General features: G+C 66.6%; 48 protein-coding genes, 1 tRNA gene and 1 pseudogene (1 of these 50 cut by a window edge). 19 read left to right on the top strand and 31 right to left on the bottom strand.

What is annotated here, in order from left to right; all coding sequences use genetic code 11:
- Positions 1-351, bottom strand: the 5' portion of a protein-coding gene (locus GGR11_RS00250) for an AtpZ/AtpI family protein (protein ID WP_008261665.1). It extends 9 nt beyond the left edge of the window; the window shows 351 of its 360 coding nt (coding positions 1-351); the start codon lies at positions 349-351; the stop codon falls past the left edge of the window.
- A 238-nt stretch (positions 352-589) separates the two neighbouring features.
- Here GGR11_RS00250 and ispH point away from each other — a divergent pair, with 238 nt between their 5' ends.
- Complete coding sequence (gene ispH, locus GGR11_RS00245; RefSeq protein ID WP_183194808.1) at positions 590-1,561, top strand: 4-hydroxy-3-methylbut-2-enyl diphosphate reductase; 972 nt, start codon at positions 590-592, stop codon at positions 1,559-1,561.
- On the opposite strand, the gene GGR11_RS00240 is transcribed toward ispH, so the two are convergent.
- From GGR11_RS00240 to GGR11_RS00215, 6 genes are all read right to left on the bottom strand, one after another.
- Positions 1,533-3,146 (bottom strand): sensor histidine kinase, encoded by a 1,614-nt coding sequence (locus GGR11_RS00240; RefSeq protein ID WP_183194807.1) that lies wholly within the window; start codon positions 3,144-3,146, stop codon positions 1,533-1,535. The genes ispH and GGR11_RS00240 overlap by 29 nt on opposite strands.
- Before the next feature lie 68 nt (positions 3,147-3,214).
- A complete protein-coding gene (gene scpB, locus GGR11_RS00235; RefSeq protein WP_183194806.1) occupies positions 3,215-3,874 on the bottom strand; it encodes an SMC-Scp complex subunit ScpB in 660 nt (219 codons plus the stop codon).
- Between the two features lie 15 nt (positions 3,875-3,889).
- Entirely contained in the window at positions 3,890-4,711 is an 822-nt protein-coding gene (locus GGR11_RS00230) for a segregation and condensation protein A (protein WP_183194805.1), read from the bottom strand.
- A gap of 54 nt (positions 4,712-4,765) precedes the next feature.
- Positions 4,766-5,815, bottom strand: a complete 1,050-nt coding sequence (nagZ, locus tag GGR11_RS00225; protein WP_183194804.1) for a beta-N-acetylhexosaminidase — start codon at positions 5,813-5,815, stop codon at positions 4,766-4,768.
- Positions 5,812-6,603 (bottom strand): SPOR domain-containing protein, encoded by a 792-nt coding sequence (locus GGR11_RS00220; RefSeq protein ID WP_183194803.1) that lies wholly within the window; start codon positions 6,601-6,603, stop codon positions 5,812-5,814. The genes nagZ and GGR11_RS00220 overlap by 4 nt, the downstream gene beginning before the upstream one ends.
- 80 nt (positions 6,604-6,683) lie before the next feature.
- Positions 6,684-7,874, bottom strand: coding sequence for a deoxyguanosinetriphosphate triphosphohydrolase (locus GGR11_RS00215; RefSeq protein WP_183194802.1), 1,191 nt, complete (start codon positions 7,872-7,874; stop codon positions 6,684-6,686).
- A 62-nt stretch (positions 7,875-7,936) separates the two neighbouring features.
- Here GGR11_RS00215 and erpA point away from each other — a divergent pair, with 62 nt between their 5' ends.
- On the top strand, positions 7,937-8,323 hold the full coding sequence (erpA, locus tag GGR11_RS00210) for an iron-sulfur cluster insertion protein ErpA (protein ID WP_183194801.1): 387 nt from the start codon (positions 7,937-7,939) through the stop codon (positions 8,321-8,323).
- Positions 8,324-8,329: 6 nt separating this feature from the next.
- Here erpA and GGR11_RS00205 read toward each other — a convergent pair whose 3' ends face one another.
- From GGR11_RS00205 to GGR11_RS00195, 3 genes and pseudogenes are all read right to left on the bottom strand, one after another.
- Positions 8,330-8,512, bottom strand: a complete 183-nt coding sequence (locus GGR11_RS00205; protein ID WP_183194800.1) for a hypothetical protein — start codon at positions 8,510-8,512, stop codon at positions 8,330-8,332.
- Positions 8,509-9,695: pseudogene (locus tag GGR11_RS00200) on the bottom strand (PepSY-associated TM helix domain-containing protein). Before GGR11_RS00200 ends, GGR11_RS00205 begins: the two are co-directional and overlap by 4 nt.
- Positions 9,605-11,842, bottom strand: coding sequence for a TonB-dependent receptor (locus GGR11_RS00195; RefSeq protein WP_183194798.1), 2,238 nt, complete (start codon positions 11,840-11,842; stop codon positions 9,605-9,607). Before GGR11_RS00195 ends, GGR11_RS00200 begins: the two are co-directional and overlap by 91 nt.
- Before the next feature lie 147 nt (positions 11,843-11,989).
- Between GGR11_RS00195 and GGR11_RS00190 the strand changes: the two genes are divergently transcribed.
- The 7 genes from GGR11_RS00190 to GGR11_RS00160 all read left to right on the top strand — a co-directional run bounded on the left by GGR11_RS00190 (position 11,990) and on the right by GGR11_RS00160 (position 16,993).
- Entirely contained in the window at positions 11,990-12,295 is a 306-nt protein-coding gene (locus GGR11_RS00190) for a metalloregulator ArsR/SmtB family transcription factor (protein WP_183194797.1), read from the top strand.
- Positions 12,292-12,972, top strand: coding sequence for an SdpI family protein (locus tag GGR11_RS00185; protein ID WP_183194796.1), 681 nt, complete (start codon positions 12,292-12,294; stop codon positions 12,970-12,972). Before GGR11_RS00190 ends, GGR11_RS00185 begins: the two co-directional genes overlap by 4 nt.
- A 25-nt stretch (positions 12,973-12,997) precedes the next feature.
- A complete protein-coding gene (locus GGR11_RS00180; RefSeq protein WP_183194795.1) occupies positions 12,998-13,933 on the top strand; it encodes an alpha/beta hydrolase in 936 nt (311 codons plus the stop codon).
- 57 nt (positions 13,934-13,990) lie between these two features.
- Entirely contained in the window at positions 13,991-14,794 is an 804-nt protein-coding gene (gene ygfZ, locus GGR11_RS00175) for a CAF17-like 4Fe-4S cluster assembly/insertion protein YgfZ (RefSeq protein ID WP_183194794.1), read from the top strand.
- Positions 14,795-14,803: 9 nt separating this feature from the next.
- Entirely contained in the window at positions 14,804-15,562 is a 759-nt protein-coding gene (locus GGR11_RS00170) for a 3-oxoacyl-ACP reductase (RefSeq protein ID WP_183194793.1), read from the top strand.
- 197 nt (positions 15,563-15,759) lie between these two features.
- Positions 15,760-16,359 (top strand): DNA-3-methyladenine glycosylase I, encoded by a 600-nt coding sequence (locus GGR11_RS00165; protein ID WP_183194792.1) that lies wholly within the window; start codon positions 15,760-15,762, stop codon positions 16,357-16,359.
- Entirely contained in the window at positions 16,352-16,993 is a 642-nt protein-coding gene (locus tag GGR11_RS00160; protein WP_183194791.1) for a ribonuclease HII, read from the top strand. Before GGR11_RS00165 ends, GGR11_RS00160 begins: the two co-directional genes overlap by 8 nt.
- 16 nt (positions 16,994-17,009) lie before the next feature.
- Here the strand turns inward: GGR11_RS00160 and GGR11_RS00155 are convergent, their stop codons facing one another.
- Positions 17,010-17,318: a hypothetical protein gene (locus GGR11_RS00155; RefSeq protein ID WP_183194790.1), complete on the bottom strand. Its 309-nt coding sequence runs from the start codon at positions 17,316-17,318 to the stop codon at positions 17,010-17,012.
- Between the two features lie 62 nt (positions 17,319-17,380).
- Positions 17,381-18,418 carry a DNA adenine methylase gene (locus GGR11_RS00150; RefSeq protein ID WP_183194789.1) on the bottom strand — a complete coding sequence of 346 codons (1,038 nt, stop codon included), beginning with the start codon at positions 18,416-18,418 and terminating at the stop codon, positions 17,381-17,383.
- Positions 18,419-18,477: 59 nt separating this feature from the next.
- On the opposite strand from GGR11_RS00150, the gene GGR11_RS00145 reads away from it, so the two are divergent.
- A complete protein-coding gene (locus tag GGR11_RS00145) occupies positions 18,478-18,801 on the top strand; it encodes a hypothetical protein (RefSeq protein ID WP_183194788.1) in 324 nt (107 codons plus the stop codon).
- On the opposite strand, the gene pyk is transcribed toward GGR11_RS00145, so the two are convergent.
- From pyk to GGR11_RS00105, 8 genes are all read right to left on the bottom strand, one after another.
- Positions 18,798-20,246, bottom strand: coding sequence for a pyruvate kinase (pyk, locus tag GGR11_RS00140; RefSeq protein WP_183194787.1), 1,449 nt, complete (start codon positions 20,244-20,246; stop codon positions 18,798-18,800). The two genes, GGR11_RS00145 and pyk, sit on opposite strands and share 4 nt — an antisense overlap.
- A gap of 149 nt (positions 20,247-20,395) precedes the next feature.
- Positions 20,396-22,105, bottom strand: a complete 1,710-nt coding sequence (locus GGR11_RS00135) for an alkaline phosphatase family protein (RefSeq protein ID WP_183194786.1) — start codon at positions 22,103-22,105, stop codon at positions 20,396-20,398.
- A gap of 77 nt (positions 22,106-22,182) precedes the next feature.
- A complete protein-coding gene (locus tag GGR11_RS00130) occupies positions 22,183-23,127 on the bottom strand; it encodes a DUF808 domain-containing protein (protein WP_183194785.1) in 945 nt (314 codons plus the stop codon).
- Positions 23,128-23,279: 152 nt separating this feature from the next.
- On the bottom strand, positions 23,280-23,945 hold the full coding sequence (locus GGR11_RS00125) for an OmpW/AlkL family protein (protein ID WP_183194784.1): 666 nt from the start codon (positions 23,943-23,945) through the stop codon (positions 23,280-23,282).
- Positions 23,946-24,067: 122 nt separating this feature from the next.
- Positions 24,068-25,447, bottom strand: a complete 1,380-nt coding sequence (gene hemN, locus GGR11_RS00120) for an oxygen-independent coproporphyrinogen III oxidase (RefSeq protein WP_183194783.1) — start codon at positions 25,445-25,447, stop codon at positions 24,068-24,070.
- Entirely contained in the window at positions 25,434-25,580 is a 147-nt protein-coding gene (cydX, locus tag GGR11_RS00115; RefSeq protein WP_008259678.1) for a cytochrome bd-I oxidase subunit CydX, read from the bottom strand. Before cydX ends, hemN begins: the two co-directional genes overlap by 14 nt.
- Positions 25,581-25,599: 19 nt before the next feature.
- A complete protein-coding gene (gene cydB / locus GGR11_RS00110; protein ID WP_183194782.1) occupies positions 25,600-26,748 on the bottom strand; it encodes a cytochrome d ubiquinol oxidase subunit II in 1,149 nt (382 codons plus the stop codon).
- A gap of 27 nt (positions 26,749-26,775) precedes the next feature.
- Complete coding sequence (locus GGR11_RS00105; protein ID WP_183196323.1) at positions 26,776-28,368, bottom strand: cytochrome ubiquinol oxidase subunit I; 1,593 nt, start codon at positions 28,366-28,368, stop codon at positions 26,776-26,778.
- A gap of 197 nt (positions 28,369-28,565) precedes the next feature.
- On the opposite strand from GGR11_RS00105, the gene cydD reads away from it, so the two are divergent.
- Positions 28,566-30,170: a thiol reductant ABC exporter subunit CydD gene (cydD, locus tag GGR11_RS00100; RefSeq protein WP_183194781.1), complete on the top strand. Its 1,605-nt coding sequence runs from the start codon at positions 28,566-28,568 to the stop codon at positions 30,168-30,170.
- An 8-nt stretch (positions 30,171-30,178) separates the two neighbouring features.
- Positions 30,179-31,831 (top strand): amino acid ABC transporter ATP-binding/permease protein, encoded by a 1,653-nt coding sequence (locus GGR11_RS00095; protein WP_183194780.1) that lies wholly within the window; start codon positions 30,179-30,181, stop codon positions 31,829-31,831.
- Positions 31,832-31,862: 31 nt separating this feature from the next.
- Here the strand turns inward: GGR11_RS00095 and GGR11_RS00090 are convergent, their stop codons facing one another.
- Positions 31,863-32,600 carry a helix-turn-helix domain-containing protein gene (locus GGR11_RS00090; protein ID WP_246331460.1) on the bottom strand — a complete coding sequence of 246 codons (738 nt, stop codon included), beginning with the start codon at positions 32,598-32,600 and terminating at the stop codon, positions 31,863-31,865.
- Positions 32,601-32,692: 92 nt separating this feature from the next.
- Between GGR11_RS00090 and GGR11_RS00085 the strand changes: the two genes are divergently transcribed.
- Positions 32,693-33,103, top strand: coding sequence for a hypothetical protein (locus GGR11_RS00085; protein WP_183194779.1), 411 nt, complete (start codon positions 32,693-32,695; stop codon positions 33,101-33,103).
- Here GGR11_RS00085 and GGR11_RS00080 read toward each other — a convergent pair.
- Both GGR11_RS00080 and GGR11_RS00075 read right to left on the bottom strand, forming a co-directional pair.
- Entirely contained in the window at positions 33,088-34,071 is a 984-nt protein-coding gene (locus GGR11_RS00080; protein ID WP_183194778.1) for a bile acid:sodium symporter family protein, read from the bottom strand. The two genes, GGR11_RS00085 and GGR11_RS00080, sit on opposite strands and share 16 nt — an antisense overlap.
- 80 nt (positions 34,072-34,151) lie before the next feature.
- Positions 34,152-34,628, bottom strand: coding sequence for a TetR/AcrR family transcriptional regulator (locus GGR11_RS00075; protein ID WP_343050989.1), 477 nt, complete (start codon positions 34,626-34,628; stop codon positions 34,152-34,154).
- A gap of 198 nt (positions 34,629-34,826) precedes the next feature.
- Between GGR11_RS00075 and GGR11_RS00070 the strand changes: the two genes are divergently transcribed.
- Positions 34,827-35,612: a Coq4 family protein gene (locus GGR11_RS00070; RefSeq protein WP_287930248.1), complete on the top strand. Its 786-nt coding sequence runs from the start codon at positions 34,827-34,829 to the stop codon at positions 35,610-35,612.
- Positions 35,612-36,046 (top strand): DUF2147 domain-containing protein, encoded by a 435-nt coding sequence (locus GGR11_RS00065; protein ID WP_183194776.1) that lies wholly within the window; start codon positions 35,612-35,614, stop codon positions 36,044-36,046. The genes GGR11_RS00070 and GGR11_RS00065 overlap by 1 nt, the downstream gene beginning before the upstream one ends.
- Positions 36,047-36,055: 9 nt before the next feature.
- Here the strand turns inward: GGR11_RS00065 and GGR11_RS00060 are convergent, their stop codons facing one another.
- On the bottom strand, positions 36,056-37,723 hold the full coding sequence (locus tag GGR11_RS00060; RefSeq protein ID WP_183194775.1) for an FAD-binding dehydrogenase: 1,668 nt from the start codon (positions 37,721-37,723) through the stop codon (positions 36,056-36,058).
- A 226-nt stretch (positions 37,724-37,949) separates the two neighbouring features.
- On the opposite strand from GGR11_RS00060, the gene GGR11_RS00055 reads away from it, so the two are divergent.
- The 4 genes from GGR11_RS00055 (at position 37,950) to GGR11_RS00040 (ending at position 47,125) form a co-directional block, all read left to right on the top strand.
- Positions 37,950-40,925 carry a TonB-dependent receptor gene (locus tag GGR11_RS00055; RefSeq protein ID WP_221205053.1) on the top strand — a complete coding sequence of 992 codons (2,976 nt, stop codon included), beginning with the start codon at positions 37,950-37,952 and terminating at the stop codon, positions 40,923-40,925.
- A 220-nt stretch (positions 40,926-41,145) separates the two neighbouring features.
- Complete coding sequence (locus GGR11_RS00050) at positions 41,146-41,625, top strand: hypothetical protein (RefSeq protein ID WP_008260144.1); 480 nt, start codon at positions 41,146-41,148, stop codon at positions 41,623-41,625.
- Positions 41,626-41,788: 163 nt separating this feature from the next.
- Positions 41,789-43,918, top strand: a complete 2,130-nt coding sequence (locus GGR11_RS00045; protein ID WP_183194774.1) for a TonB-dependent receptor — start codon at positions 41,789-41,791, stop codon at positions 43,916-43,918.
- A gap of 489 nt (positions 43,919-44,407) precedes the next feature.
- Positions 44,408-47,125 carry a M14 family metallopeptidase gene (locus tag GGR11_RS00040; protein WP_183194773.1) on the top strand — a complete coding sequence of 906 codons (2,718 nt, stop codon included), beginning with the start codon at positions 44,408-44,410 and terminating at the stop codon, positions 47,123-47,125.
- Positions 47,126-47,181: 56 nt separating this feature from the next.
- Here GGR11_RS00040 and GGR11_RS00035 read toward each other — a convergent pair whose 3' ends face one another.
- The 7 genes from GGR11_RS00035 to GGR11_RS00005 form a co-directional block, all read right to left on the bottom strand.
- A complete protein-coding gene (locus GGR11_RS00035; protein ID WP_183194772.1) occupies positions 47,182-48,081 on the bottom strand; it encodes a dienelactone hydrolase family protein in 900 nt (299 codons plus the stop codon).
- Positions 48,082-48,118: 37 nt separating this feature from the next.
- The gene (gene ggt / locus GGR11_RS00030; RefSeq protein WP_183194771.1) at positions 48,119-49,825 is read right to left on the bottom strand and encodes a gamma-glutamyltransferase; all 1,707 of its coding nucleotides are present in this window, start codon (positions 49,823-49,825) and stop codon (positions 48,119-48,121) included.
- Complete coding sequence (locus tag GGR11_RS00025; RefSeq protein ID WP_183194770.1) at positions 49,822-51,114, bottom strand: dicarboxylate/amino acid:cation symporter; 1,293 nt, start codon at positions 51,112-51,114, stop codon at positions 49,822-49,824. The genes ggt and GGR11_RS00025 overlap by 4 nt, the downstream gene beginning before the upstream one ends.
- A gap of 52 nt (positions 51,115-51,166) precedes the next feature.
- Positions 51,167-54,265: a TonB-dependent receptor domain-containing protein gene (locus tag GGR11_RS00020; RefSeq protein WP_183194769.1), complete on the bottom strand. Its 3,099-nt coding sequence runs from the start codon at positions 54,263-54,265 to the stop codon at positions 51,167-51,169.
- A 308-nt stretch (positions 54,266-54,573) separates the two neighbouring features.
- Positions 54,574-55,518, bottom strand: a complete 945-nt coding sequence (locus GGR11_RS00015; protein ID WP_246331630.1) for a FecR family protein — start codon at positions 55,516-55,518, stop codon at positions 54,574-54,576.
- Positions 55,496-56,041: an RNA polymerase sigma factor gene (locus GGR11_RS00010; protein WP_183194767.1), complete on the bottom strand. Its 546-nt coding sequence runs from the start codon at positions 56,039-56,041 to the stop codon at positions 55,496-55,498. The genes GGR11_RS00015 and GGR11_RS00010 overlap by 23 nt, the downstream gene beginning before the upstream one ends.
- Positions 56,042-56,862: 821 nt before the next feature.
- Positions 56,863-56,939, bottom strand: a tRNA-Met gene (locus GGR11_RS00005).
- Between the last annotated feature and the right edge of the window lie 17 nt (positions 56,940-56,956).

Here is a 56,956-nt window from a genome sequence, read left to right as displayed (position 1 = left end):
CCCGTCTTCGTCGGCCTCGACGTAAGGATCGGCCGGAGCCGACGTCCCTAACGCCTTGGCCTGCGCCATCAGCCGGTTGGCTGTGCGACGCGCCATGTAAATCGACAAGGCGAAGCCCAACAGGACCCCGCCGATCAAACCCCACGGACGGGTCCCGAAGACCCAGTCCGCGATGAAACCCGCCGCAAGACCCACAAACACGCCGCCGAGAAGCTCGGCGATGATCTTGTAGGCCTGACCCGACACCTGATGGCCGGTCAGCTCGGCGGATTTCTCCACCGTGGTCCGCGCCTCCAATGCGGATGCGCTGTCTTGGAGGCGTTTGATCGCCTCTTCGCGCGATTCCGACATGGGGGACAGGACCTGTGCTCTCAGAGCTCAAACAATGTGTTTGGGCGGGTCTGAATTCGGCGCGGAAACTAATCGTGAGCGGCCAAGAGGTCAAGGCGTCGTGAATGCGGGCTAAATCTTTGTTCGAGCTCGATTTTCGCCGGACGAGGCCTGACCGTGGCGATGCGTCGCTGTCTAAAGGCGGGGATTCGGTCGCTCCGCATGGCGATATGACGCGCGAACGACTAGGTTGGCGCCCATGAACATGCACGTCCCCTCCCCCTCGCCCGAACGCCGCCCCATCGCGGTGCGGCTGGCGACGCCGCGCGGCTTTTGCGCCGGGGTGGACCGGGCGATCCAGATCGTCGAGCGGGCCATCGAGAAGTTCGGCGCCCCCGTCTATGTGCGCCACGAGATCGTCCATAACCGCCATGTGGTCGAGCGGCTGAAGGCCATGGGGGCCGTGTTCGTCAAGGAACTGGACGAATGCCCGGACGACCGGCCCGTCGTCTTTTCGGCCCACGGCGTGCCCAAGTCCGTGCCCGCCAACGCCCAGGCGCGGCAGCTTCTATTCCTCGACGCCACCTGCCCCCTGGTGTCCAAGGTCCATGTCGAGGCCGAGCGTCATCATGCCGCAGGCCGCCACATCATCCTGATCGGCCATGCCGGCCACCCCGAGGTGATCGGCACCATGGGCCAACTGCCGCCGGGCGCCATCAGCCTGATCGAGACCGAGGCCGACGCCGAATCGTTCGAACGCCCCGGCGACGCCCCCCTGGCCTATGCGACCCAGACGACCCTGTCGGTCGACGACACGGCGGGCATATTGAAGGTGCTGAAGCGGCGCTTCCCCGAACTGCCCGATCCGCACAAGGAAGACATCTGCTACGCCACCACCAACCGCCAGGACGCAGTCAAGGTGCTGGGTGAAGGGTGCGAGCTGGTGCTGGTGGTCGGGTCCAAGAACTCGTCCAACTCGGCCCGGCTGGTCGAGGTGGCGATGCGCGCCGGCGCCCGTGACGCCCGACTGGTCGACGACGCCTCCCAGGTGGACTGGAGCTGGTTCGACGGGGTTCAGACGGTGGGCGTCACCGCCGGCGCCTCGGCCCCCGAACCGCTGATCGCCGCCCTGGTGGACGCCATCGCCGAACGGTTCGACGCCACCGTCACCGAGGACGGCGGCGCGCGCGAGACAGTGACCTTCAAGCTGCCTCGGCTTCTGACGAACTGAGCGCGCGTTCAAGCGGCAGAACCACGCGGAACAGGCTGCCGACGCCGGGCGTGCTGTCCACCTCGATCCGCCCGCCCATCAGTTGCGCCAGACCATTGGCCGCAGTCAGACCAAGTCCCAGTCCTTCGGCGACACGTGTATGGCTCTCGTCCCCCTGCGCGAAGGGATTGAAGAGACGGTCAACCTCCACCCGTGCCATGCCGGGTCCGGTGTCCTGCACCTCGAAAACCAGTCCGTCCTGATCGAGAGCACGCAGGATCACGCTGCCGCGAGGGGTGAAGCGAACCGCGTTGTGAACAAGGGCCGTCAACAGTTTCTGGAGATGAACGGAGTCGCCTATCCACTCGCCCCTCACAGCCTCCACGGTCAGCGTCAGCCCCTTGGCGGCGGCGGCTCCGCGATGATCTGTGGCCAAGCGACGCAGAAGGACGTCCGGTCGGAACGGCTGATCGATCAATTTCACCGCGCCGTCGCCCAGCCTGACGACGTCCAGAAGCTCCTCGATCAACCTGAGTTGCTGGTAGCCGGACGTCTTGAGGATATCCAATCGCTCGCGTTGCTTGGCCGTCAACTCGTCCTGGCTGAGGATCTCGGCCATTCCCAGAACCCCGTTCAAAGGTGTCCGCAGCTCGTGGCTGACGTTTGACAGGAAGCGGGTCTTGGCCGCATTCGCCGCTTCGGCCCGTTCGAGTGCGCCGAACAGTGCAGCCTCGGAAGCGCGGAGCCGACGCACATGCCGCGCCATCCGCCACAACAGAAGACCTCCACCCACCGCCAACAGTCCCATCATCAACATCAACAGCGGAAGCGCTTGAGTAAGAATTTTGTGGCCCGGCCGCTGGGGCGTCCAGACGACCTGACCCAGAGGCGCGCCGGCCGCATCCAGCATCGCCACGCCGATCATTCCTTCGGGCGGCGGCGCGGATCCCGGTTGGAAATGCGCGCCACTGGCGCCCAGCCGGGACCTCAGCCATTCGAGTTCCGCGTCGAAGGACTTGAACGAGGCGACCATGGGATCAGCCTCGGGCGTTGGGCCGTTGGCCGTGTGACGAACCAGGGTCGATACGCCGATCACATAGATCGTGCCGTCAATATCGATGAAGGCCGACTTGAACTGAACCGCCGCCTGGGCGTGAGTTGATCGGTCGCGTCCCTGGGCGCGCAAACGGAGTTCCTCAACCAAAGGCCGCGCGGCGAGAACGAAGGCATTATCGGCATCCGCATGCGGGGCCAGATTTTGCTGATTGACCCTGATCAGCCGGCCCGTGTCGTCATATCCCAAGGTAGCCAAATGGCCGTGTCGCTTCGTGTAAAGGCCGCCCAGAAAACGATCAAACCATTTGGAATTGGCCGGTGCAGTCATTTCCTCGACCGCGTCGTCCCAGACCGTCGTCGGCGCCAGATCCTGGCCGATGGTCTCCAGCACTTGCGAAAGTCTCAGGGAGACTTCGGCTCTTTCCCTTTCCCGCTGATGAGCGTCGATACCCTTGCTGACTATAGCGAGGACACCGACAGTACCTATGACCACTGACAGCATCAGGACCACAATGATCCTGTAACCCGCCGAATCTGATCTCTTGCGCATTTCTCCCATGTCCCGAGGGTTAGGGAGGACAAGCTAAGGCATCATAAAACGATGATAGGCAGTTTCCCTTAGTCGCCGACGAAATCCTGAGCAAACTCGGGCGCGTCTTCTTCGCCCGTCAGACTGTCCTCATCGACGTCGGCGTTTCGGCCGGGATCCGGCAGTTCGAACCCGACGGGCAGCGAAAGGTCCAGCAGGCCCGCCGCCTTCATTTCCTGCACGCCCGGCAGGTCGTACAGGGTCGCCAGGCCGAAATGCTCCAGGAACCGGTCGGCGGTGGCGTAGGTGACGGGCCGGCCCGGCGTCCGTCGGCGCCCGCGCAGACGCACGAACCCCATCTCCAGCAACAGGTCCAGGGTGCCTTTCGACAGGGTGACGCCGCGCACGCTCTCGATCTCGGCGCGGGTGACGGGCTGGTGATAGGCGATGATGGCCAGGGTCTCGAGCGCGGCCCGTGACAGTCGACGTGGCTCCTCGCGCTCCTCGGTCATCATGAAAGCCAGGTCCGCCGCCGTGCGGAACCGCCAGCGGTCGGCGACGCAGTCCAGCTCGACGCCTCGCCCCTCGTACCGCGCGCGCAGACCCGACAGGGCGCGGGCGACGTCGGCGCCTTCGGGCAGGCGGGCGGCGATCTCGGCGGCGCTCAGGGGGCCGGCGGCGGCGAACAGCAGGGCCTCGACCCGGCGCTCGATCTCGGCCTCGTCGGGTTGGAAGGAGAGGTCAGACATCGGGATATCCGCGCATCACGGCGTCAGCTCCAGTGGATGCCCGCCGCCCCGCCGCTTCAGATACAGGTCCGCGAACGGCGCCGTCTGGCGGATGTCCATCGCCCCCTCCTTCACCAGCTCCAGGCTGGCCGACAGGGTCGAGGCGGTATAGCTGGCCTGGCTGGGGCCTTCGTCGTCGTCACGATGGGGCGCCACCTGATCCAGCGGGGTCCAGTCGGCCAGGCGGGGCATGATCTCGCGCAGCCAGTCGCGCGCCGCCTCAAGCGGAAAGGCCTCGACCCGCTGGCCGGGCGAATAGCGCCGCGACTCTTCGCGCCGGCGCTGGGTCACATAGGCGCTCATCAGCTCATACAGGCTGGCGTCGATCCGGTCGGACGGGACGATCACCGTCGCCTCGGGGTCGCCGCGGGTGAAGACGTCGCGCTTCAGCTGGGGCCGGGCCAAAAGCTGGTCCACCGCCTTGCGCATGGCCTCCAGCTTCTGCAGCCGGAAGGCCAGGGCGGCGGCCATGGCCTCGGCCGGCGGCTCCTCGCCCTTGTCCTTTTCGGTGCGCGGGAGCAGCAGGCGGGATTTCAGATAGGCCAGCCAGGACGCCATCACGAGATAGTCGGCCGCCAGGGCGAAGTTGCGCCGCCGCGCCTCGTGCACGAAGGCCAGATACTGTTCCGCCAGCCGGGTGATTGACAGTTTCAGCAGATCGACCTTCTGCGTCCGCGCTAGGGCCAGGAGCACGTGCAAAGGCCCCTCATAGCCGTCCAGATCGACGACAAAAGCCTCGCGCTCCTCGACCTCGGCGACGGCGCTGAAATCCAGATTGGGCTGAAAGGCGTCGGTCATTTTGTTGGGCCTACCGCGCTTCGCGCTGCTTGAGGCCGATGGGGTCCAGGCGGCTCATGCCTGCGCCTCGCCCACGTCCGGCCCCTTGGCCGCGTCCGTCTTGCCCGCCATTGCGCGGAAGAAGCGTTCATGGGCCGCCACGGGATCTAGCGGCTCCGGCGTTCGAACGATCCGTGCCATCGCCGCCTCGGCGCGGCGAAGCGCCCCGCCCTTCAGCGCGCCGACGCCCTCGGCCACCTGACGCATCTCGTCCATGTCGCCGTTCCAGTGGATGACGATGTCGCATCCCGCCTTCAGCGCCTTGTGCGCCCTCTGGGTCAACGAACCGGACAGGGCGTTCATCACCAGATCGTCCGACAGCAGCAAACCGCCGAAGCCCAGACGCTCGCGGATAAGCCGGATCGCCTTCTTCGACTGGGTGGCGGGGCGTTTAGGATCGATGGCGGTGAAGACGATGTGCGCCGTCATGCCGATGGGCATGTCGGACAGGGCCTTGAATGGTGCGAAATCCCAGGCGTCCAGCGTCTCCAGATCGGCATGGACCGTCGGCAAGTCCTTGTGGGTGTCGGCGAAAGCGCGACCGTGCCCCGGCATGTGCTTGATGCAGGGCAGGACCCCGCCCGCCAGCAGCCCCTCCGCCGCCGCGCGGCCCAGCAGGGCCACGGTCTGCGGATCGCAGCCATAGGCGCGGTCGCCGATGATGTCATGAGCGCCCGGAACCGGCACGTCCAGCACAGGCAGCAGATCGACGGTGATCCCGACCTCGCGCAGATCATGGGCCATGAGCCGCGCGCCCAGCCGCGCCAGTTCTCGCGCGCCCATCAGGTCGTTCGACGCCTTCAGATAGGCGTCCCCCGGCGGGTATTTGGGCCAGTGCGGCGGCCCCATCCGCTGGACCCGCCCGCCTTCCTGATCGATCAGGATGGGGGCGTCGGCGTCGCCGATGGCGGCCCGCAGGTCGTCGGTCAGGGCCCGCACCTGCTCCGGGCTGTCGATGTTGCGCCGGAACAGGATGAAGCCCCAAGGCCGCGCCTCGGCGAAGAAGGCGCGTTCGTCCTCCGTCAGCCGGTGGCCCGCACAGCCGTAGATCGCGGCGGAAGTCACCGAACGATGCAATCCCGTCCGGCGGCCTTCAGGGCGTTGCAGAAGGCGACCGCCCGCTCGCGCGACAGGCCCGAGAAGGTGGTGCGGTACAGGGTCGAACCGCTGGACGAGGTGACCTCGGTCACCCGCTTCTGGGCGCCCGAGGCGTACTGGCCGAAGCGACCCGCGACGGCGGCGTATTCGCGGTCGGCGATCTCGGTGGAGGAGAAGGCGCCGATCTGGACCGAGGCGGAACCCGTGGCGGCGCCGGCGGCCGGCGCAGGCGTCGCCGCTGCGGGGGCCGGGGCGGCCGGACGCGGCGCAGAGGCGGCCGGGGTTGCAGCCGGGGCGGCCTTGGCCGGCGGCAAGCCCTGCCCGGTCGGGGCGGCGGCGGGCGGCGCGGCCGGACGCGGCTGGGGCGCCTCGGGAGGGGGGGTGAAGGTGACGGGCGCGTCGGTCGTCTCGGCCTCGTCGCGATAGACCCGCACCCCGTCGGCCGGATCCACCGGCTGGGCGTCCACGGGCGGGGCTGTCTTCATCTCGCCGACGGGCTGGCCCACGGCGGGCGGCGCGTCTGTCGAGGCGCGCATGCCTGAGCGATAGAAGAAGATCACGGCGATGATCAGCACCAGCAGGATCACGGCGCTGACGATCAGGGTCACGGGCGGCGACTTGCCTCCGCCCGAGCCGACATTGCGGCCGCCGCCCCCGCTGCGCGGATCATAGGAATTGCGGCGGAACGGCAGGTCGTCGTCGGTCGGGGGCGTATAGGCGCCTCGGCCCGGTCGGTTTTCGTCATCGAAAGACATGGTCGCACTCCGCCGTGGGTCCGGCGCTGCGAATCGGCGCGCCGAATAATGAGTTTAACGCCCCGCCGCCGTCTTTCGAATCACAGATCGAGGGCCAGGTCGAGGCTGAACAGTTTCTGGTGGACTTCTATGGCGTAGCGATCGGTCATCCCAGCGATGTAATCGCACACCGCGCGCGCCCTTTGGGTCCGGTCTTCGGTGGCCGCCGGCACGGCCCACTCCGGCGGCATCACCTCAGGCTCGGCCATGAACAGCTCAAACAGTTGCGACAGAACCCGCCGCGCCTGGCTGCGCGTCCGATTGACCCGGTAGTGGCGATACATCCGCTCGAACAGGAACTTGCGCAGAACCGCCAGGTCCACGTGCATCGACCGCGAGAAGTCCACCATGGTCCGCGTCGCCGTGCGGACATCCTCGGTCGAGCCGATCCGGTCCTCTTCCAGCCGCCGGGCCGTCTCGGCCAGGACGTCCTCGACCATGACGCCGATCATCCGCCGCACGGCCTCGATCCGCAGCATCCGGTCGTCGATGGCGGGCCAGTCGCGCCGCACCTCGGCCAGCATCGGTCCGATCAACGGCACCTGATCCAGGTCCTGCAGGGTGATCAATCCAGCCTGCACCCCGTCGTCCACGTCGTGATTGTTATAGGCGATGTCGTCGGCGATGGCCGCGCACTGGGCCTCCAGCGAGGCGAAGGTGCCCAGGCGCAGGTCCCAGCCCGCCTCTCCGTCCGTCCGGTACGGACGCACCACCGACCAGGCCGGTTCGTCCAGCCGGTGCGACACCGGGCCGTTGTGCTTGATGACGCCCTCGACGGTCTCCCAGCTCAGGTTCAGCCCGTCGAACTGCGGATAGCGGTTCTCCAGCTCGGTGACGACGCGGAAGCTCTGGACATTGTGGTCGAAGCCGCCGTGATCGGCCATCTGCACCACCAGCTCGTCCTCGCCCGCATGGGCGAAGGGCGGGTGGCCAAGGTCGTGGGCCAGGGCGACCGTCTCGGCCAGGTCGTCGTCCAGCCGCAGCGCATGGGCCAGCGACCGCGCGATCTGGGCCACCTCCAGCGAATGGGTCAGGCGGGTGCGGTAATGGTCCCCCTCGTGCGCCACGAAGACCTGGGTCTTCTCCTTCAGGCGGCGGAAGGCGGTCGCATGGATGATCCGGTCGCGGTCGCGCGCGAAGGCCGTGCGGGTGCGGCTGGGGGGCTCGAAGAAGCGGCGGCCCTTGGTCAGCTCGGCGCGTTCGGCGTAGGGGGCGAGAGGTGTCTGGCTCAAGTCATCAACTTTGAAGCGGTCGGGCCTTTGCGAACGCCCTTGCGCGCCTCATATAGACAGCCGTGAGCACCGTCCAATCCACAGAACCATCCACATCCGCCTTCACGGTCGCCACGCGAGCGCCGGAAGGCATCGTATTGGCCGTCAGCGCCGCCAAGCGGCTGGAGAAACTGGGCGCGGCCGAGGGCAAGACCCTGATGCTGCGCGTGGCGGTGGACGGCGGCGGCTGTTCGGGCTTCCAGTACCGGTTCGAACTGGTCGAGACGGCCGAGGACGACGACCTGCGCATCCAGGCCGACGGCCAGGCGGCCCTTATCGACCCTGTCTCGGTCCCCTTCCTGAAGAATTCCGAGATCGCCTATGTCGACGAACTGGCCGGCGCCCAGTTCGTGGTCCGCAATCCCAACGCCGCCTCCAGCTGCGGCTGCGGCGTCAGCTTCTCGATCTGAACCCGGTCAGCGTCGGCGCCGGATCAGGGCCCAGACGGTGACGACGACGGTCGAGGCCAGCAGGGCCGAAAAGACCGCATCCCAGACGCCGTCCCCCAGCAGGGCGCCGATCAGCCCCGTCAGGCTGAGCACGAAGACCGCGACGGGCGCGCCGAAGATGGCCCAGATATTCAAATCCTTGCGGCTCATGCCGGTTTCCGCCGTCCCTTGACCAGCCAGAGGTAAAGGCCGGACCCCAGGATGACCATGGTCGCCAGGTCCAGCAGCGCCCAAAGGATCTTCAGCCCCAGCCCGCCATAGTCGCCGAAGTGCAGCGGCTGGGATAGGGACAGGGCCTTCACATACCAGGGCGTCGGCGCCACGGCCGCCAGCTCCCCGGTCCGGGCGTCGATCAGGGCCGGTGTGGTCAGATGGGTCGTCAGCGGCGTGTCGCCGTGGAAGAAGACGGCGTAGTGGTGATCGGTCGAATAGTCGGTGCCCGGGAAGGCGACGAACTGCAGCTTCATGCCGGGTAGAGCCTGTTTGGCCCGCTCCACCGCCGCATCCAGCGAGGCCCGTTCGCCGGTCGGCGCCGAGGCGTCATAGGCGACGGTCAGTTCCTTCAGCGCCGTGTTCTTCCAATAGGCCAGGATCGGCGTCGCCAGGGTGTTGACCACGCCCGTCGCCCCCACCACCAACAGCCAGGCCACGGTCACCACGCCCAGCAGGTTGTGATAGTCCAGCCACCGCGTCCGCGCCGACTTAGCCGCGCGCACCGTGCCGAACGGCAGGCGCCGCATGAAGGGGGCGTACAGCACCACCCCCGACACCACCGCCACGATCAGCATCAGGCCCATCAGCCCCAGGAACAGCATCCCCGGCAGGCCCAGGAACATGTCGGTGTGCAGCTGAAGCAGGAACTCCATGACCGGATGGCCGGCCACCGGCGGGGCGACCGCGCCGCTGGTCTGGTCGATCGGCTCGAAACTGTAGCGCCCGGCCGGGCCGTTCGGATCGACGCTGGTGACGTTCACCACCGGCCGATCCTCGTCGAAACTCATGAAGGCGGGGACCTCGCCGGGGTGACGCGCCAGGGCCGCCGCCAGCACTTCATCCAGGGTCAGACGCGGCCCGTCCGGATCGGCCGGGGTCCAGGTCTGCTCTAGCAAGACCTCTTCGATCTCGTGGGTGAAGACCAGCGGCAGGCCCGTGACGCACAGCATCAGCAGGAAGAGCGTGGAGACCAGGCTCGACCATTTGTGCGTCCAGGACCAGGCGCGGATGGTCCGCGTCTTCATCCGATCAGAATTCCGCCGAGACCGACAGGCGGAAGGTGCGTGGCGCGCCCAGGGTCAGATAGTTCGAACCCGGATAGCCGCCGACGGCGACCCACTGGTCCTCGTCCGCGATGTTCTCGACCCGCGCCCGCACCGTCAGATCCTTGCCGCCGGCGACGAAGGCGTAGCGCAGGCCGGCGTCGAACCGGGTCCATTCTTCCAGCTCCAGCGTGTTGGTCGCATTGGCGGGCTGCGCGCCGGTATGGACCCCGCGGCCCTCCAGCGTCAGGCCGCTGACCATCGGCACGTCCCATTCGACATTGGCGTTGATCTGGAAGTCCGGCACGCCGATGGCGGATTTGCCCTCGTTCGCGGCGGTCAGCGAGCGGTTGGCCTCGGCGTCCAGCCAGGTCGCGCCGCCGATCAGACGCAGGCCGGCGACCGGCTCGCCATAGACGGTCAGTTCGACGCCCTGGTTCTCCTGCTCGCCGCCGTCGGTATAAACGCCTGTAGGCCGGGCGCCCGCGGCGGGATCTCCGTTGGAGGTGATCGAGACCAGCGCGCTGGGCAGAGTCGTGCGGAAGACACTCAGCGTGCCGCCGAACGACCCCGCGTCATACTTCACCCCCACCTCGGCCTGTTCAGCGCGGAAAGGTTCCAGCACTTCGCCGCCGTTGGTGACGGTGACCGGCACGGCCGCGTCTCCCCACCCTGCCACCACCGCGTTCGCCAGCGTCGGCGCCGTGGTTCCTGGCACGAGGGCTTCGGCATAGTTGGCGTACAGCGAGATCTTGTCGCTGGGCCTGTAGACCAGGGCGAAGGCCGGGGTGGTCGCATCACTGGAATAGCCCGAGCCGAAGGCCCCGTCGGCATAGGCGTAGGACTTGGTCTCGATCTCCTGATAGCGGACGCCGACTGTCGCCAGGACGCGGCCGTCCAGGAAGGACAGCACGTCTGCCACGGCGACGCTGGTGTTCTTGACCCGCTCGGTCACGTTCGGATCATCCAGATCGCCCGACACGCTGGTGATGGCCGGCGCAGGCGACAGGGTCGGGTTGCTCAGCGTCCCAAACGAATAACCGCTGAAGCTCGAGGCCGCCCAGGCGTTCTTCGACTTCGACTGGATCTGCGAGGCCGAGGCCACCAGGCGGTGTTCGACCGGCCCGGTCGTCAGGTCGGCGCGCACGCCGATGTCGCCGGACCAGACGGTGTCCTCGCGGATGTTGTCAAAGCGATAGCCGCGGATCGCGCCAGCGGCGTCAGCGCGCGGATTGGCCAGGCTGTTGTCTTCCTTGCCCTGACGCCCGCCGAAGGCCGCCCAGGCGGTGACCGTGCCCGACAGGTCGAACTCGCCGCGCACCGCGCCAAACAGCTGCTCCTCGTCCGTATAGGTCCAGTGCTGCGCGAAGTTCTTGTCGGCCGACGGGGCGTCCGGGATGGCGGTCCCCGGCGTCACGCTGGGACGCGGCGCATCGATGCGGTGGTCCTGCCAGCCCAGATCGGCCGAAAAGCGAGCGCGGTCGCCGCGGCGATCCAGGCCCAGGCCGACGACGCGCAGTTGGCCGTTCTCGTGCTCGACCGAGCCCTCGCCGTCGCGGCTGGCCAGGTTCAGACGCGCGCCCCATTGGTCTTCGACGCCGAAGCGACGAGCCAGATCGGCGGCGGCGTAGATCTCGTCATTGCCCGACACCCCGGCGGTCAGGCGCGTCAAGGGTTCGCCGGCGCGTTTGGGCGTCAGGTTGAAGGCGCCGCCGACGCCCGTCCCGCCCGGCGCGGCGCCATTCAGAAAGGCGCTGGCGCCGCGGAACACCTCAACCCGCTCGACCAGTTCGGCCGCCACGAACTGGCGCGGCAACACGCCGTACAGACCGTTGTAGCTCATGTCGTCCGAGAAGACCGGGAAGCCCCGGATCACATACAGCTCCTGGAAATTGCCGAAGCCCTTGGACACCCGCACCGTCGGATCGTTCTGCAGCACATCGCCGATGCCGCGCGCCTGCTGATCGCGGATCAGCGTCTCGGTGTAGTTGCTGGTCGAATAGGGCGTGTCCATCACATCCATATTGCCCAGCAGACCGACCCGGCCGCCTCGCGCCACCTGCCCGCCGGCATAGGCCGAGGTCAGTCGCACCTGCGATCCCGTCACGACGATCTCGTCCAGTTCGGCAGGCGCGGCCGACGCCTCCTGGGCCAGGGCAGGCGCGGCGACGGCAAGGGCCAGCAGGCTGGAGGCGCAGGCGAAACGGCGGATCGGGCGGGTCATGACTTGCAAAATATTCTCAAAATCAGGGAGAGGCGGCTGCATACGCTCTGATGCGATTGCTTTGCAATGGCGAGCGCCTTCTCGCGGCCGCGCGTCTTGCCGCACCCCGACTTGCAATTAGCTATCCCCCTAATTAGGGTGAGGCCTATGAACGCCCTGTTCAAAGCCCTGTCGCATCCGGTGCGCCGTCGCATCATCGCCATGCTGCGCGCCGGCCCTCTGGCCTCCGGCGATATCGCCGCCGGCTTCGACATGAGCTGGCCGACGATCACCGGCCACCTCAACGCCCTGAAGGAGGCCGGCCTCGTCAGTCCCGAGCGCGAGGGCCAGACCATTCGCTACCGGCTTGAAATCTCGGCGGTGGAAGAGGCCATGGCCTTTCTGATGGACATCGCCGGAACGGGCGAGACCGCCGAAGTCCCGTCCATAGCGCAGAAGGCGCCCCGTCGATGAAGGATCGCCTGTTGGTGCTGGACTATCTGACCCTGGCCGTCTTCGCGCTCCAGGCGGCCTTCGCCCTGCATGTCGGCCTCAACGGCCCGACCACGCCGATGCCGATGCACTGGAACGGCCAGTTCCAGGTGGATCGGTGGGGCAGCCGGGTCGAGTTCGCGACCTTCCTCGGCGGCATGACCTTGATCGGCTTCATCGCCACAGCCGGTCTGGGCCTGGGCGCCCTGCGCGCCGTTTCTGACGGCGACGCCTCGCGCGGCCGTTCCTTGCGGATCGGGCAGGCCATAAGCCTGTTCGTCTTCGCCGCCATCGGCCTGCTGATCAGCTGGACGGGCCTGGGCAACGCCACGGTCGAGACCGGGCCGGTGGTCACCATGGCGGGCGTGTCGCTGATCCTTCTGGTCCTGGGCGCCTTCCTCGGCCGGGTCGCGCCCAATCCTGTGGTTGGGGTCCGCACGCCCTGGAGCTACAAGAGCCGCCTGGCCTGGGACCGCTCCAACCGACTGGCGGGACGCCTGTTCTTCCTGCTGGGCCTCATCGGTCTGATCGCCGCGCCGCTGGCGCCCCAGCCGCTGGGCGCCCTGTCCCTGACGGCGGCCGTCCTGATCGTCGCCGCGCTGTCGGTGTTCGAGAGCTGGCGCGTCTGGCGCAACGATCCCGACCGCCAGCCCTTCTGAACCTCGTCCAACCAAGGAGACCGCCATGTTGACGCTGACCCTCGCCCTGCTCGCCGGCCCGGTCTCGACCGAGATCGCCCTGCCCGTCCAGCCCGCGCCGCTGCACGGAACCCTGCTGGCGCCCGAGAACGCCGGCGCCGTCGCCGTCATCCTGCCCGGCTCCGGCCCGACGGATCGCGATGGGAACAGCCCAATCGGCGTTTCCGCCTCGACCTACCGCCTGCTGGCCGAGGGACTGGCAGCGCAGGGGATCGCCACGGTCCGCATCGACAAGCGGGGTATCGCCGCCAGTGCTGCCGCGGGTCCCGCCGAGACCGATCTGCGCTTTGACGCCTATGTCGCCGACGCCCGCGCCTGGGCCGCCGAAGCCGCCCGTCGCGCCGGCAAGCCCTGCGCCTGGCTGATCGGCCACAGCGAGGGCGCCCTGCTCGCCCTGACGGCCGTCGAGGGCGGCGACGACCCCGAATCCAGCAAAGTCTGCGGCCTGGTCCTGCTGTCCGGCGCCGGTCGTCCGGCGGGCGTGGTCATTCGCGAACAACTGGCCGCCTTGCCCGAACCGATGAAGACCCAGGCCTTTTCCGCCCTGACCGAGCTGGAAGCCGGCCGTACCGTCGCCGACACGCCGCCCGCCCTGGCCGCACTGTTCCGTCCGTCGGTCCAGCCCTATCTGATCTCGTGGCTGCCGCTGGACCCCGCCGCCCTGATCGCCGCCTACGCAGGCCCGGTCTTCATCGGACAGGGGACCACCGACATTCAGGTCAGCGTCGCCGACGCCCAGGCCCTGGCCGCCGCCGACCCGCAGGCGACGCTGAAACTGTGGGACGGCGTCAATCATGTACTGAAGACGGCGCCCGCAGACCGGGCCGCAAACATCGCCGCCTATTCCACCCCCGACCTGCCCCTGGCGCCCGGCGTGGTCGAGGATGTGGCGGCCTTTATCCAGGCCCGAACGCCGCACTGACGGCTTGCGGCGACAACAGGTCTGGAGCCCGGGCGTCCGCCTCCCTATCTTGGCGCCATGCCCATCGCCCGCCTCTCCTCCCGCGCCCTCATCTCCGTCACGGGCGAGGAGGCCCGGCCCTTCCTGCACAATCTGCTGACCCAGGACGTGGAGACGCTGGGCGAGGGCGAACTCCGGTTCTGCGCCCTGTTGTCGCCGCCCGGCCGGCTGCTGTTCGACCTGTTCATCCTGGGCGAGGCCGAGGGCGTCCTGCTGGACGTGGCCGCCGAGCGCCGCGACGCCCTGATCCAGCGGCTGTCGATGTACAGGCTCCGCGCCAAGGTCCAGGTGGCCGCCGACGACCGCCCGGTCTTCGGCGCCTGGGCGGACACGCCGCCCGGCTTCATCCCCGATCCCCGCACGCCCCTGATGGGCGGCCGCCGGTATGGCGAGGCGGCCGCCGATGCGACCGAGGCCGACTATTCCGCCCACCGTCTGTCGGTCGGCGTGCCCGATCCGACCGCCGACGCCCCACAGGACAAGACCTATCCGATCGAGGCCGATTTCGACCTGCTGAATGGGATCGACTTCCAGAAAGGCTGTTTCGTCGGTCAGGAGACCACCTCACGCATGAAGCGCCGGGGCGTGATCAAGAACCGGATGATGCCGCTCGACTTCGATGGCCCCCCGCCCCCCTTCGGCGCCGAGGTGCTGAAGGGCGAGCTGCGCGCGGGCGAGGTGCTGTCGGGCCGCGACGGCTCGGCCATGGCGCTTGTGCGCATCGACCGTCTCGACGGCGACCTGACCGTCGAGGGCCGCCCGGTGCGCTTGCGTCGGCCCGCCTGGATGGGTCAGGACGTCCTCCCCTCCTCAACCGACTGAGACCCTCCCATGAAGATCGCCGACCAGATCGTCCTCGTCACCGGCGGCGCACGCGGCGTCGGCGCCGTCGCCGTCCGCGCTTTCGCGCGTGAAGGGGCGCGCGTGATCATCAATTGGCGCGCCAGCGGCGAGGCCGCGAACGCCCTGGCGGAAGAGATCGGCGACCGCGCCATCGCCCTCCAGGCTGACGTGACCGACCGCGCCGCCGTCGACGCCCTGGTCGCCGCCGCCCATGCCCATTTCGGCGCGCCCGTCACCACCGTCGTCAACAACGCCCTGGACTTCAGTTTCAACGGCGACGCCCGGTCACAGATGACCGACATCGGCTGGGACGAACTGGCGGCCCAGTTCTCGACCGTGGTGCGCGGCGCCCTGAACACCATCCAGGCCACGGCGCCGGGCATGGCCGCCGGTCGGTTCGGGCGGGTGATCAACATCGGCACCAACCTGTTCCAGAACCCGGTCGTGCCCTATCACGACTACACCGCCGCCAAGGCCGCCCTGCTGTCGCTGACACGCACCGCAGCCGGCGACCTGGGCCCCGAAGGGATCACCGTCAACATGGTCTCCGGCGGCCTGCTGCGCACCACCGACGCCAGCGCCGCCACGCCGGAAGCCGTCTTCGACTTCATCGCCGGCATGACCCCGCTGCGGTCCGTCACCACGCCCGAGGAATTCGCCGACGCCGCCCTGTTCTTCGCCTCGCCCTGGAGCCGCGCGGTGACGGGTCAGAACCTGGTGGTGGACGGGGGACTGGTGCGGGATTGAGCCGCAAGACCTTCCCCCGCTTGCGGGGGAAGTGGCAGGCCGTGGCGCGAAGCGACCCGCCTGACGATGGGGGAAGTCTTGCTTCTCAAAGGAAGACTTCCCTCTCCGTCGCTGGATCGCTTCGCGATCGCCGCGACACCTCTCCCGCAAGCGGGAGAGGGTCTTGAACACATCGAACAAACCGGCAACATCCCGCCATGACCGACTCACACACATCCGGCCGCTGCGGCTGGTGCGGAACCACCGACCCGCTCTACATCGCCTACCACGACACCGAATGGGGCGTGCCGGAACGCGACCCCCGCGCCCTGTGGGAAAAGCTCGTCCTCGACGGCTTCCAGGCCGGCCTCGCCTGGATCACCATCCTGCGCAAACGCGAAGGCATCCGCGACGCCTTCGACGGCTTCGACCCCGAGATCGTCGCCCGCTATGACGAGGCCGACATCCAGCGCCTGCTGGGCGACGCCCGCATCATCCGCTCCCGCGCCAAGATCAACGCCGCCATCCGCGGCGCCCAGATCTGGCTGGAGATGCGTGAAAACGGAGAGGACTTCTCCGAATGGCTCTGGTCCTTCGTCGACGGCGAACCGATCCACACCCCCTTCGCCGACTATCGCCAGGCCCCGACCCAGACCGAACAGTCCCTGGCCATGGCCAAGGCCCTGAAGAAGCGCGGCTTCAACTTCTGCGGCCCGGTCATCGTCTATGCCTTCATGCAGGCGGTAGGCATGGTCAACGACCACCAGACGACCTGCTTCCGTCACGCTCAGGTTCGTGCGATGGCGGGCCATGGCTAAAGCCCCTGCGAATCCGAAAGCCTTCCCCACCCTTGCGCTCGAGACGGTGCTGATCCAGCGCGTCAACGGCCCCGTCTGCGGCGTGGACGAGGCGGGGCGCGGGCCGTGGGCGGGGCCGGTGTCGGCGGCGGCGGTGATCCTGAACCCCGCCGACCTGCCGCCGGGCATCGACGACTCCAAGGCCCTGACCGAAAAACGCCGCGCCGCCCTGGAGCCCGAGATCAAGGCCCGCGCCGTCGCCTGGGGCGTCGGGTTTGCCTCCGTGGAAGAGATCGAGGACCTGAACATCCTGCACGCCACCGGCCTGGCCATGTGTCGGGCGGTGGAGCAATTGGCGGTCCAGCCGGTGGCGGCTCTGGTGGACGGCAATTACCGTTTCAAACTGCCGTGCGAGATTCAGACCGTGGTCGGCGGCGACGGCCTGTCCCTGTCGATTGCGGCGGCGTCGATCCTGGCGAAGACGGCGCGCGACCGGCTGATGATCGATCTGGACGCGCAGTATCCCGGCTACGGCTTTGCGCGGCACAAGGGCTACAACGCCCCCATTCATCAGGCGGCGTTGAAGACACTGGGTCCGTGCCCGGCGCACCGACGCGGCTGGTCGCCCATTAAGGCTTTGCTGGAACAGGTCTGAAGCGCGGAACCGCGCGTCAGATGTGCATGAACCCGCCGAGCAATGCGCCCATCAGGGCGGCGACGGCGGCGCCCGCCAACATCATCATCCAGTGGGGCGGCTGCCCCAGACTGGGCTCCACGTCATCCTGAGCGGTCTCGACCGCCACCGGTTCGCGCCGTCCAAACCGTTCGGCGTTGTGGGTATAGATGCGCGACGCCAGCCGGTCCGACGAAATCTCTATGACCGGTTCAGTCGAAATCCACGACTTCGGCTCGGGCGCGGACCGCAGGCGGTAATCCTCTTCGCGCGTGGAGGCCGGGGTGTGAGAGACGAGCGGTTGCATGTCTCTTCAACGACACCGGCTGTGTCGGGTTCCCGACAGAGTCTGCCAAAACCCATTTGTAATCAGGCGGCCACGGGAAGCTCGACCGGCCGATCCGTGACGACGAACAGGTGTTCGACGTTCTTCAGCCGGCCCACCTGGCCCACCTTGACCCCCTTGGGATTATGGATGCCGATCCGGGCGCCGACATAGCGGGGGTGGGCGATTTCGACGACCTGCACATGGCCGCGCGACGACAGCATCTCGACTAGGTCGGCCCGGCTCAAATAGCCTTCGTCGTTGAAACTGACGATCAGGTTGGGGGCGCGCACCCGTTCGATCACCGTCCGCAGCGCCGGGCCGATGCCGGGGCGGCTGTTGAAGGCGCTCTTGCGGGTCTTCACGTCCACCCGCTTGTTGGCGATGCCATAGGTTTCGGGCCGGTCCCACAGCACCAGGCTTTCCCAGCAATGGTAGTTGCCCAGATAGGAATGCTGATTATAGGGCGGGTCCAGATAGACTAGGTCCGCCTGGACCTGTTCGGCCATTTCGACCGCATCGCCCTGGGTCGCACGGCACGGCGACCCGACCGACGGCAGCAGGTCGGGCAGGCGCAGCTCCAGCGGCTTCAGCGCGCGCGGCGCCCACTGCTTCATATAAGCCATCTGCACCCCGGCCGTGGAATCGACCCGGTCCGCCGCCTCCATCAGACTGACCAAGGCGATGGCCTTCAGCTCGGGCTCCAGCCCCATGGCCTCGATCCGGTCGCGCATGGCGTCGATCCTTGCACCGTTGTCGGGGTGGAAATAGCGGGCGTCGTGGCAGAAGGCCTGGGTGAACCAGCCCGGTTCCGGCTTCACGGCGCGCAACTCGCCCAGCACCGCCTCGGCCCGCTCGACCCAGCGCTCGCGATCCGCCTGGACATAGGCGGTCGCCAGAGTGTGGGCATAGGCGTTGTGATCGTTCGACCAGACCTGAAACCCCTCTCTTTTGAGTGCGTGGCCTACCCTAGCTGTGCCCGAGAATAGGTCACACACTAGCCCTCCGGCAGGGAGTGTGAGCGCCACGGCAGCAGAGATGTGATTCAGAAGGGCTCTCTTTGACCCGATATACTTGATCACAACCTTGACTACCCCTTGCACCGAATCCCATGCTGCTCCCCCAAAAAGGAGAATGCCACATGCCCCGGGGCGCAATAGATTATAATAGGCTTCAACAGGCAGATTTGACCGTCGTAGCAATGCAGATCGCATTGGAACACGGAGGCGCTATCCAAACTGCTCACTTAAAAGATCTTATGGTTCAAAAATACCGCCCGCAGGGTGCCGATGCCCAGCTCAATGCCAACTGGCAAGAAAATTTTCGGCAGGTTGTCGGAAACATCATCAGCAACAGAAGACGCATGCAAACCAGCATGTTCAACCTTAGATACGCCGACAAAATTCGAGGAGGTTTCCGTCTAACGCAGTTGGGACGCGATTTTTTAGAAACCGTTCCCACCTAACTCGTTTTGCCGCCCGCCACCTTGGCCTTCGCCGGGGCATGGGCAAGACGCAGCAGATTGGCCGCGCCGGGCGCCCCGAACGGCGTGCCGGCCAGGATCAGGATCCGCTGGCCCGGCTCGGCAAGGCCATATTTGACCGCGCTGTTCACCGCATCGTCGGTGACGGCTTCCAGCGAATCTGGCTGGTCGCCCAGGCGCGGCTCCAGCCCCCAGACCAGGGCCAACCGACGGGCCGTATTCGGATTGGGCGTCAGGACCAGGATCGGCTTCAGCGGCCGCTCGCGCGCCATTCGCCGGGCGGTGCCGCCCAGAGTGGTGAAGACCACCAGACAACCGGTGGACGGCGCATTAGCCGCCATGGCCGCAGCCCCGACCAGGGCGTCGACGTCATGCTCGTCCATGCCGGCGTGTTCGGCGCCCATCAGCTTGGGCCACATCGGATCGCGTTCGACCCGTTCGATGATCCGGCTCATGATCTCGACCGATTCCAGCGGATAGTCGCCCGAGGCCGTCTCGGCCGACAGCATAAGGGCGTCCGCGCCCTCATAGACCGCGTTGGCCACGTCGGTGGCCTCGGCGCGGGTCGGCGACGGGGCGCTGGTCATCGACTCCAGCATCTGGGTCGCCACGATCACCGGCACGCCGCGATTACGGGCCGCGCGGACGATCTGCTTCTGCGCCACCGGGACGTCCTCGGGGTCCAGTTCGACGCCCAGGTCGCCCCGCGCCACCATGACCCCGTCGCAATAGTCGAGGATGGCCTCCAGATCGGCCAGGGCCGCCGGCTTCTCGATCTTGGCCAGGCAGGCCGCCTGACCGTTCACGATCCGCTTCAGCTCGGCCATGTCCTCGGGCTTCTGCACGAAGCTGAGCGCCACCCAGTCCACGCCCTGACGCAGGGCGAAGGCCAGGTCCTCGCGGTCCTTGGGGGTCAGGGCCGACACGGGGATCACGGCCTCGGGCACGGCCACCCCCTTGCGGTCAGACAGTTTCGTGCCGCTCTCGACCGTCACATCGGCCCAGTCATCGGTCCGGTCGTTGACCCGCAGCCGCACCCGGCCATCGTCCAGCAACAGCAGCATGCCGGTGCGCAGGGCCTTGAAGATCTCGGGGTGCGGCATCTGCACCCGGGTTTCGTCGCCGGGCGTCGGGTCCAGGTCGAACCGCATCTTGTGGCCCGGCTTGACCGCGATCTCGACGTCCTTGAACCGGCCCAGCCGCAGCTTGGGGCCCTGCAGGTCGGCCAGAACGCCCAGCGGACGCTGCAGCGCCATCTCGGCCCCGCGCACGGCCTTCAGGGCGGCGGCGTGGTCCTCATGCGTGCCGTGGCTGAAGTTCAGGCGGAAGACGTCCACCCCGGCCTGGGCCAGGGCCTTGACCGTGCCGGGGGCGCGGCTCGCGGGACCGAGGGTCGCGACGATGCGGGCGCGGCGGGCTCTGTTCATGGGGACGTTTCCTGTTCGCTTCCGAGGCCGCCCAAATCACGCCCCGAAAGGGACGGTTGGACGATTTGTCCCCTTCTGCCGATGAAACGTCCCCGACGTAAGGTCACGCCCCCACTGGGAAACACGAGTTTACGACGCGAAACAGGAGTTTATCGCGCCGGCGTCGTCTCCGTCGCCGGACAATCGGCCACAGCGAACCCGTTCAGGTCGATGCAGCGCCCTTCAACCTTGGGCGTCACCACCCCCATGACATGCGCCAGGGTCGGGGCGATGTCGATGGTGCGGATGGGCAGGAACCGCTCTTCACCCGTCGCGCCGGGCCACCAGAATAGGATAGGCACCCGGCGATCATATTCCCACGGCGTGCCGTGACCGGCCAGGGTCGAGCCTACCCTCCCGCCGGCCGTGACGTTCTGGGCCCAGGCGAACTGGATGTCCGGCGACCGCTCGGCCACGGTCGACAGGCGCATCCGCTCGCGCAGGCTCATCATCTCCGGTTGGCGGCTCTCCGGCAGAGGCTCGGCCAGCAGACGGTCGCGGGTCTCGGCGAAGGCCACATCCGGCAGGACACGCAGCATCTCCACCGCCGCCTCGGCCACCTGTGTCCGCAGCGGATCGGGCAAGGACCGATGCTGGGCGTCGGCGACCATCAGGCCGCTGCCCCCGACCTGAAGCGGATCGGCGCTCAGATTGAACCGGGCCTTCAACGCGTCGTTCACGCCCTGGATCGCGAACAGATCGGCGCGGCGCGCATGCGGATAGCCGTGGTCGTGCAGCCGCTCGACGAAGTCCGACCCGCCGTGGTCGGCCGTCAGCACCACCAGGGCGCCGCCGGGAACCTGGACCAGCCGGTCCAGGAACTCGCCCAGGGCCGCATCCAGCCGCAGCATCTGCTCGCACATCTCCGGCCCCTGGGTGCCGTACATGTGGCCGATCCGGTCCGTCGCAGAAAGGCTGACGCCCAGCATGTCGGTCGTCGCGCCCTGGCCCAGCTTCTGGGTGTCCAGCAGATATTCGGCGGCCTTCAGCGTCTGTTCGTCCAGCAGCGGCGAGGTGTCGAACTTCAGCCCCGCCGGCGGCAGTGTCGAATGGAAAGTCTGGCTGCGAATGGTCCAGTCCCCGGCCAGCGCCCGGCATTGGTCGTTCGTGTAATCCCAGGCGACCGGCGCCAGGCTCATGCCCAGGCGGAAGTCGCGATTGAAGTCCGCGACCGGCGCCAGCTTGGCCTGCGCCGTCTCGCCCGGTTCGACATAGGTGGTCAGGCCGAAACCCTCGGTGAACCAGAAGGCCTGGCCTTGGTGTCCAGCCAGGTTGATCGCGCCCCGGTCCTTGCCCGAGACGGCGAAGACCTTGCTTTGCGGGCTGACGGCCTTCAGCCAGTCGCCCAGGGTCGTGGCGCGCAGTTGTTCTGGGCCGACCGGGCCGTTGTCGACGTCGTCGCGTCCATTCGCCAGGTGGTTGGCGGGCGCGGCCAGACAATAGACTTCCTGGCCGGTCTTGCCGTCGATCCAGTCGTTGGCCGGGATTCCGGTCTCGGTCGGATGCATGCCCGTCAGAACCGTCGAGTGGCCGGGGCAGGTCTCGGTCAGGCCGTGGGTCTGATAGCCGTTGATCGACACCAGCCCCTGGTCCGCTATCCGGCGCAGGCCGCCCGTGTAGCGGCCGCGGTACTGGTCGAACAGATTGGCGCTGAACTGGTCCACCACGATGGTGACGATCAGCTTCGGAGGCGTCAGGGCCGCAACGGAGGCCTGTGGAGCCGGGGTCGGCGTCTGGCTCTGTCGCGCCATCGCTGGAACGGCGGCGCCGACCAGCGAAACAGCGGCCAGGGCCGCGAGGGCGGTGCGCGACAGGGACATGAGCTTACTCCGGAAACAGGCGTCGGGGTCTAGCGGGCCGGGATTGCAACAGCGTGACAGCTACGGCCCTGGGAGATTTAGTGCGCGGGCTTGGCCCGCAACCGGCCCAGTTGATGGACCAGCAGGGCGATCAGGCCGCCGACGATCACGCCGATGACCGCCGACCCCAGGGCGGTCACGAACCAGCTGACGATCCCATGAAGGGGACCGGTCGCTGCCCCGACCGCATGGGCCAGATGCTCCAGCGGTTCGGCCGGCCAGTGCAGGCCCAGCTTATGGGTTCCGTGAACCAGAATACCGCCGCCGACCCACAGCATCGCCGCCGTGCCGATGGCCGACAGGGCGTCCATCACTACCGGCATCCCCTTGACCAGGCCGCGGCCCAGGGCGCGCACCCCGCCGTTGGGGCGCTCGGCCAGATGCAGGCCGATGTCGTCCATCTTCACGATCAGGCCGACAGCCCCATAGACCGCGACCGTCATCGCGATCCCGACCACGGCCAGAACCGCCGCCTGGGTGAGGATCGGCTGGGCGGAGACGTCGGCCAGGGCGATGGCCATGATCTCGGCCGACAGGATCAGGTCGGTCCGAACCGCCCCCGCCACCGTCGTCTTCTCCAGGGTCGCCGGGTCGCCCACGACCGGGGCGGCGTCAGCATGGCCGCCGTGCCCGAAGGCCTCCATCAGCTTCTCCGCCCCTTCGAAACAGAGATAGGCCCCGCCACACATCAGCAGCGGCGTGATGGCCCAGGGGGCGAAGGCGCTCAGCAGCAGGGCGGCCGGCAGGATGAAGATCAGCTTGTTGCGGAACGACCCCAGGGCGATCTTGCCGATGATCGGCAGTTCGCGGCTGGGCGACAGGCCGGTGACATAGCGCGGCGTCACCGCCGCATCGTCCACCACCACCCCGGCGGCCTTGGTCGAGGCCTTGCCCGCCGCCGCCCCGACGTCGTCGATCGACGCCGCCGCCATCTTGGCGATCCCCGCCACATCATCGAGCAGGGCGATCAGACCGGAAGGCATGCGGAAATCCCGAGATTGCGCCGCAACAAACGGCTCGTCTCCCGCCTAGGGCGCGCCGCCCGTTTTGTCGAGCGCATCCGCACAAGAGCGAAAGCCCCGCCGGCGAACCGGCGGGGCTTCCATTTCGAACGCATTTCCGATGTCGATTTTTCTTAGAACTTACGGCCTACCCCCACGGAAACGACCCACGGGTCCAGATCCACATCGCTCTTCAGAGCGCCGTCGTTGACGTCGGCGTCGATACTGACCCACACCTTCTTGACATCGACGTTCAGGTTCCACGGTCCCTGGATGCCGATGTCGGCGCCCGCTTGCAGGGCGTAGCCGAAGTTGTCGTCCAGATCGACTTTGAAGCCGTTCTTGTCTTCGCCGCTGTAGAACAGCATGTAGTTGACGCCCGCGCCGACATAGGGGCTGAAACGACCCTCGGTCAGCGGGCGGTATTGCAGGGTCACGACCGGGGGCAGAACCCAGGTTTCGTGCACGGCGACGTCGGTGGCTCCGCCCTGGGCGCGAATCTCGTGCTTGGTCGTGCCTAGGATCGCCTCGACCGCCAGATGGTCGGTCAGGAAGTAGGTGAAGCCCAGTGTCGGCATGACACTATCGCCCACATCGACCTTCAGGCCGGAATCGGCACCGGCGGCCGTGGTGATGGCGTTGTCAGCCTCAGAGAAGACATCGGTCACGCGGCCGGTGATGATCCAGTCGCCCTTCTTGGGCATCTCCCAGGCGGCCGGGCTCTGCGCCAGGGCCGGCGCAGCGAAGGCGGCGGCGGCGACGGCTGAGAGGATCAGGGTTTTCAGTTTCATCTTGCTCATCCCCGACGCCCGCTGCCGCCTCATGCGACTTGTCCGAACGTCTTGAAGGGGAAATGCGCCCCCTGCCCCACCTCGGCCTTGATTTAGCGCAAACCCCGCCAAGGGTTGGACAATCTGTCCATTCAGACCACGCGGGCGTGGCGTTTCTCGATGTCGGCGGCGCCTGGATCAAAGGCGGCGCAGAGCGCACGAACGAATGGCCGGCCCAGATCGGTGACCGTCACGGCCGCGCCGTTCACCTCGGCTAGGCCGTCCAGTTGAAACCGCAACAACCTGGGCCAGGCCGCCGCCACTTCCGCCAGATCACGACCGCGTTCGCGGGCGATCTCGGCCACATCCACTGCGAAGTCGCACATTAGCCGTTCGATGATCTCGCCCACAAAGGCGTCGCGCGGATCAAGGGCCACGCCCCGCGCGACCGGCAAGGTTCCCTCCGCCACGGCCGCGCGCCAGTCGCGCTCCTGCGTATGGTTCTGGACGAAGCCCAGGGGGGTGCGGCTGATCGACGAGGCGCCCAGGCCGATCAGCACCGGGGCTTCGTCGGTCGTATAGCCCTGGAAATTGCGACGCAGCCGGCCGGCGCGCGCGGCGGCGGCCATGGAGTCATGCGGCAGGGCGAAATGGTCCAGACCGATAGCTTGCCAGCCCTTCTGCACCAGATACCGCGCCGCCGCCTGGCTCTGGGCGAAGCGCGCCTCCGGTCCTGGCAGATCGGCTTCCTTGATCAGTTTCTGGTGCGGCTTCATCCATGGCACATGGGCATAGCCGAACAGGGCGATCCGGTCGGGCCGCAAGGCCACGATCTGCGCCACGGTCGTGATGACATTCTCGGCCGCCTGAAGCGGCAGGCCGTACATCAGGTCCAGATTCAGCGACGTGACCCCCTGGCCGCGCAGCGCTTCGGCCGCCCAGCGGATAGTCTCGAAGGATTCGGGCCGGTTCACCGCCGCCTGCACCTTGGGCGACAGGTCCTGAACCCCCAGGCTGGCGCGGCTCAGACCGATACGACCGGCCGCCTCGACCCAGGCCTGGGTCAGGACTTCGGGATCCAGTTCGGCGGCGATCTCGAAACAGTCGCCCAGGTCGAACCGGGCGGCCAGACCGGCGAACAGTCGCTCCAACTCATCGGGGGGCAGCATGTTGGGCGTGCCGCCGCCCAGGTGGATTGAACCGACCCGCACGGGGCGGCCGATCCGTTCGAGCACGAGATCGGCTTCCTTCAGCAGCAGGTCCACATAGCTGGTCATGACCCCGACGCGGTTCATCGCCCGGGTGTTGCAGCCGCAGTACCAGCACAGCCGCTTGCAGAAGGGGATGTGCAGATACAGCGACGCCGCATGATCAAGGGGCGCGGCGCCGAGCCACGCCCCCCAATCGGCGGCCCCGACGGCGGGCGTGAACTGCGCCGCCGTCGGATAGGAGGTGTAGCGCGGCGCGTGGGCGTCGTAGCGGGCGATAAGCTCGCGCGTCGTCAGCGCGCCGGTGGGGCTAGAGAGGGACATCGACCTCTTTCGACGCATCGACCGACAGGCCCTCATCGCCCTCGTCGAACAGGTGGAACTCGTGCCACAGGCCGTTCAGCACGCCGAAGCCAACCGCCAGTCCGACACCCAGGATCCAGGAAAAATACCACATGGCTTGATGCTCCTTGAGCTCAGTAGAGGTCGGGGTTGGTCTTGAGGGCGGCGGTCGAGGTGCGGCCCCACAGGACGGAGTAGACCCAGGTCGTGTAGATCAGAACCAGCGGCAGGAAGATCGCCGTGCAGATCAGCATGATGAACAGGGTCAGGTGGCTGGACGAGGCGTTCCAGACGGTCAGGCTGGACTGGGGATCAACCGAACTGGGCAGGATGAAGGGGAACATCGACAGGCCGACGGTGGAGATGATGCCCACGGTCGACAGCGAGGAACCGCCGAAGGCCAGGGGGGCCGACCGAAGCCACATGCCCGCCAGACCGACCACCGCGCCGACGAAGCCCAGAGTCGGGGCGATCATCATCCACGGATAGCGGCTGTAGTTGTCCAGCCAAGCGCCGGGCGCGGCTTCGACCGTCGTGCGCAGCGGGTTGGAGAACCCCTGCATGTCAACGGCGCCGGTGATCCGGAAGCCCACGCCGCCGTAGGCCATATAGAGGCCGCCGGCCGCGAACAGGACCACGGCCAGGAGGCCGGCGACGGTGCCGATCAGACGCGTCCGATCCAGCACGGGGCCCTTTTCAGCCTTGATCGACAGCCAGGCCGCGCCGTGTAGCAGCAGCATGGCTACCGACAACAGGCCGGCGATCAGGCTGAACGGAGTGAACAGGCCCAGCAGATTGCCCTCGTAAAAGGAGCGCAGGTCGCTATCCAGGCGGAAGGGCGCACCCAGCAGGACGTTGCCGACCGCGACGCCGAACACCAGAGCCGGAACGAAGCTGCCGGTGAACAGCGCCCAGTCCCAGAAGGACCGCCACTTGGGCGAGGGACGCTTGGAGCGATACTTGAACGACACGGGCCGCAGGATCAGGGCCGACAGGACCAGGAACATGGCCAGGTAGAAGCCGGAGAAGCTGACGGCGTAGACGAAGGGCCAGGCGGCGAAGATGGCGCCGCCGCCCAGGATGAACCACACCTGGTTGCCCTCCCAGGTCGCGCCGACGGTGTTGATCACCATACGGCGCTCTTCATCCGTCTTGGCGACGAAGGGCAGGAGCGAGCCGACGCCCAGGTCGAAACCGTCGGTCAGGGCGAAGCCGATCAGCAGTACGCCGAGCAGCCCCCACCAGATCAGACGTAGGGTGGCGAAGTCGAGGGGAAGATCCATGGTCGGATGTCCTAAAATCTCTCTGGGTCAGGCCACGGCGGGCGCGGCGGGGCGCTGGCCGGGCGATTGGGCCGGGGCTTCAGGCGTAGGTTCGCCGAACAGTTCCTGCTCGTGGAACGGCCCCTTCTTGATGGCGTAGAGGAGCAACCGGACCTCGACCACAGCCAGAGCGCCGTACAGGGCGGTGAAGCCGATGATGGTCGCCCACAGTTGGGGCACGCTCAGGGACGAGGCGCCGAGGAAGGTCGGCAGCACGCCTTCGACCGCCCAGGGCTGACGTCCGAACTCGGCCAGGATCCAGCCGAACTCGATGGCCACCCACGGCAGCGGCAGGCACAGGACGGCCAGACGCAGGAACCAGCGGGTCTGATGCTTACGCACGGTGCAGAGGTAGAAGGCCGTGGCGAAGAACAGGATCATGAACATGCCGACGCCGGCCATGATGCGGAAGCTCCAGAACAGGGCCGGCACGTTCGGCACCGTTTCCCACGCCGTCTTCTGGATCAGCTCAGGCGAGGCCATGCGCGGATCGGCGACGTGACGCTTCAGCAGCAAACCATAGCCCAGGTCGCGACGATGGGTTTCGAACACGCCGCGAGCGACGGGATCGGCCGGATCGGCCTTGACCTTCTCCAGGGCGTCATAGGCGATGACGCCGGATTCGATACGGTCCTCGGCGGTGGCGACCAGTTCGAAGATGCCTTCGACCGGCTTGTCGACGGTGCGGGTCGCGATCAGACCCATGACCCACGGCACATGGACGCCGTAGTGGGTTTCGCGATCCTTCATGCTGGGAATGCCGATCAGGGTCAGGCCAGCCGGCGCGGGCTCGGTGTGCCACATGGCCTCGAGCGCAGCGAGCTTCATCTTCTGGTTATCGGTCAGGTTATAGCCCGACTGGTCGCCCAGGACGACGACGGACAGCGAAGCCGCCAGGCCGAAGGCCGAGGCCACGGTCATCGAGCGCTTGGCGAAGCCGACGTGCTTACCGCGCAGCAGGTAGAAGGCCGAGACGCCCAGAACGAAGACCGAGGCGCAGACATAGCCGGCGCTGACGGTGTGGACGAACTTGGCCTGGGCCACCGGGTTGAAGACCACGGCCATGAAGTCCGTGACCTCCATTCGCATGGAGTCCGGATTGAAGGCCGAGCCCACCGGGTTCTGCATCCAGCCGTTGGCGACCAGGATCCACACGGCCGACAGGTTGGTGCCGAGCGCCACCATGAAGGTGACGAACAGGTGCGCCGACGGCTTCAGCTTTTCCCAGCCGAAGAACATCAGCCCGACGAATGTGGCTTCAAGGAAGAAGGCCATCAGCCCTTCGATGGCCAACGGGGCCCCGAAGATGTCGCCGACATAGTGGCTGTAATAGCTCCAGTTCATGCCGAACTGGAACTCCATGGTGATGCCGGTCGCGACGCCCAGCACGAAGTTGATGCCGAACAGCACGCCCCAGAAGCGGGTGATCGTGCGCCAGATCGGCCGGCGGGTCATGACATAGATCGACTCCATGATGACCAGCATGAAGGACAGCCCCAGGGTCAGGGGCACGAAGAGGAAGTGATAAAGGGCTGTCAGCGCGAACTGCAGCCTGGATAGGTCGACGACCGCGAGGTCGATCATGGCTCAAGGCTCCTTGTAGCCGGCCCCGACGACCGACGTTTCATACGCCCTTAAACGAAGGCGGGGCGGTCGCCTTGATTTCGATCAAAGCCCTCTGTAGCCCCTGGTCGTAGTGGACTGATCGTCCTTGGACATTTCGCCCAACGACGGTTTGCCCAATGGCTTTTGAGGCCGCCCACGGTTGGAGTCCGCAAATGACATCGGCGCCGATCACAGCCTCCTCCCCTGCGGCCTGGCTGAAACAGACGGCGGCGCCCTGGCGTCGGCTGACGATCCTGGCGGGCCTTCTGGCCGTCGCTGACGTGGCGCCGGCCGTGGGTTTCGCGGGCGGCCTGGCCATGACGGTCGCGACCTTCGGATCCTCCCCGTTGGCCGCCGTGCCCTGGCTGCTGCTGGCCGTGTTCAGTCTGATGGCGCGCGGCCTGATCGGCCAGGCAGCGGTGGTGGTCGGCGCGCGCCTGGGCCGGTCTATCAAGACAGACGTGCGCGACCGGCTGCTGGCCGACCTGTTCGGACGCGGCGGCCGCGCCGACGACCGGCTGACCGCCGTGGTCGAGGGCGTCGGCGCGCTGGACGGCTATGTGTCGCGGTTCACGCCCCTGAAGATGGCGGCGGGTCTGTCGCCCCTGCTGATCATCGCCGTGGCCGCCGTCGCCAGCCCGTTTTCGGCCGGCATATTTCTGTTCACCCTGCTGCCCTTCATCTTCGGCATGATCCTGGCCGGCACAGCTGCGGCGGGTGAAAGCCGCCGCCAGTTCCAGGCGCTGGAGCGTTTGTCGGGCCTGTTCGTCGACCGGGTGCGCGCCCTGCCCGCCATTCTGGCCTTCGACGCCCGCGCCCGCACCACCGCCGACATCGCCCGCGCCTCCGACGAGCTGGAGCGCCGCACCAACCGCGTGATGCGGATCGCCTTCCTGTCGTCCGGCGTGCTGGAGTTCTTCTCGGCCCTGGCCGTGGCCCTGATCGCCGTCTACTGCGGGTTCAACCTGCTGAAGCTTCTGCCCTTCCCTGCGCCTGAAACGCTGGACCTGCCGCGCGCCTTCTTCGTCCTGGCCCTTGCGCCCGAGGTGTATCAGCCGCTGCGCCGACTGGCCGCCGCCTATCACGACCGCCAGGCCGCCGAGTCCGCCGTGCCCGCCCTGGTCACGCCCGAAAGCCCCAAGCGGGATCGCCACATCCTGCCCGAGGAGGCGCCGGCGATTCGCTTCACCAAGGTCGCCATCGCCTATGGCGAGGCCGCGCCGGTGATCGCCGATTTCGACCTGGAGATCCGTCCGGGTCAGATCGTGGCCCTGGTGGGCGCCAGCGGGTCCGGCAAGTCCAGCCTGCTGCACCTGTTCCTGGGCTTGTCGCCCCTGACGGCCGGCGAGGTCGAGGTGGGTGGGGCGCGCCTGAGCGAGGCGGGGGATTTCGCCGGCCAGATCGCCTGGGCCAGCCAGAACCCCATCGTCGTGCCCGGCAGTCTCGGTGACAATATCCGCCTGGCCGACCCGTCCGCCTGTCCCGGCCGTATCCTGGTGGCCGCCGGTGAGGCCGGCCTGTTCGGCGATTTGGACCGGCCCATCGACGAACGCGGCGGCGGCTTGTCGGGCGGCGAACGTCGACGGCTGGGCCTGGCCCGCGCCATTCTGAAACGCGCCCCCATCCTGTTGCTGGACGAGCCGACGGCCAATCTGGACCCCGCATCCGAAGAGGCCATGCTGGACCTGATTCGTCAGGCGACGCGCGGTCGCACGACCCTGATCGCCACCCATTCCGCCGCTGTCGCGGCGATGGCCGACCGCGTGGTGCGCCTGTGACCAAAACCATGACGAAGACCCCGTCCTCGCGCATCGGCGAATTGATCGCGGCCCAGCGCCAGGCCCAGCGCGGCCGTCTGCGCATCGCCGCCGCCGGCGGCACCGTCGTCGCCGTGGCCGCGACCTGTCTTCTGGGTCTGTCGGGCTGGTTCATCACCGGCGCGGCCATAGCCGGGGTCGCCGGATCGGCGGCGGTTCAGGCCTTCAACTATATGATGCCCAGCGCGACCATTCGCCTGCTGGCCATATTACGCACCGGCGCGCGCTACATTGAACGCGTCGCCGGTCACGAGGCTGCGTTGAAAGCCCTGGCGCGGCTGCGCCCGCAACTGTTCGACGCCCTCGCCTCCGCTCCACCCGCCCAGGCCCTGGCCTTGTCGTCCGGCGAGGCCTCGGCCCGACTGGTGCAGGACGTGGACGCGGTCCAGACCCTGTTCGTGCGTCTGTCGGCGCCCTGGGCGCTTGGGGCCGGCGCAGTCTCGGCGGCTTTTCTCGCCGGCATGGCCAGCCCTCTGGCCGGTCTGATGCTGTTGCTCGCCATGGGCCTCAGCGCAGCGGGCTCGGTGCTGATCGCCCGTCGTCTGGCCGCCCCGGCCGGGCGCGAGGTTCAGATCGCCACGGGCCGTCTGAAGGATCGGCTGGCGTCGCTCGAAGCCGTCTCGCCGGAGCTGAAGGCCTATGGCCTGGACCGCTGGGCGGCCAGTGAGGCGGCCCACACCGCCTCCGGTCTCGACCGGGCCCAGATCGCCCTGAGCCAGGCCGGCGGCTGGATGGCGGCATGGCAGGCGACCGTCACCGGCCTGGCCGTCGCCGCGGTCGTGCCCGCCACCCTGGGGGCCTCCCTGCCGATGACGGCCCTGGCCGCCCTGGCCGCCGTCATGGGGATCGAAGCCGCCGCCGGACTGGTCGGCGCCCTGCAACAGAACGGCGCCGCCGTCGAAGCCGCCCGGCGGCTGGACGCCCTGGCCTCGGCCCCGTCGCTTGCGTCTTCGCCCGCCCCCTCGGAGGCGAGCCTGGTCCTGTCGGCGGACGGCGTTCAAATGGCCCCGCCGATGCGCCTGGGCCTGATCGGCCCGTCCGGGTCGGGCAAGACCACGCTGGCTGAACGATTGGTCGGCCTGCGCGACGCCCTGGCGCACGAGGCGCGCTTGGGCGGATTGGACATCGCCGGCGTCGCCCCGGACGACCGCCGCCCCCTGTTCGCCTACGCCGCCCAGGACATCCGCCTGATCGACGGCACGATCCGCGACAATCTGCTGCTGGCCGGCCCCGCCGAAGACGGCGCGCTGTGGCGTGCGCTGGAGGATGCGGCCCTGGCCGAACGGGTCCGCGCCGATCCGGCCGGCCTGGACGCCCGCGTCGGCCCCAATGGCGAAAGACTGTCGGGCGGCGAGCGGCGTCGGCTGGGCCTGGCCCGCGCCTATCTGCGGTCCGCGCCCTGGCTGGTGCTGGACGAACCGACCGAAGGTTTGGACCCGACGACCGAGGCCCGGGTGCTGACCGCGCTCGACCGGCGTCTGAAACACTCGGGCCAGGGCCTGATCGTCGTCAGCCACCGCCCCGCCCCGACACAGCTGTGCGACCGGGTCATCCGGGTGGAGGGGATCGCCGAAGACGGAAAGGTCCGCCTGACCGTCACGCGTCAGCTGGCGCCGGTCTAGGCGGTTCCATCGCTGGACGAGGAAACGGGTTTCAGACTTCGCCTTCGGCGATGTCGCGAAGGCGGTCGGGCTGTTCGATCCGCAGTTCGTTCAGCGACAACAGGCGGATCACGCCGGTCGTCTTCAGCTTGGTCAGAACCCGACTTACGGTCTCGATGGTCAAACCCAGATAGTCGGCGATTTCAGACCGGGTCATCGGCAGTCGGACCTGATCCTCGGTCGAAGGACGCAGGGGATCGCGCGTCGGCAGGTCCAGCAGGAAGGAGGCGATCCGTTCCTGGGCCGTCTTGCGGCCCAGCAACAGCATCTGATTCTGCGCCGCCGCCAGTTCGTGGGTCGCCCGATCCAGTAGGGCCTCTTCCAGCAAGGGTCGCTCGCGGATCAGGGCGCGATAGTCGGTCTTGCGGAACCGGCACAGGGTCGCGTCCTCGATGGCCTCGCCGGAAAAGGCGTAGTCCTGGCCCGTGGCCAGACCGACGAAGTCGCCGGCGAACAGGAAGCCCGTGATCTGGCGGCGCCCATCCGGCAGCAGCTTGTAGATCCGCACTGAACCCGAGGTGATGTTGAACAGGTGGACCGCGGGATCCCCCTCGCGGATCAGGGACTCGCCCGCCTTCAGCGACACCCGCTCGGCGATGGAGTCCAGCCCGGCCAGATCGGCCGGATCCAGACTGCTGCACACGCTGAAGGCCCGCGCGCCACAGGTCGAACACACCGAGTCCTGTCGGCGCTGGGCGCAGTCCGTGGGCAGGGATCTGAGTTCGAGCATGGTTTGTTGAGGTTAGGCCTGACGACCGACACACGCAAACGGATTGATGGAGATCAAGGCGGCCATTTCGTCCATGGCCTAATGGGCCGAAAATGAGCGCCCTCCAGTATCGCCGCCTGAACAGCGACGAAGCCGACCAAGCCTATGTGTTGGCCCACATGGCGAACCCCAGTCTGACTCTGGAATCCTGGCGCGCTGTCGTGGATTCGGCGCCGGCCGTCGGCGGGGTCATCGCGGCCGTGGCGAATGACTGCGTCCGGGCCATACTGGCCTATTCCATCTCGACGACATCCTCGGGAGAGCGGCAGTTCATGGTCGACACCCTTGCCGCCTTCGATCTGTTACGGCCGGAAAAGCTGATCGAACCGCTCGTCGCCGCCGCTTGCGATCTGGCGCGCAAGGGGTGCAGCTCCATCGGCCTTTCCAGCAGAATCGACTCGCCGGGCTATGACGCCGTCATGCGCCAGATCTCCGACGCCGCCGTGCTTCACCGCGTCATCTGATCCCCGTCCTGCGTGACCTGGGCGTAACGTCGCGCCAGGACCGCACAGGCGAACAGCTGGATCTGGTGAAACAGCATCAGTGGAATGACGATCAGGCTGACGCTCTGCCCCGCAAACAGGATGGCGGCCATGGGCAGGCCGCTAGCCATGCTCTTCTTCGAGCCGCAGAAGACGATGGCGATCTCGTCCTCGCGCGAAAAGCCCAACCGTCGGCTGACCAGGGTCGTCACCGCCAGAGCGACCGCCAGGATCAGGACATCCAGAACCACGACCAACCCCAGATCCAGATGCGACAAACGCGTCCATACTCCGGACACCACCCCGGCGCTGAAGGCGACATAAACGACCAGCAGAATCGACCCCCGATCCACCACCGAGGTCAGACGGCCGTGCCGCGTCAGCCAGCCGCCGATCAGGGGGCGCGCGGCCTGCCCGGCGACAAAGGGCGCCAGAATCTGCAAGGCGATGCCTTCGATGGACGACAGCGACACGCCCGCGCCGCCCACGGGCAGCAGCAGCATCACCAACAGGGGCGTGATGACCACTCCGGCCAGATTGGACACCGAGGCGGCGCAGAGGGCGGCCGGCACATTGCCCCGTGCGATGGCGGTGAAGGCGATGGAGGATTGGACCGTCGACGGCAGCAGGCACAGATAGAAAAGGCCGATCCTCAGATCCTGAGCCATCCACGGCTCCGTCGCCCAGAAGACGACCAGGCCCAGAAGCGGGAACAGCAGGAAGGTGGAGGACAGCACCATACCCTGCAACCGCCAGTGCGACAGTCCCGCCCAGACGGCCCCGGGCGACAGACGCGCGCCGTAGAGGAAGAACAACAGGGCGATCGCCGAAGTCGCCGCCCCCTCGGCCACGTCCGCACCCGCGCCTCGGGCCGGAACAAGGGCGGCCAGAACCACCGTGCCGATCAGCATCAGCAGGTAAGGGTCGATCCATCGGCGCAACGCGTTCATGGCCCGGTCCTAGGCCGCGCCTCAGGCGAACGGCAAGCCCCGCATCAGGTCGTCATCGGAAGCGAACCGATTTTGATCGGTCAGCTCGCACGCTCGGATCGGGCGACAAAATAGGGCAACAGCCCCGCCACTACCTGCCGACTGGCGTCCTCGTCCTGGTCGAGCATGTTCCTGAGCGGAGTTCCAATCAGGGCCTCGCCGAACGCGCTCAGCGCGATGAAGAGGACCGCCGAGGACAGTCGGTCCCGGCTGGCGTCGGACGGGTCGCCCAGCTTCTCCTGAATCACCTGGACCAGCCCGTTGACGGCGTCCCGAACGGGTTCGAGATGAGAGAGATCGCCTTTCAACACGATCCAGGCCGCCAACTTGCCCGCCCCGCCTACGGCGAAGGCGTCGAATACGGCGGTGACCAATTCCAGCGGCGCCCCTTCATCGGTTCGCAGGCGCGCGATCGCCGTCTCGAGGTCACGAGACAGATCCGCCACCATCGAACCCATCAAGGCCGACTGGAGCCCCTCGGCCGACCCGAAGTGATGGATCAGATTCGCGTGCGTCATGCCCAGGTCATCGGCGACGGCCTTCAGGGTAACAGAGTCCGGCCCCCCGGACAGCAGTCGCGCACGGGCGCAGACCAGCGCCTCCAGCCGGGCTTCATCAGGGGTGCGACGGCGACGGCGAACGCGCTCTATTGACATTAGTGTTAGTTACATCCATGTAGATAGCAACTGGTTAAGCTCAGTCCTGGGAGAGAGCAAGTGACAGCCGAACTAATGGTCGCAGACGCCAAATTCGATTCGCAAACCCGCACGCCCAGCCGGCTGCGTCCCCGACGCGTCGAGCCCCTCCGGGCGCTTCGCGCCTTGCGCCGTCTCATCGCCGACAAGGAAGATACGACTCAGGTCTTCGAGATCATGAACGCTCTGGCCGGGCGTTCCGTCCGCCGGGGCTATGAGAAGATGCTCGAACAGCCTGAAGGCGCTCGGCAGGCCTATCTGATGGTGGAATTGGCGGACCGCCTGCACGATCGGGCGTGGCTGGAGTCGCTCCCGCCGGGCACGGTCGGCCGCGCCTATCTGGACTTCATCGACGAGCGGAATCTCTCGGCCTACGGTCTGGCCGGGGAAAGTCAAAAGGTCGCGGACTCGGAGATCGAGGCCGCTCACCCCTACGCTTGGTATGCGCGTCGGCTGCGCGACGTGCACGACCTTTGGCACATTCTCACCGGCTATCGCACCGACGCGCTCGGAGAAGCCTGTGTGGTCGCCTTCTCTCTCCCGCAGACGCGAAGCGCGGGCTTTGGTCTCATCGCGGCCGGGGTTGCGATCGAAGCCGCCCGGGCCCGCACGGGCCACCCGTGTGCGCGCGCCGTTCTTCAGGCCTGGCTCCGGGGCCGCCGGGCGGCCTGGCTGCCGGCGCTGGACTACGAGGCGCTGATGGCGGAGCCGCTTGAGCAGGCCCGCGCCCGTCTCGGCCTGTCCGGTCCAACCCTCTACGATCGAATTCCGGTCGAACTTCGCAACAGCCTCCTGGTCGCGGCTTGATGTCGCGCCTTTCAGCCGTCCTGATCGCGGGACTTCTGTGCACGGCGGTTGCGGGGCCGGCTGCGGCGGCGGACAGCCCGCTCTTGGGCCGATGGCGCACCGCCGCCCAGGGTGGCGTGGTCGAGATCCACGCCTGCGGCTCTGCCCTGTGCGGTCGGCTGGTCGATGCAGCGCCGCTCCGGCGCAATCCGGACCAAAGGGACGTTCGCAATCACGATCCCGCGCTGCGCGACCGTCCGCTGCGGGGGCTGAGGGTCCTGGAGGGATTTCGCGGCGGCCCGACGACCTGGACCGGGGGGCCGCTTTACGACCCGGACAGCGGGCGGCGCGCCGCCAGCGGGCGCCTGGTTCTCATCGATCCCGATCACCTTGCGGTGCGAGGCTGCATCGCTCCCCTGCTCTGCCGAACCCAGACCTGGATGCGGCTGCCCTAGGGCCGCCGGTCAGGCCATGGCCCGACCGGCGGCGCGTCCCGTAAAGAGGCATCCGCCCAGGAACGTGCCTTCCAGGGCGTTGTACCCATGGGCGCCGCCGCCCCCGAACCCCGCGGCTTCGCCGGCCGCGTACAAGCCTTCGAGCACTGTTCCGTCAGGCTTGAGAACGCGACTGTCCAGATCGGTCTGAATTCCGCCCAGGCTTTTGCGCGTCAGGACATGCAGCTTGACGGCGATCAACGGACCGGACCCGGGATCGAGAAGACGATGCGGTTTTGCGACCCGGGCGAGACGATCGCCCAGGTAGCGGCGGGCGTTGTGAACGCCCTGGATCTGAAGGTCCTTGGCGTAGGGGTTGTCGATCTGCGCGTCCCGGGCCGCGATCACCCGCCGCACCCCCTCGACGTCCAGCAAGGGCGTCGGGGTCAGAGCATTCATCCCTGCGACGAGGTCGTCGAGGGCGTCGGCGACCACGAAGTCGGCGCCGTGCGCCTTGAACGCCTCGACCTCCGGCGACGCGCCCTTGCCCAACCGGGTTCTGAGCACTCTCAGCCAGTCTCCAGAGGTGATGTCGCCATTCTGCTCCGATCCGGAGAGCGCGAACTCCTTTTCGATGATCGCCTGGGTCAGAACAAACCAGGAGTGATCGTGCGCCGCGAGGTCGGGCGTGGTTCGCAGGTGGCGAAGAGTCGAAAGCGTATCATAGCCCGGCAGGGCCGGAAACGGCAGGCGGCGCCCAAGGGCGTCGAGCCAGAGGGACGACGGGCCGGGCAGGATGCGGATGCCGTGCCCTGGCCAGATCGGGTTCCAATTCCGCAGACCCTCGACATAGTGCCACATCCGGTCACGGTTCACGACGCGGGCCCCGGCCGCCTCGGCGATGTCCAGCCCCCGTCCATCGACATAGGCGGGCACGCCCCTGACCATCTCGCGGGGCGGACTTCCCAGGCGCTCGGGCCACAGACGCCGCACCTTGTCATGATCCCCGCCGATCCCGCCCGTAGCGATCAGCACCGACGGAGCCCGCAGGGTGAAGGATCCCACCGCATCCCGATTGGAGGCCAGGCCGCGTCCGGCCGCGTCCGGCGCCAGTCGAACGCCCGATATGCCTGTGACCCTCCCCGCTTCAACGATCAGGTCGTCGACGCGACAACGCGGGTGATACGCCAGCCTGCCGCGTGTCTCGGCATCGCGCGCCCGGGCCGCGAACGGGCCGCTCACGCCGGTCCCTGTGCCCCATGCGACATGGAACCGGGGGACCGAGTTGCCGTGACCGTCGGCGCGACCGTCCCCCCGCTCGGCCCAGCCGACCATAGGCGTCAGTCGTATCCCGTGACGCCGTAACCAGGCGCGTTTCTCACCGGCCGCGAATTCGACATAGGCCTTTCCCCACCGCACCGCCCACTGATCCTCGGCAAGCGGGCCGTCCAGCCGATCCCAGCCCGCGCTGCCCCGCCAATCCGACCACGCGAGATCAAAGCCGTCGCGGACGCCCAGGCGACGCTGCTCGGGGCTGTCGACCAGGAACAGGCCGCCGAATGACCAGTGGGCCTGCCCGCCCAGGTTTGCGGCGTTCTCCTGATCCACCAGCGCCACTCTTCGGCCGGCCTGAACCAGCTCGTTGGCGGCGACCAGGCCCGCCAGTCCGGCGCCGACGATCACGGCATCATAGTCCATCTGTTTCCCCTTTTTCGCGACGCGCGCGGATGAAGATCGACATCCGAACTCCCCCATTCCGGATGACCGTCAACCAACACTGCTGTCAATATGTATTGACATGACGGTGAGTAGTGCGAAGTTGCCGACAACCGCCGGTGGCCCCGCCCCGTCGAGCGGAAACATCAGGCGGGAGGAAACGCACATCACGCGCCGCCGACAGACCGGCGCGCTTCGGGAGGACTTCATGGCTTCAGCGGTCAGTATTCGCGCGCGCCTCGCGCTCTCGGTATCGGCGACAGCCTTCCTGATGACCGGCGCGCCCGCGCTGGCGCAGACAACCCCACCTCAGCCGGATTCTGCTCCCGTCGTCGTGGACGACATCATCGTCACCGCCCAGAAACGCGAACAGTCCGTGCAGGACGTGCCCATCGCCGTCACCGCCCTGTCGGCCGAGGCCCTGCAGTCGCGTCAGATCGATGGGGGTTCGGAACTGCTGCGCGCCGTGCCGAACGTCACCTTCTCCAAGTCCAACTTCAGCATGTACAACTTCTCGATCCGCGGGATCGGGACCAAGGCCGTCTCGGCCTCCAGCGATCCGGCGGTGGCCGTCAGCTTCAACAACACGCCCCTTATCCGCAACCGCCTGTTCGAGCAGGAATATCTGGACGTCGCCCGGGTCGAGGTGCTGCGCGGGCCGCAGGGCACCCTTTACGGCCGCAACGCTACCGGGGGCGTCGTCAACATGTTCCCCGAACTGCCCAAGTTCCGATCCGAAGGCTTCGCCGCGGGCGAACTGGGCAACTATGACAGCCGGCGCGGCCAGGCCATGCTCAACGCCCCCTTCGGCGACACATTCGCCGTGCGCGGCGCCTTCGGCTTCACCCAGCGGGACGGCTTCGACTACAACAGCTTCAACGACACCCATGTGAACGACCGCGACCTGTTCACCACGCGTCTGTCCGCCCGGTGGGAGCCGACGGCGCGGTTCCGCGCCAATGCGATCTGGGAGCATTTCGAGGAAGACGACAATCGCTCGCGCACCGGCAAACAGCTGTGCACCACCGATCCGGGTCCGACCCAGGTCGGATCGGCGTCCATCACCACGGCCTACACCCAGGACCAGCTGAGCCAGGGCTGCCTGCCCGGCTCTCTCTACTCCGACGCGGCCTATGGGGCGCCCAACGGAGGATCCTTCGGGCCGGTTCGCCTGCTCGGCACGGGGCCGAACCTCGGCTTCGGCCCCAATTTCGAACTGATCAACCTGATTCCGCTCGGTTTCGACCCCTATGAAGGCGTGGTCCAGTCGCGCGATCTGAGAGAGATCGCCACCAGCTATGATCCGGTGTTCCGCGCCGAAAACGATGTGGTGCAGGTCAATCTGGAATTCGATCTCAGCGACACCCTGACACTCTATTCCCAGACCGCCTATGCCAAGGACGACTATTATGCGTCCCAGGACTATGCTCGCTATGTCTCCAACCCAGCCTTTGTGGACAGCAACAACGTCTTAGACTTCCTGGGTAATCCCGCCCCGTCCACGGCGACGCCGGGCGGGGTCTACACCGACCCTCAACTGGGTCCGTCGGACCGCATCCTGGCCGTGGACATCAGCCAATCGGACAATCGGCAATGGTATCAGGAGTTCCGCCTTCAATCGAAAAACGACGGGCGGTTCAACTTCAGCGTCGGCGCCAACTATCTCGATTTCAAATCTCAGGACGACTATTACGTCTTCAACAACACTTTCTCGCTGATCGCCGAATATTTCTACAATACCGACTTTCTCCCCAACGGCGGGATCGGGACGCGGCCTTGCGACGACACCCAGCCGTTCGAATGCGTCTATGTCGATCCCAATCCGCTCAGCGAGATTAATGGAGAGGGGCACAACTACTTCCGCAGCAAGAACGTCATCCACACCCGGTCCTGGGCCGTCTTCGGTGAAGGATATTGGGATCTGACGCCTGAGCTGAGGCTGACCACCGGCCTGCGCTATACCGAGGATCGCAAGGACACGACCCCCTATCCCAGCCAGCTGCTGCTGGGCGCCAATCTGAATGGCGATCCGGGCCTGGCCACGGGCGGCTATGTGCGCAGCGGCTATTACGCCCTGCCCGACGTCGAACAGAAATGGGAGGCGGTCACCGGTCGGATCGTGCTGGACTGGACGCCGGACCTGTCCTTTACCAACGACACCCTGGTCTATGCGTCGCTGTCGCGCGGCTACAAGGGCGGGGGCACCAATCCGCCGCGCCTGGACCTGAACCCGACCGTGGTCCAGTACCAGCCGCTGGCCGGCACCTTTGAGCCAGAATACGTCAACGCGTTCGAGATCGGGACCAAGAACTCGCTTCTGGACGGCATGCTCCGACTGAACGCCACCGCCTTCTACTACGACTACAAGGACTACCAGGTCTCCCAGATCGTCGATCGCATCTCGCTGAACGAAAACTTCGACGCCAAGATCTGGGGGCTTGAACTCGAGACCGTCTACAAGCCCACGCCCAACTTCCAGATCGACGCCAATTTCGGGTATCTGAAAACCCGCGTCGCAGATGGCGAGGGTTCGATCGACGTGATGAACCGCACCCAGGGCAATCCCGACTGGATCACCCTGCGGCCGTGGATCCAGGTGCCGTCGAACTGTATCGCGCCCAGAGACCTGGCCGAGCAGATCCTCAACAGCCCGTTCGGAACTGAACTCGCGATCTTCTCTCTCAGCGCCCTGTGCGCCGGGTCGTCGCGGTTCGGGACCTTCAATCCCGACCTGGCCTCCAGCCTGCCCTTCTGGCAGTTCTACGGCTTCACCTATGATCCCCTGACCGAGGCGCCGAACGGCGGGCGGGGTTTCGAGGCCGACCTGAGCGGCAACGAACTGCCCAACTCGCCCAACTGGACCGCCAACATCGGGGCCCAGTACAGTTGGTTCCTGGGCGATTGGGACCTGACCCTGCGCGGCGACTACTATCGCCAGGGCGAGAGCTTCTTCCGCGTCTACAACACGGAATATGACCGGCTGGAGGGCTGGGACAATCTGAACCTCTCAGTGTCCCTGACCAACGAGGCGCGGGGCCTGAAGCTTCAGGCCTATGTCAAGAACGTCTTCGACGATGCGCCCATCGTCGACGCCTTCACCAACTCGGACGACACCGGGCTGACGACCAACGTCTTCACCTTGGACCCGCGTCTGTTCGCCGTGCGGCTGACCAAGTCGTTCTGAGATCGCCGACAGGCCGGTCGACGACCGGCCGCCCTGCAAGGCCGTCCCCCGGCGTCGAAAGACGCCGAGCGGACGGCCTTATGTGGCATTATGATATTGAAAAATATACGTATTTTCTCTTGACTCCAGGTTGCTAACGGCGCTGTAAGTAGGTCGCCCCTAGCGGGTGAACACACGCACAACGGGTCCACATTAAGGACCATTCAAAGGGAGGACTATCATGATCAAGACGCTTTCCATCGCCGCCGCGGCGCTCGCTTCCGTCGCTCTGGCTTCCCCCAGCTTCGCCCAATCCTTCTCGCCCAGCTCGGGCAGCGTATCGGGATCAGGTTCGGTCGTCCTGTCTCAGACGACCGTCGTAACCTGCAATGTGTCCATCACCGCAAGCCCGCTGAGCGCGACCAGCGCGCCCATTCCGACCCGCAGCATCACGCCCGGCAGCGCCCTCTGCTTCGCCGTCGGACCCTACGGATCCTGGAGCGCCGCCGTGGTGCCGGGATCGACCACCTCGATCTCCCTGACCATCGGCGCCAACACCGTGGCCAACGACCCCTGCTACGGCACTGTCGTCGCCGCCTGGAACAATGCGACCAGCACGGCCACCTTCAGCAACAATGTGCTGCCGCCCGTAAACGCCGGCGGTCGCAGCTGCACGATCCGCAGCGGCTCGATCCGCATTCCAGGCCTGCAGATCCTTTAAGCCCGGCGCTCCCCTGGATCCCAAACCTGAAAAACCTCGCCGGGCGTCTCTGACGCCCGGCCCTTTTCGCTTTCCCCCTCGGCGAGGCGAGCTGGATCGTCATGCCGTGATCGAGGTCGCGTATTTCATGGGACTTACGATCCAGGACGGGGGTTGATCGTCCGTGCTGGCCCTTCTCGCTCTCATCCCCGTCCAGGAAGCGCCGCCCGCTTCGCCTTCGCCCGCCCAGTTGGAAGAGGTCGAAGTGGTCGGGCGACGCGGTGCGGCCAGGGTCGCGCCAGAGCAGGAGCTTGGGCCCGAAGAAATCGACAACCTCGGCGCCTACGACATAGGCGAGGTGATCGCTCGCCTCAGCGAACGTCTGGGCTTCCAGCAACCGCCCGTTGTGATCGTAAACGGCCGCCCGGTCGTGGACGCCCGAAACTTCACGGGCTTCCCGCCCGACGCCCTGGTCCGCGTCGAAGCCCTGCCACCGCAGGCGGGCGCCCTCTACGGCGGCGATCCTGGGCGGCGGGTCGTCAACATCGTTCTGGAGCCCGAGTTCAGAAGCCGTGACGCTCTGGCGAAGGCGTCCCGGCCGACAGCCGGTGGAACGACGACCCTCTCGCTTGACGCACGCCAATCAGAAATCCAGGGTTCCTCGACCTTCCAGATGGGCCTTCAGGGCGCGAGGACCACGCCGCTCTGGGCGGACGAGCGGCCAGGCTATGGTCGAGACCACCCGGGCGGCGGCGGAAACACGCTCCGCCCGCAGGCGCAAACGGCCTCGGTGAACCTATCGGCGACCGGAACCCTGTCAGACTGGTCGACCTCGTTCAGCGCAAGTCTGCAGACCCGGCAGGACCGCTTCGTCTCAAGTTCGGTCGCAACGGCGGACAGAGCGGAAACCCGACAGGAAACAGACGCCCTGACCATGGCCGGGGGCCTGGCGGGGCGCGCCCTGGGATGGTCGGTGAGATGGGGGCTCGATGGTCTGGTCTCGGAAGGCCGGCAAACGGGCGCGACGGATGTGACGGCCCGCACGGTGTCGGCCGTCGCGAAGCTCTCGGCCGACCGGACCCTGATCGACCTGCCGGCCGGCCCCGCCCAGATGACGGTCGATACGCAGTATCTTCGCTCCAGGTCCGACATCAGGGCCGCCGGCGTAACCGCAACCCCCTCGTCTCGCGCGCTCGAGCTCCGATCCGGCCTGACCCTGCCGGTCACGTCCTCGCAGTCAGACGGGGACGGGCCCCGGCGGTTGCTGGGCGACCTAGCGCTCAATCTGGGCGGCCGCCTGAGACTGTTCGACGAGGCCGACGCCCAGGGGACGGGGCTGAACGCCGGCGTCTCCTGGTCGCCGTCCGGGAGAATCCGTCTGGGCGCGCAGTTCGCTCAGGCGACCGATGCGCCCACCCGTGAACAGCGGTTCGACCCGATCCGCTATGGGCCGCCGCGCACATTCTATGACTTCCGCCGCGGCGAAGCCGTCGAGATCCAGCCGATTCTCGGCGGCGCTCCGGACCTTCAGGCCCAAGAGACGCAAACCCTGTCCCTCTCGGGATCGACAGGTCCCTTCGGCGCTTGGGGTCTTCAGGCCAGTGTCGATCTTCAGAACACGCGGGCGACGAATGCGATCGGGGCCCTTCCCGCCCTGACGCCGGCGACCGAGACGGCCTTTCCGGACCGTATCCTGCGCGACGCCTCAGGCCGCCTGACGGGCATCGACCAGCGGCCGATCAATCTCAAAGCGATCTCGTCCCAAACCCTCTCGTCGGGCCTGACCGCTAATATTCCGCTCGGGAGCGGGACGCCGGGGGCGTCCAGGCGGGGCTCCGTCCAGGTCGCCTTCAACCACACCTGGCGGCTGGAGGATCGCATCACGATAGACGAAGCCCTGCCCCGCCTTGATCAACTCGCCGGAGACGGCGGCGGCCTGTCGCGTCATCAGTTGGCGTTGCGGCTCGACGGACGATACGCGCGATGGGGTTTGAACCTTGCGGCGACCTGGCGAAGCGGCGCGCGCCTTCGTCGCGATCTGGGGCAGGACGGCCCTGACGATCTGCTTCTGTCGCCCCTGACCCTGATCGGCTTCACCCTCAGCACCGTCCTGTCGCCGCCCAGGAGCGAGGCCTCGGACACGGGGCCGCGCCGTCGCACTCAGGGCTTGCGGCTGGAACTGGAGGTGGAAAACCTCTTCGACGCGCGGCCGACCGCGACCCTGGGGGATGGTCGCCCGGCGCCGGCCTATGGTCGCGACGATCAGGACCCCCTGGGTCGCGTCATTCGCCTCAGCCTCAGCCGACGCTTCTGAGCCTCGAGCAGCCCATCCTGCCTGGGTTTGAGCCGTCGGGGGCTGCCACGTGGCTTCCACGGCGGATGTTCGAGGCGTCGGATTCCGGCTTGCAAACAGCCGCTGAGCGGTTTGCTCAGCGGCTTTTTTGGGCGCGAGAGGGCGATCGGACCGATACCTCACACCCCGTTTGCGTTTTTCAGCCTAATATCAACACCTCGTCAAAATGGACCTTCGTGAAGCTGGACGGTTCCAAGGCCACCGGCCCCCTCCCGGCTTTCCCCAATCCCCTCCTGGATACGTTCGTCGCACAACAACGCGTCCTCGGGATGGATCGGATGGACAACCTCCTGACACGCAACACCTCGCCACACGCGACTTCGGCCCCGCGGATGATCGGCAAATGATGCTGATCTGTGCGATGCGTTTCCCATAACGCCGGGCGGGCCTGCTGGAGGAAATTCGGGTCGCCGTGCGTCTAAATCAGTAGACGGGGAATGGAGATAGACGATGTTCAACCGAATTTGCGCTGCGATTGTGATCGCGAGCGCCCTGCTTGGGGGACCGGCAGCCGCTCAGACCGATCATATTACCTCACCGCATGAGGCGTTTGGACATGACGTCGGCGATGACTATCAACTGATCAACTACCGGCAGTTCGAAGCCTATCTTCACACCCTCGCCAGCCAGTCGGATCGTATGAAGCTGATGGAGATCGGCAAGACGACCGAGGGGCGCACCCAGTATGTCGCCGCAGTCTCATCGCCAGCGAACATCGCCCGCCTGGATCACTACCGCGATATCGCGCGGCGCCTGGCCAAGGCTGAGGGCGTCGATGAGGCCGAGGCGCGGGCCCTGGCGGCCGAGGGCAAGGCCGTGGTCTGGATCGATGGCGGCCTTCACGCGACGGAGACCGTGCCGCCCCAGGCCCTGATCGCCGCCGTCCATGAATGGGTGACGGCCCAGGATCCGGAGGCCCTGCGGGTGCTGGACGACGTGATCATCCTGTTTGCGCCGCTGAATCCGGACGGCTGGGACCTGGTTTCCGACTGGTACATGCGCGAGAGCGACCCGGAGAAGCGTGAGTTCGCCAGCTTGCCGCGCCTGTATCAGGCCTATGTCGGCCACGACAACAACCGCGACTACTATCTGTCTGCGATGACGGAGACGACCAACGTCAACCGCATGTTGTTCCGGGAGTGGTTCCCCCAGATCGTCTACAACCACCATCAGCCGGCGCCGGCGGGGACGGTCGTGTTCATGCCGCCGTTCCGTGACCCCTTCAACTATAACTATGATCCCCTGGCGATGACCGCCCTGTCGGAGGTCGCCGCCGCCATGCACAACCGGCTGGTGGTCGAAGGCAAGCCCGGGGCGACCATGCGCAGCGGCGCCCGTTATTCCACCTGGAACAACGGCATGGAGCGGTCGATCACCTATTTTCACAATTCAATCGGCCTGCTGACGGAAATCACCGGCCACCCCACCCCGAGTCGCATCGCCCTGGTTCCGGACAACCAGCTGCCCCGCAACGACCTGCCAGCTCCGATCGCGCCGCAGACCTGGCGTTTCCGACAGTCGATCGACTATTCGCTCTCGATCAACCGGGCGGTGCTCGATTATGCGTCGCGCAACCGCGACCGGCTGCTGTTCAATATCTGGCGCATGGGGTCGAACGCCATTGCAAGGGGCGAGACCGACAGCTGGCGCGTCACGCCGACCCGCATCGAAGCCTTGAAGGCTGCGTCCAGTCAGACCGGGCGCACGGTCGACCCGGCTCTGTACGACAAGGTGTTGCACGACCCCGCGCAGCGCGATCCGCGCGCTTATGTGATCCCGGCGGACCAGGCCGACCTGCCGACCGCGATCGCCTTCCTCAACAGCCTGATCAAGACCGGCGTGGACGTCGATCGCGCCGCCCGCGACTTCTCCATCGCCGGAGCGTCCTATCCGGCCGGGTCTTTCGTCGTGCGGACGAACCAGGCCTATCGGCCGCATGTGCTGGACATGTTCGAGCCGCAGGACCATCCGCACGACCTGCAGTATCCCGGCGGTCCCCCCGCCCTGCCCTATGACGCCACCGGCTATACGCTCGCGCTGCAGATGGGGGTGAAGTTCGACCGTATTCTCGATGCGTTCGAGGCGCCTCTGGAGCCTGTGCCCGATCTCATTACCGTCCCGGTTGGTCAGGTTCGAGGACAGGGCAAGGCGGGGTTCATCATCGACCATGCGGCGATCAACAGCTTCATCCTGACCAATCGCCTGCTGAAGGCGGGGCAGCCGGTCTTTTGGCAGAAGGCCGAGGTGCGTGTCGGCGCCCGCACCCTCGCGCCGGGCGCCTTGTGGATACCGGCAAGCGACGTGTCCCGCGCCCTCGTCGAACAGGCGGTCGCCGAACTCGGCCTGAACGCCGAGGCCGTGGCGCGCGCGCCGGGCGGAGACGCCATGGCGCTGAAGCCTGTGCGGATCGGGCTGGTGGATCGTTACGGCGGCTCCATGTCGGCCGGCTGGACCCGCTGGTTGCTGGAGCAGTTCGAGTTTCCTTTTGAGGTCGTCTACCCGCAGCGTCTCGACGCCGGGGATTTGAAGAAGGATTTCGACGTCCTTGTCTTCGCGCCCGATCTACTGCCCGGCGACTTCCCGAATGGGACCGGGCGTGGTCAGCCCGATCCTGAGACGATTCCGGAGGCCTATCGTCCGTGGCTGGGCAGTATCACGCAGGAACACACTCTTCCGCAGTTGAGCACCTTCGCCGAGGCAGGGGGTACGATCGTCACCGCTGGTTCGGCCGACAAACTGGCGCTGGCCTTGGGCGCGCTGATCGACGACCTCCTATCGACGGGGAATGGAGGGCGTCGCACGCCCCTGCCCTCCACCGAGTTCTTCATCCCCGGCGCGCTTCTGGCGTTGGACGTCGATCCCGCCGACCCGCTGGCCTATGGCCTCCCGGCCCGACTGAATGTCTTTTTCGACGAGAACGCCGCCTTCACGGCGCGGGGGGACGCGCGAGTCGCCGCCCGCTATCCCTCGCCTGCCGTGGTGACCAGCGGATGGGCCATAGGTCCGGAGAAGCTGGCCGGCGCCGCCGCCGTAGTGGATGCGCCAATGGGCCAGGGGCGGATGATCATCCTGGCGCCGGACGTCATCAATCGCGCCCAGGCCCGCGCCTCGGTCCGCCTGTTGTTCAACGCCCTGTTCTACGGCCCGGCCGCCGCGCCGGGATCCTGAAACGAAAGAGGGCGTCGGCCTTGCGGCCGACGCCCTCTCCTCGCTTTGATCTGAAGTCAGCGGGGCGCCAGCTGAACTTCGAAGAAGCGATCGACCCGAGTGCGAACGTCCTGGGTGGCGGTTGCGTTGGCGGCGACCGACTGCCGGCTGCGGCTGGGATCGTCGAAGCCGTGGGCCGCGTCCGGATAGAGGGTCAGATTCACCGGAGCGCCCGCCGCCTGCGCGCGATCAACCAGCGTCCGGCAGCTCTCGGGCGACACCTCCTGATCGGCTGTGCCCATGAAGACTTCGACGGGCGCATAGGTCTTGTAGGCTTGTCGGAACCGGCCCTGCAGGCCGCAGCCCGGGTATAGGGCGACACCCGCCCGGAAACCGATCCGCCGCATGTCGCCGGGCTTGTCGTCGGCCAAAGCCGACAGGACGGTGCTGGCGCCGTTGGAAAAGCCCATCAGGCCGACACGATCGTCCGCCACGCCGTCCACACCGCGCAGGAACCGCAGCGCGCCATAGGCGTCCAGCGGTCGTATCGTCACCTCATTGACCTCTGGCGGCCGCGAACTGTAGGTCCCCGCTGCAAAACCGGTCGGATAGCCCCGCGGCCCGAAGCTATCGACCACCAGGACGTAATAGCCACGGTCAGTCCAGTAGTCGGCCCAGAACTTAAGCCGTAGCGTCAGGTTCTGGGCCTCATAGACTCCGTCGGCCAGGGACGAATAGACGCCGCCCCGACCGTGCATCAGCACCACGGCCGGGGCTCCGCCTTCCGGCGTCGGCCCCGCAGGCCGAAACAGATAGCCGACCAGTTCGGTGCGCGGCTCGTCCATGCTGCGAAACACGATCCGCTCGCCGACGGTCTGTTCGGTCGCCGGCGGCGTCGCTGCGTCCTGTCGGGCAGAGGCCGGCGTGGATGCGGCCACAATCGCCGCGACGGCGGTCGCCATCATCAGCCCTTTCATCGTCCTGTTCTCCATGAAGACGGATTTGTGATTCCATTCAGGGCATGATCGCCGCCGAATCCGGTCGGCGGGGATCCGCCGCGCCCATCAGCATGCCGTCGCCGATCAGAATCGATTGGCTGCTGCCGATCGTCTGACCGACCACGACCTTGTGGCCCAAGGCCTCGAGGAGTCGGATCGTGTCACGGTTCAGACCTGACTCGACCTGAAGATCGCCGGTCGCCCCGTCCTGATGGACGCGGGGCGTCGTCGTGGCCTCGGCCAGGTTCATCCCGTGATCGACGGTGTTTACGATCAACTGAAACAGGCTGTTGGGAATGGTCGACCCGCCGGGCGTGCCTGTGACCAGCCAGGGGCGACCATCCTGGAACACGATGGTCGGGGCCATGGTCGAGATCATCCGCTTGCCTGGCTCCATCCCGTTCGCCGTCACGGGACGCCCATCCGCACGCATGCGCCGGTTGAAGTTCTTCATCTGGTCGTTCAGCAGAAAGCCCGCCCCATCGACCACAGCGCCGGAACCGAACGAGGAACCCAGGGTGTAGGTGTTGGAGACCGCGTTTCCCTCGCTGTCCACGACGGAGAAATGGGTGGTGTCGATCCCTTCGACCTCCCAGGGATCGCCGGGGACCAGGCTTGGGGCTGGCAGGAGGCTGTCGGTGGAAATCAGGCTGGAACGGCGATCAGCATAGGCCTGGGACGTCAGCTGGGCCGTCGGAAGGGTGCTGAAGTCGGGGTCGCCGATGTAACGGGTGCGATCCAGCTGGGCCAGCTTCATCGCCTCGGACATGACATGCAGACTGGCGGCGGTGTCCGCCCCCATGGCCTTCAGATCGAAGCGTTCGACAAGGTTGAGCAGCTCCAGCAACATTACGCCGCCGGCGCTGGAGGGCGGCATGGTGACGACGCGGTGGCCGCGATACTCGGTCTCGATCGGCGCCCGCTCGATCGGTTGGTAGCGCGCCAGATCCTCGTGCGTGATCAGCCCGCCGTGCGCCTGCATCGAGGCCACGATCCGATCCGCCACCGCGCCCCTGTAGAAGGCGTCGGCGCCGTCGCGCTGGATCTCGCCCAGGGTCCAGGCCAGATCGCTCTGGACCAGGGTGTCGCCCGGTCGCCAGGGGGCTCCGCCGGTTTGGAGGAAGATGCCACGCCCGGCTTCCCAATGGCCGAGAACGTCTTTGGACCAGGACAGGGCGTAGGCCGAGTCATGGCTCAGCGTCACGCCATCGGCCGCAAGCTTCCGCGCCGGCTCAATCAGTTCGGCCCAAGGCAGTCGCCCCCAACGCGCATGGGCATGCGCCAGTCCGGCCACGGAGCCCGGCACCCCGGACGCGCGATAGCCATAGCGCGCATCGCGTGGCTCCTGGTCATAAAGGGCGGGTTTGGCCGCCAGAGGCGCGACCGAACGATAGTCGAGCGCATAGGTCCGGCCCTCGGCCGCCACATAGACCAGCATAAAGCCGTCGCCCCCGAGGTTCCCGGCGCGCGGCAGGGTGACGGCCAGCGCAAACCCCGTCGCCACCGCCGCATCGACCGCATTGCCGCCCCTGGCGAGTATGTCGGCGCCGACCCGGCTGGCGATGTCGTTCTGGCTGACGACCAGACCGGTGGTCGAGATCACCGGATGGTGGACCGACTCATAGTTCAGGAGCGCCTCAGGCTGCTCCTGCGCCTGAACGCAAGGTGCGAGGGCCAATAGGGCCGCGAGAAACGCCGGCAGAAGGGAGTAGAGACGGCTCATTCCAACGGTCTTTCCTGGTAGATTACGAGGTCCAGCTCCCCTTCCATACGGGCCACGGCGACGGCCACGGCCAGGTCACTGGTGCAGTTCGGCACGGTGCGGATCATATCCAGCGGTCGGTCGAACGGCAGGATGAAGCCGACGATCAAAGCCGTTTGCTCGGGCCCTAGCCCAATCACGGAAAGAACCGCCGCCAGCAGAAACAGCGAGGCTGACGGCACAGGCGCGGCGCCCAGGGCCACGAGGGCCGTCACTGCGACTATGGCAAGATAGTCGGCCGGCCCCAGGGCGACGCCGAACACCTGAGCGGAAAAGGCGGCCAGCAGGCCGACATAGAGGGCGGTTCCATCCATGCTGAGCGTCACCCCCAGCGGCAGCACCGTCGAGGCTATGGCCGGACTGACGCCGAGATTCCGCTGCGCCACCCTCAGCGCCACGGGCAGGGTCGCCGCACTGGACGATGTCGAAAAGGCCACCGCCACGGCGTCAACGATGTCGCGGTAGAACGGCAAGACCGGGACACGCGCGATCAGCCGAAGAACGGCGCCGTGGACGATGAAGGTCTGAATCGCGGCGCCTAGGAGCACGCAGCAGGACAGCCGCAACACGCTGACGAAGGCCGATGGTCCGCTGGTTCCCATCACCCAGGCGATCAGAGCGAAGACGCCGAACGGCGCCAGTTCCATCACGAACTGAACAACCCGCAGCAGAACGGCGGAACCCGACTCCAGAACCCTCCGCAAGGGCCGCCCCTCCTCGCCCGTCACCAGCAACGCGCCGCCGATCAGCAGAGCGAAGAAGATGACGGCGAGGACGTCTCCCTCCGCCATGGCCGCGATGGGGTTCAGAGGCACGATGTTCGTCAGGATGGCGGGCAGGTCTTGCGCCTCGGCCAGGGGCGCGGGGACGACCCCGTCGAGATCGATGCCGGCGCCCGGCTGCACAAGGGCGCCGACTCCCAGCCCGATGGCCGCGCCGATCAGCATCAAGCCGAAATATAGGAGCATGGTCTTGAGACCGGCCGACCCCAGCCGCGCCGGATCGGACATGGCGGACACGCCGGCGGCGACGGTGACGAAGACGAGCGGGGTCACCAGCATACGGATGAGGCGAACGAAAAGATCGCCGATCCATTTCAGGTCCTGGGCGCGTTCACCCAGCACCACGCCTGCGAACGCGCCGAGCGCCAGACCCATCAGTATCCTTCGCCACAGCGGCGTGGCGAACCACAGGCGCGCGGCAAGTCGAACCGGTCGGAACAAACCCGCCGAAGGCGCAAGCGAAGACATGTCGATTTCCTGGAAGGCTCGGGCGAGGCGAACACTCGCCCGAGCTCTGTCCTCAGAAGGACTTGCGGATGCTGGCGTACCACCAGCGGCCACGATTGGAGTGGACGCTTCCCGAATAGCCGAAGCGATCGTCCGCCAACGGCGGATCTTCATCGAAGATGTTCCTCGCTCCCACCCGCAGGCGCGCCCCGCCCGCCGGACCGTCCTTGTCGAACTCATATTGGAAGTAAAGATTGTGGGTCAGCCACTCCTTGATGACCCAGGGTATTTCGGTGTTGACGTATGTGGCGCTGGTGTCGTCGAACTCGGAGACATAGCTGGAATACCAGCCTGACGTCCAAGGCCCGAGGCTCCATGTTACCGAGGCCGTCATCTTCCATTCCGGGCGGCCGTTACGGCCGATCAGGTCTTCCACTCCGCTGATGGAGACACCGGAAATGACCCCGGCCGCCAGAGCGTCCAGCAGCGTCTGATGCTGTTCGCTGGGTTCCTGGTAGAGTTTCAGCTTCTGGCTGGCGTTCAAGCTGATACGCCAGTCGCCCGTCGGCGTGTTCCGCACACTGTAGAAAACTCTGAAATCCAGACCTTCCGACTCGCGCGGCTGAAGGTTCATGTAGTCGTCCTTGATCGACGCCAAGGTTCCGACGGGGGCCAGTCGCGCCGCCGCCGCATCAGCGATCTGCTGGGCGTCCGGCTCCGCGCGGATGACGTTCGGGTTCGAACTGCCGATCTGGCGCAGATAATAGTCCATGATCAGCTGGTTCGTGCCGCCGAAAATCCCCACTAGGTTCTCCTGACGGATCTTCCAGTAATCGACGGTGAAGGTCAGGTCGCCGAAACGATCATCCCAGAGCTTGGGTTCGAACACGACACCGACGCTCAGGTTTTCAGAGTCCTCCGCCTTCAAATCCTTATTGCCGGCGCGGCGCTCGATCCGGCTTTCGCTGGTGCAGTAGTCGTTGCTGGTCGTCAGGGTGGGAATGGCGCCGATAGCCAGTTGAACGGCGCAGGCGGCGTAGTCGCGGCGAGCGTTGGACCGCTCGAAATCCGGCTGGTGCAGTTGCAGCAGATTGGGCGCGCGGAAACCCTGGGACCAGGCGCTGCGGAACATCAGCCAATCGTTTGGCCGATAGGCCAGGGCGACCTTCGGCGCGGCGACGGTGCCGAACAGGGAATACTGCTCGACCCGGCCGGCCAGTTGAACGTCGATCGACTGGACCCAGGGAATCTTCATCTCGGGCGAGACCACTGGAATGGCCGCCTCAAGGAAGGCGGAATAGACGTTCCGCGCTCCATGGCTGTCAGGCGTATAGGTCACGCCCATGACGTCGCTCATGGAGACGCCGCCCGCCAGGTCCGTGAAGGTGATGGTTCCATCCAGACGCGGGTCGCGATCTTCGGCGAAAGTCTCCCGCCGCGCCTCGACCCCACCCGCCATACCGACATCGCCGCCAGGCAGACGGAAGAGATCGGCTTTCGAGACCTTGAAATCCCACTGCATCAGCTCGGTCTCGGCCTCGCGGTAGACCTTGACCAGCATCGTATCAATGGTCGCCTGGTTGTTCAGGCCGAACGCGCCGTCCTTAGGGCTGGTCAGATCACCGCCGACGAAGGGATTATAGGCGTCGGGCGTCGTCCTGTTGATAGCCGCCTGGAGCCCGGTCATGCTGATGCCGTCCATCTGGTCGGTGACCTTGGCCTTGCTGTACAGGACCGCGGATTCCCAGTCGAAGCCGCGCCATTGCCCGCGCAGACCGCCCAGATAGCGGGTGGTGATGTTCTCGACCTCGATCGTGCGATAGCCCAGGTCGGAGAAGCGGAAGTCCTGAACCTCCACGGCCGCTCCGCCCGCGGGGAAGGCGGCGGTTCCGGTGCCCGTCGTCAAGCCCGGCAGGCGCGCCGTCACCCCGACCGCCCCCAGGGGGTTCCAATAGGCCGTCGGCGACATCAGAACGCGCTGAATCGTCTCAAGCGGCGTGTCCTGTTGCCGCTGCGACCAAGTCTCGCCCCAGTAGTAGCCCAACTCGCCGAAGACCTCGACGCCGTTGTCGAACCGGTGATTGACGAAGCTGAACAGATTGGCGCGATCCACAGCCGAGCTGATGGTCCGCATCGTGTCGAGGTCGTAGCGAAGGTTGGCGTCCTCGGTCGTCGTCGCCAAAGTCGAGTTGTCGAAACAGGTGCCCGCGACGAAGCCGTTCGCCAGACATCCCGGATTGGTGCTGGGTTGAACATGGAAGGTTCCGGCCGTGGAGGTCAGCGTCTGGCCGTTGACCCGCGTCGTCGCGGCCGCGGGCTTGTAGGTGGTGGGATTCAACCGAACGCCCTCGGACCAGGCGGTGATCGTGCTGTAGGTTCCGTAGTCCAGGCCGGATGCTCGACCGCCGAAGCGCGCCACACGGCCCTCCACCGTCGCATAGTCCCGCTCCCAGATGTAGAGCGGGTCTCGCGTCAGATAGCCGCCCATGATCGAGACGTTGGTCTTGCCGTCGTTGAAGTCCTTGCCAGCCTGAAAATCGAAGGAATATTCCTCCATCCCGCCTTCGTCGCGGCCAATCGCGCCCTGGGCGGTGAAGCCTTCGAAATTGTCGCGCAGAACATTGTTGACCACCCCGGCGACGGCGTCGGTGCCGTAAAGCGCGGCGGCGCCGTCCGCCAGAACCTCGACCCGACGCAGGCCGAAGGTAGGAATGGCGTTGGTGTTGACGGTCTGCACCGGCACATAGTTTTCGATCTGCGTGCCGGGATGCGGAACCAGCCTGCGACCATTCAGCAGAACCAACGTATTGCCCGTCCCGATCGAACGCAGGTCGATCGACGCCACATCGCCCCGCGCATTATTGATGCCGCCGTTGTCGCTGTCCGCCTCGTTGAAGCCGACGTCGCCCATCTGGGCGATAGAGCGATAGAGATCGTCGCCGTCGGTGGCGCCGATCGCATCCAGATCAGACTGATCGACGACGGTGACCGGCAAGGCCTCGTTTATGCGCGTACCCCTGATGCGGCTGCCGACGACCACAACCTCCTGGACCTCGGCCGCGCGGCTGTCGCCTGCGCTCCGCTTCTGCAGGATGATGGTCGATCCCTCGTGCGAGGCGATGTAGAGATCGGTGCCCTCCAGCAGTCGGCTGACCGCGTCTTCGATGTCCATTTGGCCCGAGACCGCAGGCCCGACCCGGCCGGAAAGGTGGCCGGTTGGGGCTGAAATTGTCACGCCCGCTTGGCGCGCCAGTTCCGGAATGGCTTGCGCCAACGGCTGAGCCGCCACGTTGAACTGTCTATCCTGAGCCGCCGCTCCGTGGGCCGCCGCGACAAGCACTCCCCCAGCCACGCTCGCCGCCAACAATCGCTTCCACGACACCATGAGATCCCCCGATCCGTTGTCTATGTTTCCCCCGGCGCACCGGACATAGACAAGACGGGTAGTGGAACGGGAATCCTCCAGCGTCCGGAAAATATTTAACCGTAACCGAGCAAAATTCGGCTCGTGCTGATTTCTGCGCGCAGATTCAGGCTGCGCGCCGCCGCTCGCGCAAAGGCCGCCGGATCGTTTGCTTCAAACAGGCCAGTGATTTTCATTTCCGCCACATTTCGATCCGCGAGTTCGATCGGGACTTCGCTGAACCGGGCGAATTCAGCGGCGGCCGCCTGCAGGCTTTCGTCGTGGAATTCGATCTTCCCATCACGCCAGGCGAGAAGTCGGTCGCCTTGGCGCGCGTCTATGGAACGACGGCTTGAAACATCGTTTCCGCCGAGGCTGATCAATTGGTTGGCGGTCAGGATCTGCGCCTGCTCCTGCCCCACCCGCATATGGACCGAGCCCGCAAGCGCAGCCACTTGAAGCGGAGACTGATTCAAGCGCTTCAACAGGAAGGACCCATCGTAGGTCGTAAGCACGACGCCGGCCGCTCGCATGACGAAAGGCCGGACCGGATCGACGGCCACCTCGAACAGGGCTTCCCCGTACATCAGCACCACTTCGCGGACGGAGCGGGTATAGCGAACGCTGACACGTGAAAGGGTGTTGAGCGTGACCACGCTGCCGTCGTCCAGGGCGACCGACCGGACTTCGCCGCGCACCGTATCCAGCCGCTGAGAGCGTCGCCAGTAGGCCGCAGCCAATCCTGTGCCGCTCAACATCGCCACGGCGACTCCGGCCGCCAGCAGAGATCGCCGCGCCATCACGGGTTGCTCTGAAACGGCGCCGCCGCGCAGGGCGGACGCCTGTTTGGAATGAAGCGCTATGGCGCGGGCGCGGGCGAAGGCGCCCAAACGACGCGGATCCTCCGCCGCCCACGCGTCGAATTCACGCTGATCCGCAAGTGAAAACGCGCCATGATCAAGCCGCGCGGCCCACATGGCCGCGCGACGATCGATTTCTTCAGCCGTTTCCGTCCCTGCCATCCGCCCTTCGTCCGATCCGCACGTTCCGCAACCTTGACGCATCTGGAGCATCATATCCTCCATCGGCATAGGCGGCCATCAGTAGGACGAAGGCCTTGGCGATGTGCTTTTCGACGGTGCTTTCAGGGAATCCCGTCTCCTGGGCAATCTGTTTCTGCGAGCGCCCCTCTACCCGGCTCAGGATGAAGACACGACGCGTCTTATCAGGAAGGCGGTCGATCATTTTCGCCAGAAGCCGAAGTTCGTTGCGGCCCACGACTTCATCTTCTGGCGTCACCGCATCTGCGGCCATCTGAAGTCTGTCGATATCTGCGACGGCGTCGAGCGGCACCACGCTCCTTCGTCTTAAGCGATCGACTGCAGCGGACTGCGCCGTGCGAAAAAGATAAGCGCGCACGTTACGGATGGAGCCGACATCCGCGACACCGATCAATTTCGCGTAGGTTTCCTGCACAATATCATCAACGTCGGCTGGCGAAGCCCCCCGGCGCAACCATGCGCGCAGCGCAGGCTCATGTGGCATCACGCTTCGCGCAAGCCAGAGCGCTATGTCGTCTGAAACCCCCATGGGCACAGAGACTGGCACGCGCCTTCAGAAGGCAGCAAGCCCGCGTTCTCTGAAATCAGCCACACCGAGAAGACGGGCTCCTTTTTTCGGGCGCCGTCGCGCACTTGTCACAATACCGGCGGCCCCCTGGAACGCCGGCCTCCGTTCACAGACTGTCAGTACATGACGCACCGGCCTAGCCGCGGGTCAAAGAACAACCCGCTGTTCCATTATGAGAGGCGGCGGATGTGCTGGGAAAGGATTTGGAGATAGCTGGCGAGAAGTTGAGCAAGCGCGTGGTGAACCGTCTGGAGGGCCAGCGCCAAGGACTACGTTGTCCTCGACGGCGAACTGCCGGGGTTCGGGGTTCGGGGTTCGAGTGATGACGAAGGGCAAGCGGTTCTATCTAGCCAATATCGCCAGCACGGCCGCTCGTGACGGATGGCGCCGGGCCAGCACGGGGAGGTCAAGGCGGAGATCGCCCGTCGTGGGGCCAACCGCACCCTAGGCGCCGTGCGCAACGCACGATATCGCGGTCAGCGAGGGCAAGTCGCTTGCGCCGGCATGTTCCCGTTTGTGTCCGTCATCAAAGTCTCCACGCCCCGTGACAGGCTTAGAATTGGCTTTCGGCACGGCAGCCGCCGGCGACGAGCAGCCTCCCTGAATCGTGATCCAAACACCCCTCTGCGCCTGGGTTTTCGCGCCGGGTGCTTCCACGAGGCTTCCACGGTGGATTTGAGGTGCGGAATTTGGGCAAAGAAAAACCCGCTATCCTATTGGAATAGCGGGCTAAATCTTGGGTGCGGGAGTAGGATTTGAACCTACGACCTTCAGGTTATGAGCCTGACGAGCTACCGGGCTGCTCCATCCCGCGGCAAGCGGTAGTCGAGA

Source organism: Brevundimonas mediterranea, assembly GCF_014196125.1.
Lineage (GTDB): Bacteria > Pseudomonadota > Alphaproteobacteria > Caulobacterales > Caulobacteraceae > Brevundimonas > Brevundimonas mediterranea.
This window is presented reverse-complemented; position numbering and strand designations above follow the sequence as displayed.

What these genes read in the sequence shown, in the direction of transcription:
- cydX (WP_008259678.1), bottom strand. Translation starts at nt 25,580, where the DNA reads ATGTGGTATTTTTCCTGGATCCTGGGTGTCGGACTGGCGGTTGGCTTC.
- cydD (WP_183194781.1), top strand. Translation starts at nt 28,566, where the DNA reads ATGACATCGGCGCCGATCACAGCCTCCTCCCCTGCGGCCTGGCTGAAA.
- GGR11_RS00220 (WP_183194803.1), bottom strand. Translation starts at nt 6,603, where the DNA reads ATGTCTTTCGATGACGAAAACCGACCGGGCCGAGGCGCCTATACGCCC.
- GGR11_RS00230 (WP_183194805.1), bottom strand. Translation starts at nt 4,711, where the DNA reads ATGACCGACGCCTTTCAGCCCAATCTGGATTTCAGCGCCGTCGCCGAG.
- GGR11_RS00080 (WP_183194778.1), bottom strand. Translation starts at nt 34,071, where the DNA reads ATGAACGCGTTGCGCCGATGGATCGACCCTTACCTGCTGATGCTGATC.
- cydB (WP_183194782.1), bottom strand. Translation starts at nt 26,748, where the DNA reads ATGGATCTTCCCCTCGACTTCGCCACCCTACGTCTGATCTGGTGGGGG.
- GGR11_RS00035 (WP_183194772.1), bottom strand. Translation starts at nt 48,081, where the DNA reads ATGAAAGGGCTGATGATGGCGACCGCCGTCGCGGCGATTGTGGCCGCA.
- GGR11_RS00155 (WP_183194790.1), bottom strand. Translation starts at nt 17,318, where the DNA reads ATGCAACCGCTCGTCTCTCACACCCCGGCCTCCACGCGCGAAGAGGAT.
- GGR11_RS00125 (WP_183194784.1), bottom strand. Translation starts at nt 23,945, where the DNA reads ATGAGCAAGATGAAACTGAAAACCCTGATCCTCTCAGCCGTCGCCGCC.
- GGR11_RS00065 (WP_183194776.1), top strand. Translation starts at nt 35,612, where the DNA reads ATGTCGCGCCTTTCAGCCGTCCTGATCGCGGGACTTCTGTGCACGGCG.
- GGR11_RS00205 (WP_183194800.1), bottom strand. Translation starts at nt 8,512, where the DNA reads ATGAGCCGCAAGGATTTGAATATCTGGGCCATCTTCGGCGCGCCCGTC.
- GGR11_RS00085 (WP_183194779.1), top strand. Translation starts at nt 32,693, where the DNA reads ATGAGCGCCCTCCAGTATCGCCGCCTGAACAGCGACGAAGCCGACCAA.
- GGR11_RS00180 (WP_183194795.1), top strand. Translation starts at nt 12,998, where the DNA reads ATGTTGACGCTGACCCTCGCCCTGCTCGCCGGCCCGGTCTCGACCGAG.
- ggt (WP_183194771.1), bottom strand. Translation starts at nt 49,825, where the DNA reads ATGAGCCGTCTCTACTCCCTTCTGCCGGCGTTTCTCGCGGCCCTATTG.
- GGR11_RS00195 (WP_183194798.1), bottom strand. Translation starts at nt 11,842, where the DNA reads ATGACCCGCCCGATCCGCCGTTTCGCCTGCGCCTCCAGCCTGCTGGCC.
- GGR11_RS00015 (WP_246331630.1), bottom strand. Translation starts at nt 55,518, where the DNA reads ATGGCAGGGACGGAAACGGCTGAAGAAATCGATCGTCGCGCGGCCATG.
- GGR11_RS00050 (WP_008260144.1), top strand. Translation starts at nt 41,146, where the DNA reads ATGATCAAGACGCTTTCCATCGCCGCCGCGGCGCTCGCTTCCGTCGCT.
- GGR11_RS00190 (WP_183194797.1), top strand. Translation starts at nt 11,990, where the DNA reads ATGAACGCCCTGTTCAAAGCCCTGTCGCATCCGGTGCGCCGTCGCATC.
- GGR11_RS00095 (WP_183194780.1), top strand. Translation starts at nt 30,179, where the DNA reads ATGACGAAGACCCCGTCCTCGCGCATCGGCGAATTGATCGCGGCCCAG.
- GGR11_RS00090 (WP_246331460.1), bottom strand. Translation starts at nt 32,600, where the DNA reads ATGCTCGAACTCAGATCCCTGCCCACGGACTGCGCCCAGCGCCGACAG.
- GGR11_RS00020 (WP_183194769.1), bottom strand. Translation starts at nt 54,265, where the DNA reads ATGGACATCGAAGACGCGGTCAGCCGACTGCTGGAGGGCACCGATCTC.
- GGR11_RS00160 (WP_183194791.1), top strand. Translation starts at nt 16,352, where the DNA reads ATGGCTAAAGCCCCTGCGAATCCGAAAGCCTTCCCCACCCTTGCGCTC.
- ispH (WP_183194808.1), top strand. Translation starts at nt 590, where the DNA reads ATGAACATGCACGTCCCCTCCCCCTCGCCCGAACGCCGCCCCATCGCG.
- GGR11_RS00055 (WP_221205053.1), top strand. Translation starts at nt 37,950, where the DNA reads ATGGCTTCAGCGGTCAGTATTCGCGCGCGCCTCGCGCTCTCGGTATCG.
- scpB (WP_183194806.1), bottom strand. Translation starts at nt 3,874, where the DNA reads ATGTCTGACCTCTCCTTCCAACCCGACGAGGCCGAGATCGAGCGCCGG.
- ygfZ (WP_183194794.1), top strand. Translation starts at nt 13,991, where the DNA reads ATGCCCATCGCCCGCCTCTCCTCCCGCGCCCTCATCTCCGTCACGGGC.
- GGR11_RS00135 (WP_183194786.1), bottom strand. Translation starts at nt 22,105, where the DNA reads ATGTCCCTGTCGCGCACCGCCCTCGCGGCCCTGGCCGCTGTTTCGCTG.
- pyk (WP_183194787.1), bottom strand. Translation starts at nt 20,246, where the DNA reads ATGAACAGAGCCCGCCGCGCCCGCATCGTCGCGACCCTCGGTCCCGCG.
- GGR11_RS00185 (WP_183194796.1), top strand. Translation starts at nt 12,292, where the DNA reads ATGAAGGATCGCCTGTTGGTGCTGGACTATCTGACCCTGGCCGTCTTC.
- GGR11_RS00040 (WP_183194773.1), top strand. Translation starts at nt 44,408, where the DNA reads ATGTTCAACCGAATTTGCGCTGCGATTGTGATCGCGAGCGCCCTGCTT.
- GGR11_RS00240 (WP_183194807.1), bottom strand. Translation starts at nt 3,146, where the DNA reads ATGCGCAAGAGATCAGATTCGGCGGGTTACAGGATCATTGTGGTCCTG.
- GGR11_RS00010 (WP_183194767.1), bottom strand. Translation starts at nt 56,041, where the DNA reads ATGCCACATGAGCCTGCGCTGCGCGCATGGTTGCGCCGGGGGGCTTCG.
- GGR11_RS00060 (WP_183194775.1), bottom strand. Translation starts at nt 37,723, where the DNA reads ATGGACTATGATGCCGTGATCGTCGGCGCCGGACTGGCGGGCCTGGTC.
- hemN (WP_183194783.1), bottom strand. Translation starts at nt 25,447, where the DNA reads ATGTCCCTCTCTAGCCCCACCGGCGCGCTGACGACGCGCGAGCTTATC.
- GGR11_RS00025 (WP_183194770.1), bottom strand. Translation starts at nt 51,114, where the DNA reads ATGTCTTCGCTTGCGCCTTCGGCGGGTTTGTTCCGACCGGTTCGACTT.
- GGR11_RS00130 (WP_183194785.1), bottom strand. Translation starts at nt 23,127, where the DNA reads ATGCCTTCCGGTCTGATCGCCCTGCTCGATGATGTGGCGGGGATCGCC.
- GGR11_RS00165 (WP_183194792.1), top strand. Translation starts at nt 15,760, where the DNA reads ATGACCGACTCACACACATCCGGCCGCTGCGGCTGGTGCGGAACCACC.
- GGR11_RS00170 (WP_183194793.1), top strand. Translation starts at nt 14,804, where the DNA reads ATGAAGATCGCCGACCAGATCGTCCTCGTCACCGGCGGCGCACGCGGC.
- GGR11_RS00075 (WP_343050989.1), bottom strand. Translation starts at nt 34,628, where the DNA reads ATGACGCACGCGAATCTGATCCATCACTTCGGGTCGGCCGAGGGGCTC.
- GGR11_RS00145 (WP_183194788.1), top strand. Translation starts at nt 18,478, where the DNA reads ATGCCCCGGGGCGCAATAGATTATAATAGGCTTCAACAGGCAGATTTG.